Source organism: Curtobacterium sp. NPDC090223 (assembly GCF_044746585.1).
GTDB lineage: Bacteria > Actinomycetota > Actinomycetes > Actinomycetales > Microbacteriaceae > Curtobacterium.
Map to the genome: position 1 here is coordinate 285148 of NZ_JBIVCN010000006.1, position 42253 is coordinate 327400.

The window sequence follows — 42253 nt, forward strand, 5'->3', positions numbered from 1 at the left end:
CAGGGCGGCAAGGACGTCAAGATCGCGTCCTTCTACGCCGAGAACCGCACGAACGTGGCCTCGAGCGCGATCGCCACGACGCTGAAGCAGGCGGCGATCGACACCGAGGACCCGCGCTACTACGACGAGGGCGGCATCGACGTCATCGGCACGCTCCGCGGCGCGGCCGCCACGGTCGTCGGCGGGGACGTCCAGGGCGGGTCGAGCATCACCCAGCAGTACGTCAAGAACGTGCTCGTGCAGCAGTGCGAGCAGTTGACGGGGAAGGACGCCGCCGCGACGAAGGCGAAGATCGCGGCCTGCTACGAGGACGCCGCCGGTGTCACCCCGCAGCGCAAGCTGCAGGAGATGCGGTACGCGATCGCCGTGAACAAGAAGTACTCAAAGGCGGAGATCCTCACCGGGTACCTCAACATCGTCGGGCTCGGCGGGCGCGTGTACGGCGCCGAGGCGGGTGCGGAGTACTACTTCGGCGTGCACGCGAAGGACCTCTCGCTCGTGCAGTCGGCGACCCTCGTGGCGATCCTGAACAACCCGTCGAACCTGCGCATCGACGAGCCGAGCGACGCCGACAACGGCAGCGCGAACGGGTACGCGGCGACGAAGGCCCGCCGCGACTACGTCCTCCAGCGGATGTACGCGCACCACTCGATCACGAAGGCCGAGGAGACCGCCGCGATCGCGACCCCGGTGCAGCCGAAGATCACCGAGACGGCGAACGGCTGCTCGTCCGCGGCGACGAACTTCGACGCCGGGTACTTCTGCGACTACGTGCGGGACCAGGTGCTGCAGGACCCGGCCTTCGGGAAGACCTCGGCCGAGCGGATCGCCACCCTCGACACCAAGGGCCTCCAGATCCACACCTCGCTCGACCTCGACCTGCAGGCGCAGGCGCAGAACGCCCTGTCGTCGTACGTGCCGACCTCGATGGCCGGCGTCGACGCGGGCGGCTCGAACGTGACGGTCGAACCCGGAACCGGTCGGATCGTGTCGATGGTGCAGAACACCACCTACACGCAGGGCGACAACACCTCGGCCGGCACCACGGCGGTGAACTACAGCGCCGACACCGCGTACGGCAACTCCGGCGGGTTCCAGACCGGGTCGACGTTCAAGGTGTTCACGCTCGCCGAGTGGCTCGCGACCGGCCACACCCTCTCCGAGTCCGTCCCGACGAGCCAGCACGACTACCCGACCTCCGAGTTCACCAACTCGTGCGCGAACATCGCCGGCCCGGACTGGTCCGTGGCGAACGCCGAGTCGGTGCCGGCGTCGATGACGGTCCAGGCGGCCACCGCCGAGTCGATCAACACCGCGTTCGCGGCGATGGGCAAGCAGCTCGACCTCTGTGAGATCGCGAACCTGGCCGAGTCGATGGGCATCCACACGGCCGCGGGCAAGGCGATCAGCTCGGTGCCGTCGATGATCCTCGGCACGAACAACCTCTCGCCGATCGACCTCGCCGAGGCGTACGCGGGCTTCGCGAACGGTGGCGTGGTCTGCACACCGACCGCGATCGACTCCGTCACCGAGGCCGACGGCACGACGATCACGCCGACGCCGACGTCCTGCACACGCGGCGTGGACACCGACGTCGCGGGGACCGTCGACTACGCGCTGCAGTCGGTGCTCACCGGCTCGGGAACGGCCGCGAGCGCGAACCCCGGTGACGCGACGCCGAAGTTCGCCAAGACGGGCACCACCGACGGGGACGTGCAGAACTGGCTCGTCGCGTCGTCGACGAAGTACACGAACGCCACCTGGATCGGGAACGTGCAGGGCAACGTCAAGCTCGCGAACTGGCCGTTCCTGCAGGGCACGACCGGGTACAGCGCGAAGTTCGGGGTCGGGAAGTCGATGATGACCTACCTCGACGCGCACTACGGCGGCGATGCGCTGCCGACGCCGAGCCAGTCCATGATCGTCGGTTCGTCGAAGAGCAGCGGCACGAGCAGCAGCTCGAGCAGCACCGGCACGAGCAGCACCGGCGGCACGAGCAGCGCGGGCGGCACGAGCGACTCGGGCGGCGCGAGCGGCGACGGCGGCGACAGCGGCGACAGCGGCGACAGCGGGAAGTGACGCGCTCGGTAGACTGGTGCGCATTCCTTGAACCGATCGACGGAGCACCATGCCTGACATCACGAGCGAGCAGGTCGCCCACCTGGCGAACCTCGCACGTATCGCACTCACGCCCGACGAGATCGAGAAGCTGACCGGGGAGCTGTCGCACATCGTCGACAGCGTCGCGAAGGTGACCGAGGTCGCCACGCCGGACGTCCCCGCCACGAGCCACCCGGTCGCCCTCGCGAACGTCCTCCGACCCGACGTGGTCGGCGAGACGCTGACGCAGGAGCAGGCGCTCTCCGGTGCGCCCGACTCGGACGGCGAACGGTTCCGGGTGACGGCGATCTTGGGAGAAGAGCAGTGACCGACGACATCACCCGCCTCAGCGCGGCCGCGCTCGCCGACGCCCTGGTGGCGCGCGACGTCTCCAGCGTCGAGGCCACCCAGGCGCACCTCGACCGCATCGCGGCCGTCGACCCCGACGTGCACGCGTTCCTGCACGTCAACGAGAACGCCATCGGCGTCGCGAAGTCGATCGACTCGCGCCGTGCCGCCGGTGACGACCTCGGCGCGCTCGCGGGTGTCCCGGTCGCCATCAAGGACGTCCTCTGCACGATCGACATGCCGTCGACCTCCGGCTCGAAGATCCTCGAGGGCTGGGTGCCGCCGTACGACGCCACCACGGTGCTGAAGCTCCGTCGTGCCGGCATGGTGCCGCTCGGCAAGACGAACATGGACGAGTTCGCGATGGGCTCGACGACCGAGTTCTCCGCGTACGGCCCGACGCACAACCCGTGGGACCTCGGCCGGATCCCCGGCGGTTCCGGTGGTGGCTCGGCCGCAGCGGTCGCCGCGTTCGAGGCGCCGCTCGCCCTCGGTTCCGACACCGGTGGCTCGATCCGTCAGCCCGGCGCCGTGACCGGCACCGTCGGTGTGAAGCCGACCTACGGCGGGGTCAGCCGCTACGGCGCGATCGCGCTGGCGTCGAGCCTCGACCAGGTCGGCCCGGTCGCCCGCACCGTCCTCGACGCCGCGCTCCTGCACGACGTCATCGGGGGGCACGACCCGAAGGACTCCACCTCGATCCCCCAGGAGTGGCCGTCCTTCGCCGCTGCCGCCCGTGACGGCCTCCAGGCGGACACGCTGCGCGGGCTGCGGGTCGGCGTCGTGAAGGAACTGGCCGGGGGCGAGGGCTTCCAGGCCGGTGTCACCCAGCGCTTCCAGGAGACCGTCGCGATCCTCGAGGCCGCGGGTGCGGTCGTCGTCGAGATCGACGCGCCGAGCTTCGCCTACGCGATCAGCGCCTACTACCTGATCCTCCCGGCAGAGGCCTCCTCGAACCTCGCGAAGTTCGACTCGGTCCGCTTCGGCCTGCGTGTCACGCCCGAGGGCGGCGCGACCGTCGAGGACGTGATGGCCGCCACGCGCGAAGCCGGCTTCGGCCCCGAGGTCAAGCGCCGCATCATCCTCGGCACCTACGCGCTGAGCGCCGGGTACTACGACGCCTACTACGGCAGCGCGCAGAAGGTCCGGACGCTCGTGCAGCGGGACTTCGACCGGGCGTTCGAGCAGGTCGACCTGCTCATCAGCCCGTCGGCGCCGACGACCGCGTTCCCCCTCGGCGAGCGGCTCGACGACCCGCTGGCGATGTACCTCAACGACCTCACCACGATCCCGGCGAACCTCGCGGGCGTGCCCGGGATGAGCATCCCGAACGGCCTCGCCCCGGAGGACGGCCTGCCGACCGGTGTGCAGCTCATGGCGCCCCAGCGCGAGGACGCCCGTCTGTACCGCTACGGTGCGGCGCTCGAGCGCCTGCTCGAGCAGCAGTGGGGTGCCCCGCTCATCGACCGGATCCCCGACCTGGACGCGAGTCAGCAGTCGGCAGCAGAGGAAGGCGTGGTCTGATGGCCGCCAAGGACGCACTCATGGACTTCGACGAGGCGCTCGAGCGCTTCGAGCCGGTCCTCGGCTTCGAGGTGCACGTCGAGCTCGCGACGAAGACGAAGATGTTCTCGGACGCCCCGAACTTCTTCGGCGGCGAGCCCAACACGAACGTCACCCCGGTGGACCTCGGACTGCCCGGGTCGCTCCCGGTCGTGAACGAGCAGGCCGTGCGCTTCTCGATCAACCTCGGGCTGGCGCTCGGCTGCTCGATCGCCGAGTCCTCGCGGTTCGCCCGGAAGAACTACTACTACCCGGACAACCCGAAGAACTACCAGATCTCGCAGTACGACGAGCCCATCGCCTTCGAGGGCGAGGTCGAGGTCGAACTCGCCGACGGCACGCTGTTCCAGGTGCCGATCGAGCGCGCCCACATGGAAGAGGACGCCGGCAAGCTGACGCACGTCGGCGGTGCGACCGGTCGGATCCAGGGCGCCGAGTACTCCCTCGTCGACTACAACCGTGCCGGTGTCCCGCTCGTCGAGATCGTCACGAAGCCGATCTTCGGTGCCGCCCACCGCGCCCCCGAGCTCGGTGCCGCGTACGTCCAGGTCATCCGTGACCTGGTCCGCGCGCTCGGCGTCTCCGAGGCCCGCATGGAGCGTGGCAACCTGCGCTGCGACGCGAACATCTCGCTCCGTCCGTGGGGTCAGGAGAAGCTCGGCACCCGCACCGAGACGAAGAACGTCAACTCGTTCCGCGCGGTCGAGCGCGCCATCCGCTACGAGATCCAGCGCCAGGCCGCGATCCTCGCCGACGGGGGCACGATCACGCAGGAGACCCGGCACTGGCACGAGGACACCGGCCGCACCTCGGCCGGCCGTCCGAAGTCGGACGCCGACGACTACCGGTACTTCCCGGAGCCGGACCTGCTCCCCGTGGTGCCGGACAAGGCGATGATCGAGGAACTCCGTGCGTCCATGCCGGAGGCCCCGGTCGCCCGTCGCCGGCGCCTCAAGGGCGAGTTCGGGTTCGCGGACCTGGAGTTCCAGGACGTCGTGAACGGTGGACTCCTGGACGAGGTCGAGGCCACGGTCGCCGCCGGCGCCCCGGCGCAGGCCGCCCGCAAGTGGTGGACCGGTGAGATCAGCCGTGTCGCGAACACGCAGGACGCCGCCCCCGGCGACCTGGTGTCGCCCGCGCACGTCGCCGAGCTCATCACGCTGGTCGAGTCCGGTGACCTGACCGACCGACTGGCGCGCCAGGTGCTCGAGGGCGTCATCGCCGGAGAGGGCTCGCCCGCAGCCGTCGTCGAGTCGCGTGGGCTCAAGGTCGTCTCGGACGACTCGGCCCTGACCGCAGCCGTCGACGAGGCACTGGCGGCGCAGCCCGACGTGCTCGCCAAGATCAAGGACGGCAAGGTCCAGGCCGCCGGCGCGATCATCGGTGCGGTCATGAAGTCCATGCAGGGCCAGGCCGACGCGGCCCGGGTCCGCGAGCTGGTCCTGGAGCGCGCGCAGGCGTAGCAGCAGACCACGGACAGGAGGCACGGTGCGGGTCCGCACCGTGCCTCCCGTCGTTCCTGGGGACGGGTCCACGGCCCGGTGACAGGATGAGGCGTGTCCGCAACGATCCGCGCCATCGGTACCGCCGTCCCTCCGACGACGCTCGACCAGTCCGCCGTGCGCGACCTCTTCACGGCGCAACCCGACCTCGGACGGCTGGGCCGGCGCATCGTCCCGGCGGCGTTCGACGCCTCGGCGGTCGCGTACCGGCACACCGTCCTGACTGACCTCGATCCCGCCGGTGCGCCCGGTGCGTTCCGGGACGCCGACGGCCGCCTGCACTCGCCGTCGACGGGGACCCGGAACGACCGGTACCGCGAGCTCGCGCCGCCGCTGTTCGTCGCCTCCGCGCGGGACGCCCTGGAACGATCCGGCGTGGACCCGGCCGAGGTCACGCACGTGGTGACCGTGTCGTGCACGGGGTTCACCCAGCCCGGCCCGGACCTGGCGATCGTCGAGCAGCTCGGGCTGCGCCGAACGGTGTTCCGCCAGCACGTCGGCTTCATGGGCTGCTTCGCCGCCTTCCCGGCCCTCCGCATCGCCGCCGCCTTCGCCGAGGCCGACCCGACGGCGGTCGTGCTCGTCGTCTGCGCCGAGCTCTGCACGCTGCACGTCCGCGCCTCGGACGACCCGGACCAGATCGTCGCGAACAGCGTCTTCGGGGACGGCGCCGCCGCTGCGGTGGTCACCGCCGACGGCCCCGGGCTCCGGCTCGACCGGTTCGCGACCACCGTGGTCCCCGAGGGGGCCTCCGAGATGGCCTGGAACATCGGCGACGAGGGCTTCGAGATGGTGCTCAGCACCGCCGTCCCGAAGCTCGTCGGCGCCACTGTGGCCGAGGCCGTCGCGCCGCTGCTGTCCGGACCCGCCGCGGACGTCCCGATCTGGGCCGTGCACCCGGGCGGACGAGCGATCCTGGACCGCACCGAGGACGCCCTCGGGCTGCCGGAGCACGCGATGACGAGCAGCCGCGCCGTCCTGCGGGACCACGGCAACATGTCGAGCGCCACGGTGCTGTTCGTGCTGCGCGACGCCCTGGACGCCGGCATCGAGGACGGGACGCCCGTGGTCGCACTGGCCTTCGGACCGGGCCTCACCGTCGAGAGCGCCCGGCTCACCGCGGTCGGGACGACCGTCGCCGAGTCGAGCACCGTGCCGGAGCTGGCCGTGGAGTACCGGTGAGCCGACGTGACGGGGCCGAGCCCGGCCTCCCGGCGGTCGACCTGCGCACCCGCGACCTGGAGCTGCGCGAACTCATGGACGACCCCGACTGCGACCCGCGCGCGCTCGCGCGCACGTTCCGGCGGTTCGCCGTCGTGAACTCGCTCGTGAGCGGGTGGCGGGCCGCGTGGCGGACCCACGTCGTGCCGGCGCTGCCGGTGCACGGCCGAGGACGCGTGCTCGACCTCGGTTGCGGCGGTGGTGACCTCGCTCGCGCGCTGGTGCGCTGGGCGGCGAGTGACGGCTTCGACATCGAGGTCGTCGGCGTCGACCCCGACCCGCGCGCGATCGCGGCGGCGACCCGGTCGACACCGCGTGGTGTGACCTTCCGCGAGCAGTCGAGCGGTGACCTGGTGGCCGCCGGCGAGCGCTTCGACGTCGTGGTCTCGAACCACGTGCTGCATCACCTCGGGGACGAGGAGCGCGCGGGGTTCCTGGCCGACTCCGAGCGGCTCGCCACGACGCGGAGCCTGCACTCGGACATCCGGCGATCGCCCGCTGCCTACCGGGCGTACGCGCTCGGCTCGGCACTGGTGGCGGCAGGGACCTTCGTCCGGGTGGACGGCCTGCGCTCGATCCGGCGGAGCTTCACGCTGCCGGAGCTGCACCAGGCGCTGCCCGGCGGATGGCGGGCCGAAGCGGCCGCGCCGCACCGGGTGCTCGCGATCCGCGACGCCTGAGGACGGCACGCGGCGCCGGGTCGGCTAGCGTCGGGGCATGGTGTCCCCTCGCCTCCACCGGGTCGCGGTGCTCGTGCTCGACGGTGCGAAGCCGCTCGACGTCGGGATCCCGGCGCAGGTGTTCTCGAACCGGCCGAGCATGCCCTACGAGGTCCGGGTCTGCGGACCGCGTGCCGGTCGGGTCACCGGTGGCGACGGTCTGGCGTACGCCGTCGACCACGGCCTCGAGGCGTTCGACTGGGCGGACACGGTGTTCGTCCCCGGCTACCGGTACCCCGCCGACACCCCGCCGCCGGACCCCGTCGTCGCGGCCCTGGTGCGGGCGCACGAGCGCGGGACGCGGATCGCGGCGATCTCCACCGGGGCGTTCGCACTCGCCGCGGCGGGGCTGCTCGACGGTCGCCGGGCGACGACGCACTGGCACTACACGCGGGTCCTGCGCGAGCGGTACCCGGCGGTCGAGGTCGACGAGAACGTGCTCTTCGTGGACGCCGGATCGGTCCTGACGAGCGCCGGCGCCGCGAGCGGGATCGACCTGTGCCTGCACCTGGTGCGGCGGGACCACGGGGTGGCGCTGTCGAACCACGTGGCCCGACGGCTGGTCAGCGCGCCGTACCGGAGCGGCGGGCAGGCGCAGTACGTCCCGCGCAGCGTGCCGGAGCCCCTCGGCGACGTGTTCGCGGAGACCCGGGAGTGGGCGCTCCGGCACCTCGCCGAGCCGCTGACGCTCGAGGTGCTCGCCCGGAACGCCACGGTGTCGTCGCGGACGTTCTCGCGGCGCTTCCTCGCCGACACCGGGTACACGCCGATGCAGTGGGTGCTGCGGGCACGGGTCGACCTGGCGCGCGAGCTGCTGGAGCGCACGGACCTCGGGGTGGACCAGGTCGCGGCGCGTGCCGGGCTCGGGACGGACGCCAACCTCCGGACCCACTTCCGGCGGGTCCTCGGGACCTCGCCCACGGAGTACCGGCGCACGTTCCAGGACTGACCGGGCGGACCGGGGCGGCCATGGTGGCGAGATCCTTCCGGACGCTGGCTTCCCTGCCACTGGAGCCGGGCCTCCAGGCCGATGAGCATGGACTCCGGAACGAAAGGAACCCCCATGACCCGCATCGGGATCAACGGATTCGGCCGCATCGGCCGCAACACCCTCCGCGCACTGCTCGCCCGCGGTGGTGACGACCTCGAGGTCGTCGCCGTCAACGACCTGACCGCGCCGGAGACCCTCGCCCACCTGTTCCAGTACGACTCGGCACTCGGGCCGTTCGACGGCACCGTCGAGGTGGACGGCGACACCCTGGTGGTCGGCGGGCGCCGGATCCGCGTGCTCGCCTCCCGCGAGCCCGCGGACCTGCCGTGGGGTGACCTCGGCGTCGAGGTCGTCCTGGAGTCCACCGGCCGGTTCACGGCCAGGGACGCGGCGGCGGCGCACCTGACCGCCGGTGCGGAGCGGGTGCTGATCAGCGCCCCCGCGACCGGGGCGGACGCGACGATCGCCTACGGCGTGAACTCGGACACCTTCGACCCGGCGGCGCACACCGTGATCAGCAACGCGAGCTGCACGACGAACGCCCTCGCGCCGCTGGCGTCGGTGCTCGACGACCTGGCGGAGATCGAGCACGGGTTCATGACGACCGTGCACGCGTACACGCAGGAGCAGAACCTGCAGGACGGACCGCACCGCGACCTGCGTCGTGCCCGCGCGGCCGGCGTGAACATCGTGCCGACCACGACCGGTGCCGCGAAGGCGATCGGGCTGGTGCTCCCGCGGCTCGACGGCAAGTTGTCCGGGGACGCGATCCGGGTGCCGGTGCCCGTCGGGTCGATCGTCGAGCTCAACACCGTCGTCGCGCGGGACGTCACCGTGGACCAGGTGAACGAGGCGTACCGGGCCGCTGCTGCCGGGCCGCTCGCCGGGGTGCTGGCGTACACGGCGGACCCGATCGTGTCGACGGACATCACCGGGCGGAGCGAGTCGAGCGTGTTCGACTCGCTGCTCACCCGGGTCGACGGTGGGCGGCACGTGAAGGTCGTCGCCTGGTACGACAACGAGTGGGGCTTCTCGAACCGGGTGGTCGACACGCTGGGGATGTTGGCGCGGGCGGGGGCGCGGGTGTAGCTGGGGCGGGGCGGGGCGCGGGCGTAGGCGGGCTGGGCGCGGGCTGGCTGGGCGCGGGCGCGGGCGGGGCGCGGGCGGCGGGGCTGCTGGCGCCTCGTTCTGCGCGCGGCGCCCCCGAGTTGCCGAGACGCCGCCGGATTCGGCGGCGTCTCGGCCGGCCGGAGGCGTCTCGGTCGGCGAGGGGCGCCTTCGGGCCGGCCCGGCGCCGCCCGGCGGGCCAGCAGGCCGCCCGGGCCGGGGCGGGGCGCCTGGTGGGTGGCCGAGGCGCGGGGGCGCGGGCGGCTGGGCTGCTGGCGCCCCGTTCTGCGCGCGGCGCCCCCGAGTTGCCGAGACGCCGCCGGATTCGGAGGCGTCTCGGCCGGCCGGAGGCGCCTCGGCCGGCGAGGGGCGCCTCCGGGCGGGCCCGCCTCCGGCAGGCCACCCGCCGCCAGCCCGCCGCCGCCCGCCCGCCTCCGGCGGGCCGCCCCGCCGGCGCCGCTACGCGATCAGCGCCGTCGTCGACGCGAAGGACCTCGAGCGGACCGCGGCCCGGTAGCGCTCGAGCGCTGCGGGCTCCGCGCCGACGGACTCCAGCGCCGCGAGCCCCGCCCCGAGCACCGGGGGAGCGGTCACCCACGTGGGCACCGCCCCCGGCACGCGAGCGGCCAACCCGCCGACGACCGCGTCGACGAGCAGCGGGTGCCGGGCAGCGAGCACGCCACCGCCGAGGACGACGGGAACCGCCGACCCAGCACCCCCGAGGCCGAGCCGCCCGAGCGCGACCGACGCGAGCAGCACGATCTCCTCCGCCTGGCGCGCGACGACCCCGGCGGCGACCGGGTCACCCGTGGCCGCGACCTCGAACAGCACCGGGCAGAGCCGGTTGAACACGCTCTGGTCCAGGCGGCCGAAGTGGACGGCCTCGGTGACCTCGCGGACGGTGCCGAGCCCGAGGGCCGCCGGGACCGCGGACACCAGCGCCGTCGCCGGCCCGCGTCCGTCGTCCGCCCGCGCCGCGTGCCACAGCGCCCGGTTGCCGAGGTACGCCCCACCGCCCCAGTCGCCCGAGACGTCCCCGATCGCGGGGAACCGCGAGGTCGCACCGTCGGCCCGCACCGCGAGCGCGTTGATGCCGGTCCCGCAGACCACCGCGGCGGCGTCCGGCGACAGCGTCCCCGCCCGCAGCAGCGCGAACAGGTCGTTGTCGAGGACGTCCGGCGCCCCGCCGTCCCGCTCCCAGTGCTGCAGTGCCGCGGTGGCCGCGGTGATCTCGTCCGGCAGGTCGAGCCCCGCGAGGTACACGTGCGTGGTCATGACGCGCGCGCCGTCGAGGGCGCGGACCACCCGCCCGCGGACGTCGTCGAGGATCGGGCCGGCGAGCTCCCACCCGCGGGTCTGCGGGTTCGAGCCCGGTCCGCGTGCGTGCCCGACGAGGGTGCCGTCGAGGGCGATCGCGACGACGTCGGTCTTGCTGCCGCCGCCGTCCACGGCGAGCACCACGTCCGGGACGCGGCGCGCGTCCGCAGTGCCGGTCGCGTCCGCCGTGCCGCTCGCGTCCGTCGTGTCGCCCGTCGGCCTGGAGGCCGGGGTCACCCCCGCCCCGCCGCTCCGGCTCAGCCCGCCCACGGCACCTGCTCCGATCGCGTCCACGGCAGGTGTTCCGCGTTCGCGGCCAGCAGCAGGTCGGTGAGCTTCTCGGCCTTGTCCACCTGTCCGACGAGGGGGTGCGCCCACATCGCACGGAGCACACGGTCACGGCCGCCGTGCACGGCCGCGTCGAGCGCGAGCCGCTCGTAGCCGGCGACGTGCGCGACGAGCCCGACCATGTCCGCGTCGAGCGGGGCGACCGGCAGCGGGGTGATCGCCTGACGGGTGACCCGGGCCGGGACCTCGATGACGTGGTCGTCGGGGAGGAACGGGAAGGTGCCGTCGTTCCGGACGTTGAGCACCTGCACGTCCCCGCGGTCCCCGAGGATCGAGGACAGCACGTCGATCGCGGCCTCGGAGTAGTACGCACCGCCGCGCTGCTCGAGCTCGGCGGGCTTCGTGACCACGGACTCGTCGGCGTACTTCGCGAGCAGTGCCCGCTCGGTCGCCATCACGGCCTCGGCTCGGGTGGGCTCGTGGAGTTGCTCCTCGAGCACGATGTCGTGGCTGTAGAAGTAGCGCAGGTAGTACGACGGGATCGCGTGCTGCAGGCGCAGCAGGTCCGGGTGCATGTGCACGCTCTCGGCGGTGCGGTCCAGTGCGTCCCCGCCGAGCAGGTCGTCGAGCACGTCCCGGGTCGAGCCGTCCGCTCCGGTGACGTGGACGCCGCGCTCCCACGTCAGGTGGTTCAGCCCGACGTGGTCCAGCCGGACCGACGACGGGGCGACCTGGAACTCCTTCGCGAACCGGCGCTGGAAACCAATTGCCACGTTGCAGAGCCCGACGGCGCGGTGCCCGGCCTCGAGCAGTGCCCGGGTGACGATGCCGACCGGGTTCGTGAAGTCGACGATCCAGGCGTCCGGCTTCGCGTGCCGCCGGACCAGTTCGGCGTACTCCAGGACCACGGGCACGGTGCGGAGCGCCTTGGCGAACCCGCCCGGACCGGTGGTCTCCTGTCCGATGCAGCAGGCCTCGTGCGGCCAGGTCTCGTCCTGCTGCCGCGCGGCCTGCCCGCCGATCCGGAGCTGGAACATCACGGCGTCGGCGTCGCTGACCCCGGCGACGACGTCGTCGGTGACGTGCACGGTGCCCGGGTGGCCGGCGTGCGGGAACATCCGCTTCGCGACGCCGCCGACGAGTTCGCGGCGGACGGGGTCGGGGTCGACGAGCCAGAGTTCGTCGATGGGGAGCTGGTCGCGGAGCCGGGCGAAGCCGTCCACGAGTTCGGGGGTGTAGGTGGAACCGCCACCGATGACTGCGAGTTTCACTGTGGTGCTTATCCCTTCACGCCGGTGAGCGCGATGCCCTCGACGAATGCCTTCTGTGCGAAGAAGAAGATGACGACGACGGGGACCATGACGACGACGGTCATCGCCATCGTCATCGACCAGTCGGTGCCGTGTTGGCCGCGGAACGTCGCGAGTCCGTACGCGACCGGCCAGGCGGCCTGGTTCTCGGACGCGTAGAGGAGCGGGCCGTAGTAGTCGTTCCACGAGTTGAAGAACATGAAGATCGCCGCGGACGCGATGCCGGGCCTGGCCATCGGGACGACGACCCGCATGAGGACGCCCCACTCGCTGCAGCCGTCCATCCGGGCGGCGTCGCCGTACTCCTTCGGGATCGTCATGAAGAACTGCCGGAGCAGGAAGATGCTGAACGCGTCCCCGAGCAGGTTCGGCAGGATCAGCGGCCAGAGCGTGCCGGTCAGGTGCAGGTGCGACCACATCACGTAGACCGGCACCGCGGTGACCTGCGGGGGCAGGAGCATCGCGACGATGATCACCGTGAAGACCAGGTTCGCGCCCTTGAACTTGATCTGCGCCAGCGCGTACGCGGCGGGTACCGAGCTCAGGAGCATGAACGCGGTCGCGAGCACGGCGTAGAGCGCGGAGTTGCCGAACCACTGCGCGAGCGGCAGTTCGCTGAACACCCTGGCGTAGTTCGAGAAGTCGAACGGCTTCGGGATGATCGACGCCGTCAGTGCCTGGTTGCTCGACATGAGCGACGTCAGGACGACGAAGACGATCGGCGCGAGCGTCAGGACCCCGAGCGCGACGAGCGCGGCGTGTTCGGCGATCCAGAGCAGCAGGCTGCGACGGGGCTTCCCCGTCCGGGGTGCCGCTCCGCGGGGAGCCCGGGCGAGGGGGGACTGGGAGACGGCGGTCATCAGGACTCCTCGGGTCGGAAGACGGAGATCCGGCGCATGGTGAACACGAGCACGATCGCGGTGACCACGAACAGCACGACGGCCATCGCGGACGCGTACCCGAACTGGAAGTTCGCGAACCCGTGCTGGTAGAGCAGCTCGGTGTAGGTGAGGAGCGACGTGCCCGGGTAGCCGAGCTGCGCGGCCGTCCCACCGCCGATGGTCGCCTTGCCCGACGCCACCCCGGACGCGACCGCGGCCTCGGTGAAGTACTGCAGGGCCGCGATCACCCCCGTGACGGCAGCGAACCCGATCACCGGTGCGATCGTCGGCAGGGTGATGTGCCGCACCTGCTGCACGCCGTTCGCCCCGTCGAGCGAGGCGGCCTCGTACAGGTCGCGTGGCACGTCGAGGAGCGACGCCAGGAAGATGATCATGATGTCGCCCATCACCCAGACGCCCATGATCACGAGCGACGGCTTCGACCACGCCGGGTCGTTGAACCACAGCGGCCCGTCGATCCCGAACAGCCTGAGGATCTGGTTCACCGGGCCGGTGCCGGGGTTGAACAGGAACACGAAGGCGACGACACTCGCGACCGGCGGGACCAGGGCGGGCAGGTAGAACAGCGTCCGCCAGAACCCCGTCGCGGTCTTCGCCCGGCTGAGCAGCCCGGCGACGAGGAGCCCGCAGACGATCCGGACGGGCACCAGGATGACGACGAACCACGCGGTGTTGACGACGGCGGGCCAGATCTGCGGGTCCTGCGTGAACAGGAACCGGTAGTTCAGCAGGCCGACGAACTGCGGCTCCTGCAACTGGTTGTACCGCGTGAACGAGTAGAAGATGCTCGCCACCAGTGGGTAGGCGAAGAACACCACCAGACCCAGCAGTGCCGGGGCCAGCATCGTCAACGCGACGAGCCGGCGGCGGGACTCGGCGGAGCGGCGCCGGCGGGGCGGAGCCGTGGCGGCCTCCGGACCCGACCCCGTCGGGCCCGCCGGCCGGGAGGAACGGCCGAGCCGAGCCTCCCGGCCGGAGGCGGTCTTGGTCGGGACGCTCATCACGGACCCGCCAGCTGGTTCGCGTTGTCGATGTCGGAGTCCAGCTTCTTCAGCTTGGCGTCGAGGTCGCCGCCGTTCTCCTGGTACGCCTGCCAGAACTTCGTGAAGGTGCCGATGTAGGCGGCACCGTCCGCCGTGGCGGGCGAGGTCATCGTGTCCTTGTTCCCGGCGACGTCGACGAAGGTCTTGTAGTTCGCGTCGACCTCGAGGTCGGGGGACCGCAGCGCCGACGTGAGCGTCGGGATGTTCTTCAGCCCGTTGCCCATCGTGACCTGCGCGTCGGTGTTCGTCGACAGGTACTTCAGCAGCGCCCACGCGAGCTCCGGGTTCTTCGAGCCCTTCGCGATGCCCGCGACGTTGCCGGCGATGTACGTCGAGCCGTAGTTGCCGAGCCCGTCCATCACCGGGGTCGGCGCGGTGCCGTAGTCGAGGTCCGGCTTCTGGTCCTTGATGAACGCCGTGCGGTACTCACCGTCGATCTGCATCGCGACCTGACCGGTCTGGAACGCGTTGTCCGCGGCGAACTCCTGCCCGAGCCCGGACGTGAACGCCTTGAGCTTGTCGTAACCGATCTCGTCGACGAAGCCCTTCTGCCACTGGATGAGCTTCTTCCAGGCGGCCGAGGTGCCGATCTCGCTGTTGCCCTTGCTGTCCAGCCAGGTGCCGTCGATCATCGGCGCCCAGTGCTCGGGCGAGTTCTCGTAGAAGTCGATGAGCGGGTTGAACCCGAGCTGCTTGATCGAGCCGTCCGCGTTGTACGTCGTCATCTTCAGCGCGTCGGCCTCGAGCTCGTCGAGCGTCTTCGGCGGCGAGGTGATGCCGGCGGCCTGCATGGCCGGCTTGTTGTACATCAGCGCACTGACGTCGGCGAGGGCGGGGAGCGTGCAGCGCGTGCCCTTGTACTCGGTGTAGCCCTGCACGGCCTTGGGGATGTCGGACAGGTCGACCTTGTCGCGCTTGATGTACGGCGACAGGTCGCGGAAGGCACCGGAAGAGCAGAAGCTGCCCACGATGGCGGTGGAGTACGACAGGCCCACGTCGATGTTCTGCCCGGACGAGATCGCCTTCTGGAGCTTCTCGTCGTCCTGTCCGGCGTGGATGTCGACCGTGACGTCGGGGTTGGCCTTCTCGAAGCCGGCGACGGCCTTCTTGACGACGCTCGCCTCGCGGCCGGTGAAGAAGTGCCACAGGGACACCGTGCCCTTGAGGTCCTTCGGGGCGCTCGCGTCGATCGACGAGGCGCTGCTGCCGGAGCTGCAGCCGGCGACGACGAGGGCGCCGGTCGCGGCGACGGCGGTGGCGGCGATGATCCGCCTGAGGTGGGTGCGGGGGAGTGACACGGGATGACTCGCTCTCTGGTCTCGCTCCGGCGCGACCGGTGGACGCCGCACAGCAGTGCGGCGCCGGTTCCGGGCGCGCCGAAGAGCCCTCTGGCAGGGCTGGGTGGTGCCTCGAGTGGTGCGGGAGTGGTGGAGCTGGCGGTTGGTGCTGGCTCAGGCGCGCTGGACCGGATCCGGTTCGGTCGCATCGTCACTGATGCGGTCGAGCCGGTCCGCGAGCGCGGTGCGCACGACGTCGATGAGGACGTGGCGTGCGCCGTGCAGGACGGGTGTGTCGGGGACACCGGGTGCCACCACGGCGGTGGACCAGCGGGAGCGGGTCCGGAGCCAGGCGGTCACGGCGGCGGCCAGGGCGGGACCGCCCGCGATCCCGGTCGGGCCGTGCAGGACGACCGTCTCGGGATCGGCGACGGCGAGGGCGGGGAGCACGTTGTGCCCGACGCGCTCGCCGAGGGCGGTCGTGAAGGGGTGCTGCTCGGGGAGTCCGGGCAGCTGCGGGAGCACCTGGCGCCAGTCGGCAGCGGTGCCGTCCGGTGCGGTGACCCCGTGTTCGGCAGCGAGCGCGGTGATCGCGGTCTCGGAGATGAGGTCCGCGACGATCGTCGCCGTCGGGTCGAGGGGGAGCGCGTCGGCGGGCACGCTCAGGTAGCCGATCTCACCGGCGGCGCCGGAAGCCCCGGCGTGCAGGCGGCCGTCGAGGTCGAGGGCCATGCCGAGGCCCTCCGCCATCCACAGCACGGCGAAGGAGCCGAGCGCGCGTCCGGCGCCCATGTTCCGCTCGGCGATCGCGGCGAGGTTCGCGTCGTTCTCGACGACGACCTGCACGCCGAGTGCCTTCGACAGCGTCGCCGACACCTGGTCGCGCGGCCAGCCGGGGAGCCCGTCGGTGAAGATCAGGGTGTCGGTGGCGTGGTCGACGGACGCCTGCACGCCCACGGCGACGGCGGTGACCAGGTCCGGGTCGACGCCGGCTGCCGCTGCGGCGCGGCCGACCGCGGCGGCGACGATGTCCTCACCGGGGGCGCGGACCTCGGCGTCGCTCATCCGGTGCTCGGCAACGGGGTAGGTGCGGCCGGTGGCGTCCACCACGGTGGAGCGGACGTCGACGAGCTGCACGTCCACCGCGACGGCGAGGTCCCGGTCGGTCGTCGCCTCGTACACGACGGCGCTCGGGCCGCGGCGGCCGGTCTGCGTCTCGGTGCCGGCCTCGTGGATGAGCCCTGCTGCCTCGAGGCGGCGGATGATCTCGGCGGCGGTCGGCTTGCTCAGGCCGGTGCGCTGGGCGATCTCGTTGCGGGTCATCGGGCCGTCGTCGAGGAGCATGCCGAGGGCGGCGCGGTCGTTGAGCACGCGCAGCAGGGCGGGCTGCCCGGGGGTGCGTCCTCGTGTGGTCATGTCGAGGACTGTAACGGACAACCTTCTTTACTGAAAGGTTTGTTCACAGTTCCGAAACACGCGTTCCGCTCCGCGAAACACGGGGGCGTTCCGCGCGTGGGGGGTCGGATCGCGCGTAGGTGGTCGAATCGCGCGTGAGGGGTCGGAAGTTTCGACCCCCCACGCGCGAACCCACTTCCCACAGCGGGCGTGATGGGTCCTTACGGGCGCAGCAGCACCTTGATGGCGCGGCGCTCGTCCATCGCGGCGTAGGCCTCGGCGGCCTCGTCGAGCGGCAGCTCCAGGTCGAACACCTTCCCCGGGTCGATCGCACCCGACAGCACGTCGGGGAGCAGCTCCGGGATGTACGCGCGGGCCGGGGCCATGCCGCCGCCGACCGTGATGTTCGTGTCGAAGAGGTACCGCATCCCGATGGTCGGCACCCCGTGCGGGACCCCGACGAAGCCGAGCGCGCCACCGGGCCGCACAACGTGCAGCGCCTGGTCCATGCTCTGCTCGGTGCCGACGGCCTCGACCGCGCAGTCCGCCAGGTCCCCGTCGAGCAGGTCGCGCACGGCCTGGACGCCCTCGGACCCGCGGGTCTCGACGATGTCGGTCGCACCGAACTCGCGTGCCAGCGCCTGTCGGTCCGCGTGCCGGCTCATGGCGATGATGCGCTCCGCACCGAGGCGCTTCGCGGCGAGCACCGCGCAGAGCCCGACGGCGCCGTCACCGACGACGACCACGGTCTTGCCCGGCCCGACACCCGCCGACACCGCGGCGTGGTGCCCGGTGGAGAACACGTCGGACAGCGTCAGCAGGGACGGCACGAGCGCGGGGTCGACCGGCCCGGGGACGACGACCAGGGTCGCCGAGGCGTCCGGGACGCGGACGTACTCCGCCTGCGCGCCGCCGACCGGGTCCCCGTAGGCGTCCTTCCCGCCGAACCCGGAGAGGTGCTCGCACCCGGAGGTCATGCCGTTGCGGCACGCCTGGCACGTGCCCTCGTTCATCGTGAACGGGGAGATCACGAAGTCGCCGACCGCGATGCCGGTGACCTCGGAGCCGACGGCCGTGACCTCGCCCACCATCTCGTGGCCGATCGGGCGCGCGTGCTTCGTCTCGGTGACGCCGCGGTACGGCCAGAGGTCCGACCCGCACACGCAGGCGGCGGCGACCTTGACGACGGCGTCCCGCTGGCTGATGAGCGACGGCTGGTCGAGGTCCTCGACGCGGATGTCGCGAGGGGCGTGGATGACTGCTGCGCGCACGGGGGTGCCTTCCGATCGGGGTGTTGGGTGTCGGCCCGTCGCCGTCGATCCGGGCCCCGACGACAGTACCCTCGTGCGGGTGGACGACGACCGGTACGGCAGTGACGTGCTCTCGGGTGACTGGCGCTCGAAGGGCGTGAAGAAGGTGCGGCAGGTGCCGCTCGAACGCGACATGGTGCTCGAGGACCCCGCCTCCGGCTGGGCCGGCGCCGTCGTCGGGCTCGAAGCCGGCAACGTCTCCCTGGAGGACTGGAAGGGCCGCACCCGCGCGTTCCCGTTCGACGGGCAGTTCCTGCTCGAGGGCGAGCTGGTCACCCTGGGCCGACCGCAGGCCCCGGTCGGGCGGTCTGCCGCGGCCGGTCGGGCCGGTGCTGCTGCCGTCCACGCGGACTGGAGGCCCGGGTCGGCCCCGGCGGTCCGCCAGGCCTCCGACGGTGGCCGGCTCCGGACCGCCTCGGGTTCCTTCGCCGTCGAGTCGCAGCGCGCGCGGGTCGCTCTGCCCAGCCGGATCATGGTCGAGGGCAAGCACGACGCCGAGCTCGTCGAGAAGGTGTGGGGTGCCGACCTCCGGGTCGAGGGCGTCGTCGTCGAGGAACTCTCCGGCGTGGACAACCTGGCGGACGTGCTCGACGAGTTCCGTCCGTCCCGGGACCGTCGCGTGGGGGTGCTCGTCGACCACCTGGTGCCCGGGTCGAAGGAGTCCCGGTTCGCCGACGCCGTGATGCGCGGGAAGTGGGGCGCCCACGTGCTCGTCGTCGGGCACCCGTTCGTCGACGTGTGGCAGTCGGTGAAGCCCGCGCGGGTGGGACTCGAGCAGTGGCCGACGATCCCGCGGTCGATCGAGTGGAAGAAGGGCATCTGCCAGGCGCTCGGCTGGCCGCACGCCGAGCAGGCCGACATCGCCAGGGCCTGGCAGCGCATCCTCGGGCAGGTCCGGACGTTCGCCGACCTCGAGCCCGCGCTGCTCGGGCGCGTCGAGGAGCTCATCGACTTCGTCACCGAGCCGCCCGCGTAGCGCTGCCGCTGCCGCTGCCGACGCCGCTGGCGCAGCCGACGCCGCTGCCGCAGTGTGCGAGGTTCCGTACACCGTGCGACCCCGGGCGCCTCGCACGCAGTACGGAACCTCGCACGCTGGGACGCGACCTCGCACGGTGCGAGGTGACCCGATCGGGAACTGGCCGGTCGAGGCGGGGGTGATCCGGGCCTCCTGTCCGTATCGTTGGAGCATGGACGGCATCGACGGGCGCGTGCGGAACGCCGTCGACGTGTGGCTGCGCTGGCTGCCGCGCTGGCAGATCGGGACCGCCCGACCGCGCACGCGCATCTGCCGGAAGTGCACCGGGTCGCCGATCGCCAGCGCTGCGGGGTTCGGGCCGGACGTGCCGCACCCCGTCCAGCACGCGCTGATCGGGCGGATCACGACGATCATCGACGACGCCGTGGACGACTACACGGCGAAGAACCTGCCGTTGCTGCACCGTGAGCTCGAGCGCGCCGACGCCCGGAAGCGGCACGCCGGGTACCAGCCTGCCGAGGGGCTGTCGCCCGAGTTCCAGGGGCTCGACGTCGACCCGCAGCCGCAGGACGGGGCGCCGTTCCTCTTCACGCTCGAGGGGCTCGCGGGCACGGGGGCGTCGTCGGACACCGCGCCGCGCGAGCCGCTGTCCGAGCAGGCCAAGGCGGCACTCCGGCACGAGATCGAGCTGTCCGACGAGTGCGCGCGGTCGACGGGCACGGCGGTGTGTCTGGCGCTGATCGACCACCGTGCGCAGATCGCCGAGGCCGTCGAGCGGCTCGTCGAGCCGCAGATCGAGGCACTGGTGTCGGACATGTTCCGCGGGCTCGACGGGGACGGGTCGCGCGGCGGATTGTTCTGACGCGGGACTGCGGGCGCGGAGCCGTGCGGACCGTGCGGACCGTGCGGTCTTGCGGGTCTCGCGGGTCGGACGGCGCTAGCGGGGCTCGCGGCGGAGGAGGGTCCGGCCGGGGACGACGGTTCCCCGGAGGGAGCGGTGCTCCACCGGCCGCGTCGGGTCGTCGATGCGGCCGATGACCAGGTCGATCGCCTCGCGGCCGATGCGGTCGACCGGCTGCTGCAGCGTCGTGAACCCGATCCAGTCGTTCGCGAGCGGGTAGACGCCGTCGAACCCGGTCACCGAGACGTCGCCGGGGACGTCGACGCCGCGCTTCGCGAGGGCGTCACACACGTCGAGCATCATCCGGTCCGTCGGGCACATCACCACGGTCGTGCCGGAGAGCTCCATCGTCTCGATCACGTCCGCCGCGATGTCGTCGGCCAGACGGACGAAGCTCGCGTCGATGTCCACCGTGGCGATGCCGCGTTCGCGCAGCCGGCCCACCATGGCGCGGGACCTGGCGTACTGCGTCAGTGCGTTGTCGACGGGGACGGTGAGCACGACGACGCTCCGGTGGCCGGCGTCGGCGACGGCGTCGGCGATCCGTGCGCCACCGTCGGCTTCGTCGCAGTACACGCTCGACAGTGCCGGGTGGAGTTCCGGTCGACCGGCCACCACCGTCGCGATCCTCGGTGCGAACTCGGCGATCTCGGCCGATGGCAGCAGACCGCTGCACACGACGAGCCCGTCGACCCGCATCGACACCAGTGCTGCGAGCGCCGACTTCTCGTCCTCGACGCGTCCGACCCCGGTGGTGGTGACGACGCGGTAGCCGAGCTCGGAGGCCCGGCGTTCCATGACGGCGTGCAGCGCGGTGTAGAGCATCGACGAGGCATCGCGGACGAGCATGCCGATGGTGTGGGTCCGGCCGCTGACGAGCCCCCGGGCCATAGCGTTCGCGACGTAGCCGAGTTCGACGGCCGCACGTTCGACGCGCTCGCGGGTCTCGTCGGAGAACCGGCCGGTGCCCGACAGCACACGGCTCACCGCCGACTTCGACACCCCGGCTCGTGCTGCGACGTCGAGGATCGTCGGCTGCGCCCCCCGTGTGCCGTTCACGTGCCCGTGGTGACGCCCGCGCTGTTCGACGGATCGGCTGCCGGGTCGTCCTTCGTCGGGTCGTCGAGGGCGGTGGCGGAGGTGCCGCTCCGTGCGGCCACGGCGCGCAGGACACCGCGGGCGATGAGCCGCCAACCGAGCAGGAAGACGCCGAGGACGATCGTGGCGACGATCAAGAACGAGATCGGGAGCGGGTTGCCGTCCACGACGCCCTGTCCCGTCGCGACCCGGATCGCCATGCCGACGAAGACGGTCAGGATCCACGCGACGATGCCGGTCGGCCAGGTCTTCAGCGGTCGAGCCCAAGCGCCGCTCGTGACGTAGGCGATCGCCCAGCCGGCCAGGAACGGGTACGCCGTGGTCCACAGCGCGCCGACGGAGTTCGTCTCGCCGTGCGAGGAACGCCCGATGAGGGCGAACACCACGATGAGCACGACGTCGATGACGGCTGCGAGCCAGCCCCAGGTGCGATCGGTCACGATGTTATTCTCGCAGCCCTGCCCGACGCGGCGCGCACGGGCCCAGGCTGTGGATGGTCGTGCGCTGTCCACAGCCTGCGCGGGGGAGGCCTCGGGGCGGGTGCCCGACGACAGGCTGCTCGCATGTCGTTCCCTCCGGTTCCCCCGTGCCCGTGGTTCGCTGCGCACGACTCCCGCCCCGACGAAGCCGCTGCCCTGCGTCGGCGTGCCCGCGCCGGAGAACTCGTCCGGATCGCGCACGGGCGGTACGCCGACGCCGCGGCGTGGGCGGTCCTCCGCGCCGAGGAGCGGCACCGCCTCCTCGCCAGGGCCGTGATCGATCGCATCCCGACCGGTCACCACGTCTCGCACCTGTCGGCAGCGGCCCTGACGGGTGTGCCGTTCCTGGGGCGGTGGCCGGAGCGCGTCCACCTCACCTCGACCGGGCAGGACCGGCGCACCACCAACGCGACGTTCGTGGTGCACGCGGACTTCGACCCGGTCAGCGACGGGCGGCTCCGGTTCCACGTGGACGGACTCGTGATGACCGATCCCACCCGGACGGCGATCGACCTCGCGATGACGCTGCCGTTCCGGGACGCGGTCGTCGCCCTCGACCACCTGCTCCGGATCGGCGCGGATCGTGACGCGGTGTCCGCGGGACTCGACCGCCGGAGCACGAGGGGTCGGCGTCGAGCCCGCCGGTCGCTCGCGTTCGCCGACCCGATGTCGGACTCCGCCGGGGAGTCGGTCGCGCGGGTCCGGCTGGACGAGTACGGAACACCGACGCCCGTGCTGCAACACCGCTTCACGGAGTCGGGCATGCCGGACATCGTGGTCGACTTCTGGTTCCCGGAGCACGGCGTCGTGATCGAGTTCGACGGCGAGGCGAAGTACCGGGACCCGGCGATGCGCGGCGGCCGGAGCGCCGAGCAGGTCGCGCTCGACGAGAAGTACCGCGAGGACCGCCTCCGAGCGATGCCCGGCGTCCGTACGGTGGTCCGGTTGCGCTGGGCGGACCTGTGGGACGAGCTCGCGTTCCGCGCCAAGCTCCGCCGAGCCGCGCTTCCGATGGCTCGATGACCTCGCACGGTGCGAGGGGGGGGCGTTCGAGCGTGCGAGCTTCCGGACAGTGTGCGAGGGGCGGAGGGTCGCACCGAGTACGGAACCTCGCACACTGCGGAAGCGCGCGCAGCGCGCAGCGCGCAGCGCGCAGCGCAGCGTTCACCGGGGCGGCACGGGCGGGGCACCCGCCGTTCACCGGGCAGCGCCACACTCGACCTCGGTGCGGGAACGTTCCCGCACCGGCCCCCACCGCACCACCCCACCCACGAACCAGGGAGAACATCGACGTGAAGACCCGAGTCCTCGCCGGCCTCGCGATCGCGGCCGCCGCGACCGTCGCGCTGTCGGGCTGCGTGCAGAGCGCGAACGCCTCGAACGCCGCCGACTCCAGCAGCGGCACAGTCAACCTCACCGTCTTCATCAGCGGCGACACGAACGTCCAGGACCTCTGGGAGAAGTCGCTCATCCCCGCCTTCGAGAAGGCGGACCCGAAGATCCATGTCAGCACCAGCATCGACCTGCACGGCGAGCACGACGCCCAGACCCAGGCGAACCTCGCGACCGCGGTCAAGGCCGGCAAGTCCGTCGCGTACGACCTGGTCGACGCCGGCTTCGTGACAACCGCGGGCAAGGCCGGCCTGATGGCGAAGGTCAGCGACAGCAGCATCCCGAACCTCAAGAGCGTCCCCGAGGCGACGAAGCAGCAGGGCGGCAGCAGCGCGATCCCGTACCGGGCGTCGAGCGTGCTGCTGGCCTACGACTCGAAGAAGGTCACGGACGCCCCGGAGACCCTCGACGACCTCCTCGCCTGGATCGCGGCGCACCCGGGCCAGTTCGCGTACAACTCCCCGTCCTCGGGCGGCTCCGGCGGGTCCTTCGTCGCCACGGTCCTGGCGAAGTACCTGTCCGCGTCCGACCAGGCGACGATGCAGACGACCTACGACAAGTCGCTCGAGTCGAAGTGGGACGAGGGGTTCGCGAAGCTCAAGGAGCTCGGCTCGTCGATGTACCAGAAGGGCGTCTACCCGAACGGGAACGACCAGGTCGTGCAGCTCCTCGGCAGCGGTCAGATCTCGATGGCGCCGGTGTGGAGCGACCAGTTCATCACCTCGCAGAAGACCGGGGTGATCCCGAAGACGGTGAAGGCGATCCAGATCGCCGACCCGTCGTTCACCGGCAGCGCGAGCTTCCTCGGCATCCCGAAGACGGAGCCGGCGGCGAAGAAGGCCGCCGCCGAGGAACTCGCCGACTTCGTCCTCAGCGCGAAGGGCCAGCAGCTCGTCGCGAGCGCCGTGTCCGGCTACCCGGTCATCCCGCTCGACGCGTTGCCGAAGTCGGTCGCGGACCAGTTCGCCGACGCGAACCCGTCGAAGCTGCGCCTCGGGTTCCAGAGCGACTTCGCCGCCGACATGAACGCGGCGTGGGACGCGAAGGTCCCGCAGTGACCCAGGTCACCGACCGGGAGGCCCGTGGCGACTCCGCCACGGGCCTCCCGCCCGTCCCCGCTCGCGTCCAGGGCACGCCGACGGAACCGGGTCGGCGCGCACCCCGGGAGCGGACCGGCCGCCGTCGGCGGATCCAGGGCATCGCCCTCGTCGCCGCGCCGGTCCTGGTGGTCGTCCTGTTCGTCGGCGTCCCGGTGGTGAACGCGGCGCTCTTCAGCGTCGGGTTCACCGGCGGGCTGAACCAGGCGCTCGCGGACATCGGCCAGGACACGGTGCACGGCTTCTCGCTCGCGGTCTACGGCACGCTGCTCGGCAACCCCGTGTTCCTCCGCGACCTCGTCGCGACGCTCGGCGTCACCGCGCTGTCCACCGGCCTGACGATCGCGCTGGCGGTCGTCGTCGCGGTGATCCTGCGACTCCGGGGCGGTGTCGTCGGCAAGACGCTCAGCGTCCTGGCCGTCGTGCCGATCTTCGTCCCGGTCGTCATCGCGAGCTGGTCGATCCTGACGTTCACCGACGCGCAGGGCTTCCTGCGGAGCGTCGCAGCGCAGTTCGGGATGGACTTCCCGGTGTGGGGCTACACGCTGGTCGCCGTCGTCTTCGGCAGCGTCTGGACGAGCCTGCCGTTCGCGGTGCTGATGATCGCCGGTGCGCTGCAGGGCACGCCGGACGCCCTCATCGAAGCCGCGAAGGACGCCGGTGCGAGCACGTGGCGGGTGGTCTGGCAGGTGCTCCTGCCGATGGCGACGACGCCGATCGTGATCGCCGTGACGTTCACCGTCATCGGGGTCCTCGGGTCGTTCACGGTGCCGTACTTCACCGGCCCGAACGCCCCGACGATGCTCGGCGTCGACATCTCCAAGTACTTCCAGGCGTACAACCGTCCGCAGCAGTCGACCGCGATGGCGTTCATCGTCTTCGCGTTCGCGGCGGCCGCCAGCGTCTTCTACCTGCGCTCGACGGTCCGGTCGAACGCGGGCGAACTCACGAAGGAGCGTCCGTGATCAAGCGACTCACCGGCACCACCCTGGTCTGGGCGACCGCGGTCGTGCTCGCGGTGTTCATCGCCGGCCCCCTGCTCTGGCTCGCCGCGCGGGCGTTCGCGACGTCGTGGACGTACCCGAACCTGCTGCCGGACGGCTGGACCATGCAGTGGTGGGGGACCGTCTTCGAGGACCCGTCCCTCGGCGTCGCGGTGCAGAACTCGCTCGTGCTGGCACCGCTGACGGTCCTCATCGCCGCGGTGATCTGCCTGCCGGCGGCCTGGGCGATCAGCCGCATCGAGTTCCCGGGCCGGCGGATCGTGCTCGTCGGCTTGTTCGCGACGAACGCGTTCCCGAAGATGGGGCTCTTCGTGACGATGTCCGCGATGTTCACCGCCCTCGGCCTGATGAACACCGTGACGGGCATCCTGGTCGTGCACGTCCTCGGGTGCGTCGTCTTCATGACGTGGCTGCCCGCCGCGGCGTTCTCCGCCGTGCCGCGGTCGCTGGAGGAAGCGGCGCGCGATGCCGGGGCCTCCCGCTGGCGCACCTTCTGGAGCGTCACGTTCCCGATCGCGTGGCCGGGGATCCTCGTCGCCGCGGTGATGTCCTTCCTGGCGTCCTTCGACGAGGCCCAGGGCACGTACCTCGTCGGCGCCCCGACCTACATGACGATGCCGACGGCGATGTACTCCCTCGTGCTCAACTCGCCACGGCAGGTCTCCGCGGTCTTCGCGATCGCGCTGAGCATCCCGTCGGTGGTGCTGATGACGCTCGCCCGGAAGCACATCATGGGCGGCCGCCTCGCGGACGGCTTCCAGCTCCGATGACACGACAGCTCCGATGGCCCGACAGCTCCGATGACACGACAGCTCCGATGACCCTCACCAGCACGAAAGGCGACCCCATGACGGACGCAACGCTCGTCGCGGAACCCGCACCGGGCCTCCAGGCCGACATCCCGACCACCGACGGACTGGCCCTGCGCGGCCTGCGGAAGACACTCGGCGGCCGCGACGTGGTCGCGGGCATCGACCTCGACGTGGCGAAGGGCGAGCTGGTCTCGCTCCTCGGCCCGTCCGGGTGCGGCAAGACGACCACCCTGCGCATGGTGGCCGGCTTCCTCGCGGTCGACGGCGGCACGGTCGCCATGGGCGGCCGCGACGTCACCCCGCTCGGGCCGGAGCGCCGTCCGAGCGCGATGGTGTTCCAGAACTACGCGCTGTGGCCGCACATGACGGTGACGCAGAACGTGGCCTTCCCGCTCCGCACCCGGCGCCTGCCGAAGCCGCAGATCGCCGACCGGGTGCGAGCGGCGCTCGACCTCGTCGGGCTGACGCACCACGCGACCTCGAAGCCGACGGCGATCTCCGGCGGCGAGCAGCAGCGCGTCGCGCTCGCCCGGGCGATCGTCCAGGAGCCCGACGTGCTGCTCCTCGACGAGCCGCTGTCGAACCTCGACGCGAAGCTCCGCGTGAGCGTGCGCGACGAGATCCGACGCATCCAGCAGCGCCTCGGCATCACGACCGTGATCGTCACGCACGACCAGGACGAGGCGCTCAGCGTCTCGGACCGGATCGCGGTGATGCACGACGGCCGGATCGAGCAGGTCGCGGCACCCGCCGACCTCTACGCGGCTCCGGCGACACGCTTCGTCGCGTCGTTCATCGGGTCGACGAGCACCGTGTCCGGCCCGTTCCTCGCCGCCGTCACCGCGTCGTCCGCGGCGGGCGACGAGGTCCTGGTCCGCCCCGAGGAGGTGACGCTGGTCCCCGACGGCCCGGTCACCGCGACGGTGTCGCGGGTGCTCATGCGCGGCCACTTCGCAGAGGTCGTCCTCACCGCCGGCACGGCGGAGCTCCGCTCCTTCGTGACCGGGCCGCCGCCGGTGGTCGGCAGCACCACCGGCGTCCGGCTCGGTGCCGTGCTCGTCTACCGCTCCGGCGTCCTGGTCGGCGGCACCCGATGAGCGCGGAGGTCGCGCAGGCGGTCACCGTCGCACCGGACGGGAGGCCCGGCGTGCGCCCGCCTCGCCTGGTCGCCCACCGCGGTGCGCCGCGGGTCCGCCGGGAGAACACGCTGCCCGCCGTCGCGGTCGCCGAGGCGCTCGGCGCCGACGTGGTCGAGGTCGACGTCCGGCGCACCGCGGACGGGGTCGCGGTGCTCCTGCACGACGAGACCCTCGGGCGGATGTGGGGCGACGCACGGCGCATCGCGGACGTGTCCTGGTGCGACGTGGCGCGGCTCGGCAACGGCCTCGACCGGATCCCGCGGCTCGACGCCGTGCTGGAGCGCCTGGACGGGTGCCGGTCGACGCTGCTCGTCGACCTGACCTCGGCGGCGGACGCGCTCGTGGCGGCGGAGACCGTCGCCGCGTTCCCCGGCGCGGTGTCCGTGGCCTGGTGCGGCGCTCCCGAGGCGATGGTCGCGGTCCGTTCGGTCCTGCCGGACGCCGACGTGTGGCTGGCGTGGGAGTCGCTCGAGCCGCCGACGCCGGCGGACCTGGTCGAACTCACGCCCGCGACCCTCAACCTCGACGTGGCGTTCCTCACCCCGGCCACCGTGCGGGCGGCGCACGACCTGGGCCTGCAGGTGTCCGTGTGGACGGTCGACGACGTCGAGCCCGCGGTCTGGGCCGCGCGCCTCGGGGTGGACTCGATCACGACGAACGACCTCGCCGCGGTGCGTGCCGGGCTCGCAGCCGCCGAGCGTGACGGCTGGCCGGACGCGCGCCGGGAGCCCACCGAGGCCGAGGTGGCCTCGCGCGCACAGGCCCTGGCACACCGGATCGCGCACGAGGTGATCGCGTTCACGCGGGAGCACCCCGTCGGCTCCGTGACGACGAAGGCGCACGCAGCGGACCTCGTCACCGACGTCGACCGGCTCGTCGAGCAGCACGTCCGCGGTCGGGTGCGCGCGGTGTTCCCGACGCACGGCTTCACCGGAGAGGAGTACGGCGAGGCGCCGGGCGACCGGCACCGGTGGTACCTCGACCCCGTCGACGGCACGACGAACCTGGCGAACGGGATCCCGTGGACGAGCATGTCGCTGTGCCTCACCCGTGGCGGGCAGCCCGTCGTCGGTGTCGTCGCGGACCCGTGGCGCGGCGAGGTGCTGGAAGCGCGGCGCGGACGCGGTGCGACCGTCCGGGACCGGCAGCTCCGGCTCGACGACACCCCGAGGCCGCTCGCCGGCGCGGTCGTCGGCACCGAGCTGGACGGACACCTGCCGTGGCCGGGCTTCGGGACGTTCCTGGACGCGCTCGCGGCGCGCTCCTGCACGCTCCGGGTGCTCGGCTCCGGCACGCTCACGATCGCGCAGGTCGCCGCCGGCCGGGGGATCGGCGGCTGCGTGTCCGCGTTCAACCCGGTCGACCACGGTGCCGCGGTGTTGCTCGTGCACGAGGCGGGCGGTGTCGTGATGACCGCCGACGGACCGGTCGACGGGTTCCCGCCGGTCGGGGCACCGTTCCTCGTCGCGCACCCCGGTGCCGCCGATGATCTGCACGCCGTGTGGGTGGCGGCGCTCGGCGCGTGACGGGGCCGAGCGGCCGCGTCAGGCCTGGGCGATCCGGACCATGTTGCCGGCCGGGTCGCGCACGGCGGCGTCGCGGACGCCCCAGAACTGGTCGGTGGGCTCCTGCATCACCTCGGCGTCGGCGCTCGCCGTGATCCGGTCGAAGACCGCGTCGAGGTCGGTGACCCGGAGCTGCAGCATCGACAGCGCCCCCTTCGCCAGGAGCGCCGCGATCGCGTCGCCGTCCGCCTGGGACCGGCCGGCGTGCGGTTCGGAGAGCACCAGCTCGAGGTCCGGGTGGGTCTCGCTCACGAGGGTCACCCAGCGGAACCCGCCGTTCTCGACCTCGTTGCGGACGGAGAAGCCGATCGCGTCGCGGTAGAACGCGACGGCGGTGTCGATGTCGTCGGCGAGCACGTGCACGCCACTGATCTGGATCGTCATGGGGGCGACACTAGGTCCGCACCGGGGCGGTGCGCTTCTCCAGAACTGCTCTGATCGGCCTGGTGACGACCATCGTGTGGCAGCTCCACACCCCGGCGAGCTCCGAGTGGTCGGCGGCGCGGTACTCCGTCGGGGTCATCCCGACGAGCTCGGTGAACCGGGACGAGAACGATCCGAGACTCGTACAGCCGACGGCCACGCAGACGTCCGTCACGCTGAGCCCACCGGCGCGCAGGAGCGCCTGCGCGCGTTCGATCCGCCGCGTCATCAGGTACGCGTACGGGGTCTCGCCGTAGGCCTCGCGGAAGCGGCGGCTGAAGTGGGCGGTCGACATGAACGCGCCGGCGGCGAGCGCGGGGACGTCGAGGGGCTCGGCGTACTCGCGGTCCATCCGGCTGCGGGCGCGGCGCAGTCGTCGGAGCTCCTCGAGGTCGGCGGTCATGGTGGCATTCTGCCCCTCGTGGCGTGCGGGGAACTCTGTGCGGGCACTCAGTCACCGGTCGATCGGCGACCCTACTGTGGCAGCCACGGGCACCGTGCCCGCACCCGAAGGAGCATCACCATGGGATTCCTCGACCGCCTGCTCGGCCGTGAAGACCGATCGCAGCAGCCGCAGCAGAACTGGAACACGCAGCAGCCGCAGGGCTACCGGTACGGGCAGCAGTCGTACGACGCCGCTACCGCCGCCGGCGGTGCCGGGTGGGGTGCCGCACCGGGGGCAGGCGCCGGTGCCCGGCCGGAGGACCAGCAGGCCGTCGACCGGTACCGCTACCTGCTCCGGACCGCGCCGCCCGAGCGCATCGAGGAAGTGCACGCCGAGGCGTTCGAACGACTCACGCCCGAGCAGCGCCGGATGGTCTACGACGAGTTCACCCGCACGGCTCCGGCCGGCGACGCGCCCCGCGGGGACGACGCACGGTCGCTCGCCCAGTCGGCGACCCGCTCGGAGATCCGGCAGCCCGGGTTCATGGAGCGCTCGCTCGGCGGCATGAACGGCGGCATGGGAGGTGGCTTCGGTCAGCGGCAGGGGCCGTCGTTCGGCAGCATGATCGGCGCCTCGATCCTCGGCACGGTCGCCGGGTACGTCATCGGGTCGACCCTGATGAGCGCGTTCCTGCCCGATCCCTCGTCCTTCGACGGCGGCACGGACGCATCGGGGGATGCGGGTGACGGTGGTTCGGGGGACACTGGTGCCGAGAACGCGTCGTGGGACGACAGCGGCTCCGACTTCGGTGGCGGTGGCGGTTTCGACGACTTCGGTGGGGACTTCGGCGGCGGATTCGACGTCTAGGCCCGGCGACCAACTCCCCATCGGACCCCTGACACATCCCGTGTTCGACGAGGGAGCGGCATGGCCATCATCGAAGCCTCCGGGCTGACCAAGACGTACCGATCGAAGTCGGGTCCCGTCCACGCGCTCGCGGGGCTCGACCTCTCGGTGCCGCAGGGCACCGTGAAGGCGCTGCTCGGACCGAACGGCGCCGGCAAGACCACCACCGTCAAGGTGCTCACGACGCTCATCAAGCCGGACAGCGGTTCGGCGACCATCGCGGGGATCGACGTCGTCGCCGACCCGCAGGCCACCCGACGCTCGATCGGGGTGTCCGGGCAGTACGCCGCCGTCGACGAGAACCTCACCGGGTTCGAGAACCTCGAGATGATCGGGCGGCTCTACCACCTCGGTGGCAAGGCGTCCCGGCAGCGGGCCCGCGAGCTCATCGACGTGTTCGACCTGTCCGAGGCAGGGGACCGCCCCGTGAAGGGGTTCTCCGGCGGCATGCGGCGCCGGATCGACCTCGCCGGCGCCCTCGTCATGAACCCGAGCGTGCTGTTCCTGGACGAACCGACGACCGGGCTCGACCCACGCAGCCGACTGGCGCTCTGGGGCATCATCGAGGACCTCGTGGCCGACGGTGCGACGGTGCTGCTGACCACGCAGTACCTCGAGGAAGCCGACCGGCTGGCGGACGACATCGCGGTGATCGACGGCGGGACCGTCATCGCCGAGGGCACCTCCGACCACCTCAAGGCGCAGGTGGGCGGGCACCGGGTCGTCGTGACGCTCGTCGACGACGCCGACGGGGACGCCACCACGACGGTCCTCCGCCGCTACGGCGTCGGGGACGTCGAGGTCTCGGGCGACGGCCGCACCCGGGCGATCGCCGTCGACGCCGGTCCGTCGGCGCTGCAGCGCGTGCTCGCCGACCTGGGCGAGGCCGGCATCGACCTCCACGACGCCGGGATGCGCCGGCCCACCCTCGACGACGTGTTCCTCCGGCTCACCGGGCACGCCGCGACCGAGGACGACGCCGACGACGCCGCCCCCGCGAAGCAGAAGGAGGCGGCACGATGACCGCCACGATCACCGCACCGGGCCGACAGCTGCCCGTCGTCGTCACGTCACCGGTCGCCGTCTGGTTCGAGGACGGGTGGACCGTCACCAAGCGGAACCTCATCAAGCTCAAACGGTCGCCGGACATGCTCGTCTTCGCCGTCCTGCAGCCGATCATGTTCGTGCTGCTCTTCAGCCAGGTCTACGGCGGCGCGATCGCGGTCGAGGGCACCGACTACACGCAGTTCCTGATGGCGGGGATCTTCGCGCAGACGGTCGTGTTCGGCGCGACGTTCTCCGGCTCCGCGATGGCGCAAGACCTCAAGGAAGGGCTCATCGACCGGTTCCGCACGCTGCCGATGTCGTCGTCGGCGGTGCTCGTCGGCCGGACGAACAGCGACCTCGTGCTCAACACGATCTCGATGGTGATCATGATGCTCACCGGGGTGGCGGTCGGCTGGCGCGTGAACTCGTCGCCGCTCGAGTTCCTGGCCGGCGTCGCCCTGCTGCTGCTCTTCAGCTACGCGTTCAGCTGGGTGATGGCCCTGCTCGGCATGAGCGTGAAGACCCCGGAGGTGATCAACAACGCCTCGTTCATGATCCTGTTCCCGCTGACGTTCATCTCGAACGCCTTCGTGCCGAGCGACACCCTGCCGCTCGTGCTCCGGGTGTTCGCCGAGTGGAACCCGGTGTCGTCCCTGGTGCAGGCCGCACGCGAGCTGTTCGGGAACGTCGGGTCCGCTCCGGTCCCGGACATCTGGACGATGCAGCACCCGATCACCACGGTGCTCATCGGCATCGCGGTGATGCTCGTCGTCTTCGTGCCGTGGTCGGTGAACAAGTACACGCGGATCAGTTCGAAGTAGCATCGGGTCCACGGCGTCGGGTGTCCCTGGCGGCGTGGACGCGAGAGGGCCCATGACCGCGACAGACGACCGCCGCACCCGGGTCGGGCGCTGGATGCTGCACGGCTCCGACCAGGGCGCCTCCCACCAGGGGCCGCACCAGGTCGAGGTCGAGAAGACCCACTCGTGGTGGCGGGTCATGTGCCTCACCGGCGTCGACTACTTCTCGACGCTCGGGTACCAGCCCGCGATCGCAGCGCTCGCCGCGGGACTCCTGTCGCCGATCGCCACCATCGTCCTCGTGCTCGTCACGCTGCTCGGTGCGCTGCCGGTCTACCGTCGCGTCGCCCAGGACAGCTTCCGTGGCGCCGGGTCGATCATGATGCTCGAGAAGCTGCTGCCCTGGTGGGCCGGCAAGCTGTTCGTGCTGGTCCTGCTCGGGTTCGCCGTGACGGACTTCATGATCACGATGACGCTGTCCGCCGCGGACGCCACCGCGCACATCGCCGAGAACCCGTTCACGCCGCACTGGTTCACCGAGATCCCGGTACCGCTGACCCTGGCGCTGCTGCTCCTGCTCGGCGTCGTGTTCCTGCGCGGCTTCAAGGAGGCGATCGGCATCGCCGTCGGCCTGGTCGCCGTCTACCTGGTGCTCAACGCGGTCGTCGTGGTCGTCGCGCTCTGGCACGTGTTCGAGCGACCGACCGTGGCGAGCGACTGGTGGAGCGGCCTCACCGCACAGCACAGCAACCCCCTGGTGATGATCGGGATCGCCCTCATCGTGTTCCCGAAGCTCGCGCTCGGCCTGTCCGGGTTCGAGACCGGAGTCGCGGTGATGCCGCAGGTCCGCGGCGACGCGGGCGACGCCTCGAGCGCCCGGCCGGAGGGGCGCATCCGTGGGACGAAGCGGCTGCTCACCGTCGCGGCCGTGATCATGAGCACCTTCCTCATCACCTCGTCGATCGTCACGACGTTCCTCATCCCGCAGCACGAGTTCCAGCCGGGCGGCGGTGCGAACGGTCGCGCGCTCGCGTACCTGGCGCACGAGTACCTCGGGGGCGTGTTCGGGTCGGTGTACGACTTCTCGACGGTCGCGATCCTGTGGTTCGCCGGTGCGAGCGCGATGGCCGGACTGCTGAATCTGGTGCCCCGGTTCCTGCCCCGCTACGGGATGGCGCCGCAGTGGGCCAGGGCGACCCGGCCCCTGGTCATCATCTTCACGCTCATCGCCTTCGTGATCACGATCATCTTCCAGGCGAACGTCGACGCCCAGGGCGGTGCGTACGCCACGGGAGTGCTCGTCCTGATCACGAGTGCCGCCGTCGCGGTGACCCTGTCGGCGCGACGCAAGCAGCAGAAGAAGCGCACCATCGGCTTCGGCATCATCGCCGTGGTGTTCGTCTACACGACGATCGCGAACGTCTTCGAGCGGCCGGACGGCGTCCGGATCGCCGCGGTCTTCATCATCGCGATCGTCGTCGTGTCGCTGATCTCCCGGGTCCGGCGGTCGTTCGAGCTCCGCGCGTCCTCGATCGAGCTGGACGCCACCGCACGGCAGTTCGTCGAGGCGGACGCTGACCAGTTCAGCGCCGTGTGCATCATCGCGAACGAGCCGGGTGCCGGCACCGCCGAGGCGTACCGCTCGAAGGGGCGCGAGGAACGCCGGGACTCCGGCATCCCCGCGCGCGTCCCGACGATGTTCCTCGAGGTGCTGCCCGCCGACTCGTCGGACTTCGAGGAGGACCTCGTCGTCGAGGGGCACGTCATCCACGGCTTCCGGGTGCTCAAGGTCCGCTCCGGCAACGTCCCGAACACGATCGCCTCGACGCTCCTGGCCATCCGCGACATCGCCGGGGTCGTCCCGAGCATCTACTTCGAGTGGAACGAGGGCTCGCCGATCCGGAACGCGATCCGCTTCGTCTTCACGGGCGTCGGGGACGTCGCGCCGGTGACCCGCGAGGTCCTGCGCGAAGCGGAGCCCGAGGTGACGCGCCGGCCGAGCGTCCACGTGTCGTGACCCGCGCGGTCGACGCGACCCGGGCCTCCCGTCCGGTGCCCGGTCTCACCGCGATCGCACTCGCCGCTGCCGTCTGGGGGACCACCGGGACCGCGACGCACTTCGCGCCGGGCGTGCCGGCGTCCGTCTTCGGTGCCGTGACGTTCGGACTCGGCGGGCTCGTGCTCGCCGCCGCTGCCGGGCGTGGGTCCGTCCGTGCCGTCACGGCGCAGGGGACGCGCCGGTGGGCGTGGCTCGGGGCGGTCTCGCTCGCGGTGTACGCGGTGGCGTTCTACGCGGCGCTCGCCGATGCCGGGGTGGCGCTCGGCACGACCGTCGCGATCGGGACGTCGCCCGTGTTCGCCGGGCTGGTCGAGTGGGCCGCGGAGCGCCGGCGGCCGACGCTGCGCTGGGGCCTGGCGACGCTCGTGAGCGTGGTCGGCATGGTCGTCGTGACGCTCGCGCGGTCCGAAGGGGGCGTTGGGTCGGGATCGCTGCCGGTCGGGCTGGCGTGCGCGCTGCTCGCCGGGCTGACGTACGCGCTGTACTCGTGGGCGATCGCGCGCGGGATGGGCGCGCCGGCGCGCGCGCTCCCGGGCGGGCCCGGGGCGGAGATCGTCGAACGGGCGGGGCCTGGGAAGCGTGGGCTCGTCGGCGCGGTGTTCGGGCTCGCCGCGGTCCCGCTCGTGGTGCTCGCGGCCGTGGTCGGGCACGACGCGCTCGGCGTGCCGGGGAACTGGCCGGTGTTCCTGTACCTCGCGCTCGTGCCGACCGTCCTCGGCCACTCGCTGTACGCGCTGGGGCTCCGGACCGTCAGTGCGTCGGGCGCGACGCTGCTGTCGTTGCTCGAGCCCGTCGTGGCCGCGGTGCTCGCCGTCCTGGTGGTCGGGGAGCACCTCGGCGCCGCGGGGTGGGCCGGGATCGTGCTCGTGGTGCTCGGCCTCGCGCTGCTGGCGCTGCCCGCGCGGCGCTGACGCTGCCCGCGCGGCGCTGACGCGCGCTGACGCTGCCCGCAGTGTGCGAGGCTCCGTACACGGTGGCAGCACGGGCGCCCCGCACACTGGCCGGAACCTCGCACACTGCGGACGCCCGCGTGCCCGCGCTACCCCTCGAGGATCGCGTCGCGCACCTTGCGGCGCAGCACCTTGCCGATCATCGAGCGGGGGAGGTCCTCCACGACCACGATCCGGCGCGGCACCTTGTACGCCGCCAGGTGCTCCCGGGCGTAGGCCCGCAGCGCGTCCGCGTCGAACGAGGCCGGGTCCCGCGGCACGACGGCGGCGACGACCTGCTCGTTGCCGGCCTGGGTGATGCCGACGACCGCGACCTCACGCACGCTCGGGTGCTTGACCAGGGCGTCCTCGACCTCGGACGGCGAGACGTTGAAGCCGCCCGTGATGATGAGCTCTTTGAGCCGGTCGACGATCCGCACGTACCCGTCGGCGTCGATCGCGACGATGTCACCGGTGCGGAACCAGCCGTCGGCGGTGACGACCTCGTCGGTGGCCTCGGCCTTGCCCCAGTAGCCGCTGAACACCTGCGGCCCGCGGACCTGCAGCTCGCCGGGCTCGTCGACGCCGAGGATCCGCGACCCGTCGTCCGGGTCGGCGACGCGGGCCTCCGTCGAGGGGAACGGCAGCCCGATGGTCCCGAGCCGTCGGGCGTCGGACACCGGGTTCGCCATGATGACCGGGGAGCACTCGGACAGGCCGTAGCCCTCGACGAGGTACCCGCCGGTGCGCTCCTCCCACGGCTCGACGATCTCCTGCGACAGGGGCATCGCGCCGGAGATCCCGATCTCGATCCCCTCGAGGGAGACCTTCTTCGAGTCCGCGGCGTGCTGCAGCCGGGCGTAGATCGGCGGCACGGCGGGCAGGAACGTCGGCGGGTGCCGCTTGAGCGCGGTGAGGACGAGTTCGGGGTCGAACGCCGGGAACAGCACCAACCGCGAGGCCATGCTCATCGCGAACGTCAGGCAGAGCGTCAGCCCGTACGCGTGGAACATCGGCAGGATCGCGTAGACGACGCTGCCGTCGCCCGGCTGGATCTGCGGCACCCACGCTCGGGACTGCGCGGCGTTGGCGATGAGGTTCCGGTGCGTGAGCACGGCGCCCTTCGGCGTGCCCGTCGTGCCGGAGGTGTACTGGATGAGCGCCGTGTCGGTCGTCGCCGGCCGGGGGTGCTTCCGGGGGAGTCGCCGCGACGCGACGAGGTCGTCCCACGTCGTCGTGCCGCGCACCTTCGTGGTGAGCTTCGCGCGGGACTCCCGGGCCTTCGCCACGGGCAGGGTCAGGGCGAGCCGGGTGCTCCGCGGCATCGCCTTCGTCAGGTCGACCGACACGATGGCGTCGAGCCGGACGTCCGAGGGGAAGTCCTGCAGTGTCGCGACCGACTTGTCCCACGCGATGACGACCCGGGCGCCGTGGTCCTCGAACTGGTGCCGGAGTTCCCGCGGCGTGTACAGCGGGTTGTGCTCGACGACGATCGCGCCGAGCCGCAGGACCGCGTAGAACGCCACGACGTGCTGCGGGCAGTTCGGCAGCACCAGGGCCACGCGGTCACCGGCCGTGACGCCGAGCTTCCGGAGCCCGTTCGCCGCGCGGACGATCTCGTCCTGGAGCTCGGCGTACGTCGTGGTGCGCTTGAAGAACTCGAGGGCGACCTTCTTCGGGAACCGCTTCGCCGACTGCTCCACCAGGTCGACGAGCGAACCGGTCGGCTCCTCGATGTCGTGGGGGACGCCGGGGGCGTAGGCGGCAAGCCAGGGACGGGGCGTGTCGATGCTCACCCGACCAACCTAGCTGGCGCGCCCGGGGCAATGTCAGGAGCACGGCGGACGATGGGCGCATGTCCTTCGTCACCGGAGCCTTCCGCTCCCGGCTCAACGCCACGTTCACCGGCAGCGCGACCGAGCGTCCGGCCTGGGTGGACGACCTCGAGCAGGGCACCGACGCCGGCTTCTTCGGCCCGGGGTCCGCGACCTGGGCGGTGCACGGCGGCAAGCAGACGATCGTGGCGGGCGTCCGCGCGCTGCTCGTCCAGGCCCTGCACCCGGGGGCGCTCGCCGGCGTTGCCGACCACTCCCGCTACCGCGAGGACCCCTTCGGACGCCTCGCCGGCACGATCCGGTGGATCTACACGGTCTCGCACGGCGACACCGCCACCGCCAGGGGCGCGAGCGAGTGGGTGCTGCGCCTGCACGAGAAGGTCCGCGGGCAGTACGTCGACGGCCACGGCGTGACCCGGGACTACGCCGCGAACGACCCCGACCTGGCCCGATGGGTGCACCTGGCGTTCACCGACGCGTTCCTCCGTGCGGCCCAGCAGTGGGGCGACCCGATCCCCGGCGGGGCTGACGCGTACGTCCGCGAGTGGGCGATCGCCGGACGACTCATGCGCGTCGAGGACGCCCCCGAGTCCGAGGCAGAACTGCGCGCGCAGATGGACGGCTACTTCGACCGTGGCGAGCTCGTCGTCACGCCGCGCACCCGCGACGTCGTCCGCTTCATCCGCAACCCGCCGCTGGCGCGCATGCTCCGGCCCGGCTACCAGGCGCTGTTCCAGGGCGCCGCGTCGACCCTCGACCCGCGGCACCGGTCGATGCTCGGGTTGCGTGCGCCCGCCCTCGGTCCGGTCGAACTGCCCGTCGGACGTGCGACGGGCCTGGTGCTCGACGGCATCGGCGCGGTCCTCGGCAACCAGACGGGGACGGAGCGCGCAGCGCTCGCGCGCATCGCGCGGCTGCAGCGTGAGTCGGCCGCCTGAGACCGACACCGAGACGGACAGGAGGCCCGGCGCAGTCCCGCACCGGGCCTCCTGTCCGTCTGCTGGTGGCGTCAGAAACCGGACGGCACCCTGGGCGTGTACGCGGACTCGAGTCGCGTCACCTCGTCCTCGGTGAGCTCGATCGACGCGGCTGCGACGGCGTCGTCTATGTGGTGCTCCTTCGTCGCGCCGACGATCGGTGCGGACACGGCGCTCTTGCCGGCCACCCACGCGAGCGCGATCTGCGCCATGCTCACGCCGCGGTCGGCCGCGATCTGCTCCACCGTGCCGACGATCGCGCGGTTGGCGTCCTCGTCCTGGCGGTACAGGGTCTTGCCGAACTCGTCGGTGTCGGCGCGGGTGCCGGAGCCCTGCGCGTCCCACGGGCGCGTGACCTTGCCGCGGGCGAGGGGGCTCCACGGGATCACGCCGACGCCGGTCTGCTCGCAGAAGGGGTGCATCTCGCGCTCCTCCTCGCGTTCGAGCAGGTTGTACTGGTCCTGCATGGACACGAACGTCGTCCACCCGTGCAGTTCGGCGGTGTGCTGCATCTGGGCGAACTGCCACGCCCACATGCTGCTGGCGCCGATGTAGCGCGCCTTGCCGGACTTGACGACGTCGTGGAGGGCTTCCATCGTCTCCTCGATCGGCGTGTGCGGGTCGAAGCGGTGGATCTGGTAGACGTCGACGTAGTCCGTGCCGAGGCGGGTCAGGGACGCGTCGATCTCGTGCATGATCGCGACGCGGGAGAGCCCGGCACCGTTCCGGCCGGGGCGCATCCGGTTGAAGACCTTCGTGAGGACCTGGACGTCCTCGCGCGGGCCGAGCTCGCGGAGGAGCGTGCCGGTGATCTCCTCGCTGGAGCCGGCGGAGTACACGTTCGCGGTGTCGAAGGTCGTGATGCCGGCGTCGAAGGCACGACGGACGAAGGGGCGGGCCTCGTCGATGCCGACGCTCCACTCGTGCGAGCCCTTGGCCGGGTCGCCGTAGGACATCATCCCGAGGACGACGTTGCTGATCTCGAGGCCGGTGTTCCCCAGCCGGGTGGTGCTGATGCTCATGCCTTCACCCTGGCATCGCGGCCTGTGACGGCGAGCAGGCGGACCTGCAGCGGGGCGTCGTCGCCGACCTCGACCGGGGCGGCGTAGAGGCCGGTCGCGGCGAGGGACTCGATCTGTGGTTCGAAGTGCTTCCAGACGGCCTCGACCAGGACATCGGGCAGCTGGTCGTCGCTGCCGGTGGCGCGGGCGAGGTCCCACGTGTGGATCGTGATGTCGCTGGTCTGCTCCGCGACGTACTCGCCCGCGGTGACCACGTCGGTGGCGAGGTGCACGGGGGTGTCCTGCGGGGCGCGGTGCCATGCTTCGGTGGCGGCGCCGGCGAAGCGCTGCCACTCCGCCACCAGGTCGTCGCCGATCGGTTCGAGGTCCGCCTCGGCCTGGGCGTAGTCGCACCCGGTGAGGAGGAGCGGGATCCAGCGCTGCTCGTCGACCACGTGGGCGACGAGGTCCCTGGTGGTCCACTCGGAGTCGGGCGTCGGGGCGTCCCATTCGGTGACGGCGGCGACGCGGCGGCCGAACTCGGCTGCGGCGAGGGCCTGCAACGCGATCCAGTCGGTGGCCATGGTGGTGCTCCTTGTTCGTGGGGCGTGCGTGTGCGTGCTGGTGCTGGTGCTTGTTGCTTGGTCGCTTGTGCTCGCGTGCGTGGGTGGTGCGCTTGCTGCTCACGTGGCGTGTGCGTGTTGTGGGTGAACCGACACCCGCGACCCGGGATTCCCGGCGCGCGGCCACGCCGCCCACGGTACGCGCTGCGCGCGCCCGTCGGGGCGCGGCCGCGCGCCGCGCTTGCGCGCCGCGCTCGCGGGAGACTCCGAGGTCGACGGGCCGCGAGAGGGTCGAGCGGGCGAAATCCCGTGGTGTGACGGCCGGGGACCCGGGTGTTTCGCCCGCTCGACCGCGCGCGGAAACCAGGCGCCGCACCGTCTGCGCCGCTCCGGCACGATCCACCGTGCTCCGAGGACGCGGCGCGCGAGGTGGTCGAGCGGGCGAAATGCCTTGGTGCGGCGGACGGGGGACCCGGGTGTTTCGCCCGCTCGACCGGGCGCGGAAGTGGGCGCGAGAGGGGAGGCGGGTCCGGGTCGGACTGCGGGTACGACGAAGCCCCGGCGCCGTGGTGGCGTCGGGGCTTCGACTCGGGTGCTGCGGTTGCTCAGTCAGACAGCGAGTCCGTGCTGGACTCAGGCCGCCTGGAGGACGAACTGGACGTCGAGGTTGATGGTGACCTCGTTGCCCAGGGTGAAGCCGCCGGCCTCGAGCGCAGCGTTCCAGTTCACGCCGAACTCGGTGCGGTCGATCTTGGTCGTCGCCTCGGCGCCGAACTTGACCTGGCCGTAGCCGTCGGTCGTGAAGCCACCGAGCTCGGCCTTCAGGACGACAGCCTTCGTGACGCCACGCAGGGTCAGGTCGCCGGCGATGTGCAGGTCGTCGCCCTTGGCCTCGATGCCGGTGGAACGGAAGGTGAGCTGCGGGTGCTCCTCGGTGAGGAAGAAGTCGCTCGTCTTGAGGTGCTGGTCGCGCTGCTCCTGGCCGGTGTTGATCGACGCGACGTCGATGTTCGCCTCGACGGTCGACTCGAGGGGGTTCTCAGCGGTGACCACGGTCGCGTCGAAGTTCTCGAACTTGCCCTTGACCTTGCTGATCGCCAGGTGACGAACGGAGAAGGTGACCTCGGAGTGCGTCGGGTCGATCTTCCAGGTGCCGGTCTGGTAGCCGGGAACGGTGTCAGCGGTGAGCGTCATGGTGGTGTCCTTCCGGGACGACGGAGTTCGTGGTGCGACGCGAGCGAACCGGGGCCCCGATCCATGCGCCCGCATCGAAGTTGATGCTACGCCATTGTGCACCCATTTGGTTGAAGCGTCAACCAATGTTCACCGAAGCGTCGAAACCCGCGTGTCGTGTCGCCCGGTGGACCCGACGTCGAGGAGTTTTCGGATCCGCGATGCGAAGCGATCACCGTCTCGTCCGACGTCATCGGCGGTCGTCCGGACGAGCCACCAGTCGACGTCCTTCCGGTGCTCGCCCCGGGTGAGGTCTTTCTTGAAGGTGCCCGGGTCCGTGCGGTGGAGATCGCTTTCGTACTCGATCGCCACGCGCGCCTCGGGGTAGGCGAGGTCCACGCACGCGATCCACACGCCGTCGACCACGACGTCGTGGTTCAGCACCGGCTCCGGGAGTCCACGGCGGACGAGTGCGAGCCGGGTCCTGGTCTCGCCCGGGGACCGAGAACCCACGCGGATCTCCGACAGCGCTGCCCGGAGCTTCACGATGCCTCGGATCCGCCGACGCCGACGGACTGCTGCCGTCAGTTCGTCGATGGTCAGCCAGCCGAGCCAGCCGACGAGTGCGTCACCGGCGATGATGAGCTCGTCGAGCGTCAGCATCGTGGCGAGGGCGACGAACGTGTCCGCCGGGTGGCTGATCGGAACCCCGCGGGAGTGTGACCAACGAACGGTGCCGTACCGAGCCCGGTGTCCGACTGCACCGCGGACGCGGAGCGCCTGGTCGACGCCGATCGTCGTGACGTGCAGGCGGACGTCACGCTCGATCCGTCGAGGGAGCGGGATGCCGATGATCGCGGCAGCCGTCACATGGCTGAAGACCTGATCGGGTCGCAGCCGCGGAGCGAGCGCTCGGGCTCGTTCCTCGGTGGTCCCCGGCAGTGCCGCAGAACGAACTCCGTGGAACGGCCGGACCAGGTCGAGCGCGTCGAGCCGACCACGTGAGACTCCTCTGTGGAGTGCGTTGCGCACGCGGAACGACGTGTTGCGGAGCACTGACGGAAGTCGTCGTCTGGCGGTCATCACCACATGCTCGTGGTGCGCCGACGTCGGGAGGGTGGGTCGAGCCTCCGGTGTGGATCGTCCCGGACCCGACCGCACTTGTGGAGGAGGCGCTCGCGGGTCGAGCGGGGGGGGGGGGGGGCGGGGGAGGGGGGGTGGGGGCCCGCCGCGGGGCGCCCCCCGGGGGGGGGGGGCGGGGGGCCCCCCGCGCCCCCCCCCCCCCCGCGCCGCCGCCCC

Annotated in this window: 38 protein-coding genes (1 of these 38 cut by a window edge); 22 read left to right on the plus strand and 16 right to left on the minus strand. The window is 71.8% G+C overall.

Annotation, left to right across the window (positions count from 1 at the left end):
• From ACIPJY_RS16320 to gap, 8 genes are all read left to right on the plus strand, one after another.
• Positions 1-2079, plus strand: the 3' portion of a protein-coding gene (locus ACIPJY_RS16320) for a transglycosylase domain-containing protein (RefSeq protein ID WP_400465852.1). 201 nt of this gene lie to the left of the window's left edge; only the last 2079 of its 2280 coding nucleotides appear in the window; its start codon lies beyond the left edge, outside the window; the stop codon is at positions 2077-2079.
• Positions 2080-2128: 49 nt separating this feature from the next.
• The gene (gene gatC, locus ACIPJY_RS16325) at positions 2129-2428 is read left to right on the plus strand and encodes an Asp-tRNA(Asn)/Glu-tRNA(Gln) amidotransferase subunit GatC (RefSeq protein WP_400465854.1); all 300 of its coding nucleotides are present in this window, start codon (positions 2129-2131) and stop codon (positions 2426-2428) included.
• Positions 2425-3972, plus strand: a complete 1548-nt coding sequence (gatA, locus tag ACIPJY_RS16330) for an Asp-tRNA(Asn)/Glu-tRNA(Gln) amidotransferase subunit GatA (RefSeq protein WP_400465857.1) — start codon at positions 2425-2427, stop codon at positions 3970-3972. Before gatC ends, gatA begins: the two co-directional genes overlap by 4 nt.
• Positions 3972-5474 (plus strand): Asp-tRNA(Asn)/Glu-tRNA(Gln) amidotransferase subunit GatB, encoded by a 1503-nt coding sequence (gatB, locus tag ACIPJY_RS16335; protein ID WP_400465860.1) that lies wholly within the window; start codon positions 3972-3974, stop codon positions 5472-5474. Before gatA ends, gatB begins: the two co-directional genes overlap by 1 nt.
• A gap of 93 nt (positions 5475-5567) precedes the next feature.
• Positions 5568-6695, plus strand: coding sequence for a type III polyketide synthase (locus ACIPJY_RS16340; RefSeq protein WP_400465863.1), 1128 nt, complete (start codon positions 5568-5570; stop codon positions 6693-6695).
• Positions 6692-7414, plus strand: coding sequence for a methyltransferase domain-containing protein (locus ACIPJY_RS16345; protein WP_400465866.1), 723 nt, complete (start codon positions 6692-6694; stop codon positions 7412-7414). Before ACIPJY_RS16340 ends, ACIPJY_RS16345 begins: the two co-directional genes overlap by 4 nt.
• 37 nt (positions 7415-7451) lie before the next feature.
• Entirely contained in the window at positions 7452-8402 is a 951-nt protein-coding gene (locus ACIPJY_RS16350; protein WP_400465869.1) for a GlxA family transcriptional regulator, read from the plus strand.
• A 114-nt stretch (positions 8403-8516) separates the two neighbouring features.
• Entirely contained in the window at positions 8517-9533 is a 1017-nt protein-coding gene (gene gap, locus ACIPJY_RS16355; protein ID WP_400465872.1) for a type I glyceraldehyde-3-phosphate dehydrogenase, read from the plus strand.
• Between the two features lie 477 nt (positions 9534-10010).
• On the opposite strand, the gene ACIPJY_RS16360 is transcribed toward gap, so the two are convergent.
• The 7 genes from ACIPJY_RS16360 to ACIPJY_RS16390 all read right to left on the minus strand — a co-directional run bounded on the left by ACIPJY_RS16360 (position 10011) and on the right by ACIPJY_RS16390 (position 18354).
• Positions 10011-11138, minus strand: a complete 1128-nt coding sequence (locus ACIPJY_RS16360; RefSeq protein ID WP_400463059.1) for an N-acetylglucosamine kinase — start codon at positions 11136-11138, stop codon at positions 10011-10013.
• A complete protein-coding gene (locus ACIPJY_RS16365) occupies positions 11126-12427 on the minus strand; it encodes a 6-phospho-beta-glucosidase (protein WP_400463056.1) in 1302 nt (433 codons plus the stop codon). Before ACIPJY_RS16365 ends, ACIPJY_RS16360 begins: the two co-directional genes overlap by 13 nt.
• 8 nt (positions 12428-12435) lie before the next feature.
• On the minus strand, positions 12436-13326 hold the full coding sequence (locus ACIPJY_RS16370; RefSeq protein ID WP_400463053.1) for a carbohydrate ABC transporter permease: 891 nt from the start codon (positions 13324-13326) through the stop codon (positions 12436-12438).
• Positions 13326-14369 carry a carbohydrate ABC transporter permease gene (locus ACIPJY_RS16375; protein WP_400463050.1) on the minus strand — a complete coding sequence of 348 codons (1044 nt, stop codon included), beginning with the start codon at positions 14367-14369 and terminating at the stop codon, positions 13326-13328. The genes ACIPJY_RS16370 and ACIPJY_RS16375 overlap by 1 nt, the downstream gene beginning before the upstream one ends.
• Positions 14369-15709, minus strand: coding sequence for an extracellular solute-binding protein (locus tag ACIPJY_RS16380; protein WP_400463047.1), 1341 nt, complete (start codon positions 15707-15709; stop codon positions 14369-14371). Before ACIPJY_RS16380 ends, ACIPJY_RS16375 begins: the two co-directional genes overlap by 1 nt.
• 153 nt (positions 15710-15862) lie before the next feature.
• The gene (locus tag ACIPJY_RS16385; protein WP_400463044.1) at positions 15863-17104 is read right to left on the minus strand and encodes an ROK family protein; all 1242 of its coding nucleotides are present in this window, start codon (positions 17102-17104) and stop codon (positions 15863-15865) included.
• A 200-nt stretch (positions 17105-17304) separates the two neighbouring features.
• The gene (locus ACIPJY_RS16390) at positions 17305-18354 is read right to left on the minus strand and encodes a zinc-binding dehydrogenase (RefSeq protein ID WP_400463041.1); all 1050 of its coding nucleotides are present in this window, start codon (positions 18352-18354) and stop codon (positions 17305-17307) included.
• 79 nt (positions 18355-18433) lie between these two features.
• On the opposite strand from ACIPJY_RS16390, the gene ACIPJY_RS16395 reads away from it, so the two are divergent.
• Complete coding sequence (locus ACIPJY_RS16395) at positions 18434-19369, plus strand: DUF3097 domain-containing protein (RefSeq protein WP_400463038.1); 936 nt, start codon at positions 18434-18436, stop codon at positions 19367-19369.
• 211 nt (positions 19370-19580) lie between these two features.
• Positions 19581-20231 (plus strand): spermidine/putrescine ABC transporter substrate-binding protein, encoded by a 651-nt coding sequence (locus tag ACIPJY_RS16400; RefSeq protein ID WP_400463035.1) that lies wholly within the window; start codon positions 19581-19583, stop codon positions 20229-20231.
• A 75-nt stretch (positions 20232-20306) separates the two neighbouring features.
• Here ACIPJY_RS16400 and ACIPJY_RS16405 read toward each other — a convergent pair whose 3' ends face one another.
• Both ACIPJY_RS16405 and ACIPJY_RS16410 read right to left on the minus strand, forming a co-directional pair.
• Positions 20307-21329, minus strand: coding sequence for a LacI family DNA-binding transcriptional regulator (locus ACIPJY_RS16405; protein ID WP_400463032.1), 1023 nt, complete (start codon positions 21327-21329; stop codon positions 20307-20309).
• Positions 21326-21808: a DUF3054 domain-containing protein gene (locus tag ACIPJY_RS16410; RefSeq protein WP_400463029.1), complete on the minus strand. Its 483-nt coding sequence runs from the start codon at positions 21806-21808 to the stop codon at positions 21326-21328. Before ACIPJY_RS16410 ends, ACIPJY_RS16405 begins: the two co-directional genes overlap by 4 nt.
• Positions 21809-21931: 123 nt before the next feature.
• On the opposite strand from ACIPJY_RS16410, the gene ACIPJY_RS16415 reads away from it, so the two are divergent.
• The 6 genes from ACIPJY_RS16415 (at position 21932) to ACIPJY_RS16440 (ending at position 28817) form a co-directional block, all read left to right on the plus strand.
• Positions 21932-22870 (plus strand): hypothetical protein, encoded by a 939-nt coding sequence (locus ACIPJY_RS16415; protein WP_400463027.1) that lies wholly within the window; start codon positions 21932-21934, stop codon positions 22868-22870.
• Between the two features lie 269 nt (positions 22871-23139).
• Positions 23140-24297, plus strand: coding sequence for an extracellular solute-binding protein (locus ACIPJY_RS16420; protein WP_400463025.1), 1158 nt, complete (start codon positions 23140-23142; stop codon positions 24295-24297).
• Positions 24294-25301: an ABC transporter permease gene (locus ACIPJY_RS16425; protein WP_400463023.1), complete on the plus strand. Its 1008-nt coding sequence runs from the start codon at positions 24294-24296 to the stop codon at positions 25299-25301. Before ACIPJY_RS16420 ends, ACIPJY_RS16425 begins: the two co-directional genes overlap by 4 nt.
• Positions 25298-26110 carry an ABC transporter permease gene (locus tag ACIPJY_RS16430; protein ID WP_400463020.1) on the plus strand — a complete coding sequence of 271 codons (813 nt, stop codon included), beginning with the start codon at positions 25298-25300 and terminating at the stop codon, positions 26108-26110. The genes ACIPJY_RS16425 and ACIPJY_RS16430 overlap by 4 nt, the downstream gene beginning before the upstream one ends.
• Positions 26111-26187: 77 nt before the next feature.
• On the plus strand, positions 26188-27249 hold the full coding sequence (locus ACIPJY_RS16435; RefSeq protein ID WP_400463018.1) for an ABC transporter ATP-binding protein: 1062 nt from the start codon (positions 26188-26190) through the stop codon (positions 27247-27249).
• Positions 27246-28817: an inositol monophosphatase family protein gene (locus ACIPJY_RS16440; RefSeq protein ID WP_400463016.1), complete on the plus strand. Its 1572-nt coding sequence runs from the start codon at positions 27246-27248 to the stop codon at positions 28815-28817. Before ACIPJY_RS16435 ends, ACIPJY_RS16440 begins: the two co-directional genes overlap by 4 nt.
• Before the next feature lie 18 nt (positions 28818-28835).
• On the opposite strand, the gene ACIPJY_RS16445 is transcribed toward ACIPJY_RS16440, so the two are convergent.
• Positions 28836-29240 (minus strand): VOC family protein, encoded by a 405-nt coding sequence (locus ACIPJY_RS16445; RefSeq protein WP_400463013.1) that lies wholly within the window; start codon positions 29238-29240, stop codon positions 28836-28838.
• 10 nt (positions 29241-29250) lie between these two features.
• Positions 29251-29682: a helix-turn-helix transcriptional regulator gene (locus ACIPJY_RS16450; protein WP_400463010.1), complete on the minus strand. Its 432-nt coding sequence runs from the start codon at positions 29680-29682 to the stop codon at positions 29251-29253.
• A 120-nt stretch (positions 29683-29802) separates the two neighbouring features.
• Here ACIPJY_RS16450 and ACIPJY_RS16455 point away from each other — a divergent pair, with 120 nt between their 5' ends.
• From ACIPJY_RS16455 to ACIPJY_RS16475, 5 genes are read left to right on the plus strand one after another with little or no spacing between them, the layout of a single operon-like run.
• Positions 29803-30531: a hypothetical protein gene (locus ACIPJY_RS16455; protein WP_400463007.1), complete on the plus strand. Its 729-nt coding sequence runs from the start codon at positions 29803-29805 to the stop codon at positions 30529-30531.
• 60 nt (positions 30532-30591) lie between these two features.
• Positions 30592-31593: an ATP-binding cassette domain-containing protein gene (locus ACIPJY_RS16460; protein ID WP_400463005.1), complete on the plus strand. Its 1002-nt coding sequence runs from the start codon at positions 30592-30594 to the stop codon at positions 31591-31593.
• The gene (locus ACIPJY_RS16465; RefSeq protein WP_400463002.1) at positions 31590-32438 is read left to right on the plus strand and encodes an ABC transporter permease; all 849 of its coding nucleotides are present in this window, start codon (positions 31590-31592) and stop codon (positions 32436-32438) included. The genes ACIPJY_RS16460 and ACIPJY_RS16465 overlap by 4 nt, the downstream gene beginning before the upstream one ends.
• A 52-nt stretch (positions 32439-32490) precedes the next feature.
• Complete coding sequence (locus ACIPJY_RS16470) at positions 32491-34434, plus strand: amino acid transporter (protein ID WP_400462999.1); 1944 nt, start codon at positions 32491-32493, stop codon at positions 34432-34434.
• Positions 34431-35387 carry an EamA family transporter gene (locus ACIPJY_RS16475; RefSeq protein ID WP_400462996.1) on the plus strand — a complete coding sequence of 319 codons (957 nt, stop codon included), beginning with the start codon at positions 34431-34433 and terminating at the stop codon, positions 35385-35387. Before ACIPJY_RS16470 ends, ACIPJY_RS16475 begins: the two co-directional genes overlap by 4 nt.
• 128 nt (positions 35388-35515) lie before the next feature.
• On the opposite strand, the gene ACIPJY_RS16480 is transcribed toward ACIPJY_RS16475, so the two are convergent.
• Positions 35516-37201 (minus strand): long-chain-fatty-acid--CoA ligase, encoded by a 1686-nt coding sequence (locus tag ACIPJY_RS16480; protein ID WP_400462993.1) that lies wholly within the window; start codon positions 37199-37201, stop codon positions 35516-35518.
• A gap of 59 nt (positions 37202-37260) precedes the next feature.
• Here ACIPJY_RS16480 and ACIPJY_RS16485 point away from each other — a divergent pair, with 59 nt between their 5' ends.
• On the plus strand, positions 37261-38178 hold the full coding sequence (locus ACIPJY_RS16485) for an oxygenase MpaB family protein (RefSeq protein ID WP_400462990.1): 918 nt from the start codon (positions 37261-37263) through the stop codon (positions 38176-38178).
• 71 nt (positions 38179-38249) lie between these two features.
• On the opposite strand, the gene ACIPJY_RS16490 is transcribed toward ACIPJY_RS16485, so the two are convergent.
• From ACIPJY_RS16490 to ACIPJY_RS16505, 4 genes are all read right to left on the minus strand, one after another.
• Positions 38250-39233: an aldo/keto reductase gene (locus tag ACIPJY_RS16490; protein WP_400463840.1), complete on the minus strand. Its 984-nt coding sequence runs from the start codon at positions 39231-39233 to the stop codon at positions 38250-38252.
• 2 nt (positions 39234-39235) lie between these two features.
• Complete coding sequence (locus ACIPJY_RS16495; RefSeq protein WP_400462987.1) at positions 39236-39802, minus strand: TIGR03086 family metal-binding protein; 567 nt, start codon at positions 39800-39802, stop codon at positions 39236-39238.
• Between the two features lie 612 nt (positions 39803-40414).
• Positions 40415-40975 carry a YceI family protein gene (locus ACIPJY_RS16500; RefSeq protein WP_400462984.1) on the minus strand — a complete coding sequence of 187 codons (561 nt, stop codon included), beginning with the start codon at positions 40973-40975 and terminating at the stop codon, positions 40415-40417.
• Between the two features lie 129 nt (positions 40976-41104).
• Positions 41105-42037 (minus strand): hypothetical protein, encoded by a 933-nt coding sequence (locus ACIPJY_RS16505; RefSeq protein ID WP_400462981.1) that lies wholly within the window; start codon positions 42035-42037, stop codon positions 41105-41107.
• Between the last annotated feature and the right edge of the window lie 216 nt (positions 42038-42253).

Excerpts from the sequence above, each read along its gene's own strand:
- ACIPJY_RS16435 (WP_400463018.1), top strand. The coding sequence starts at position 26,188 with ATGACGGACGCAACGCTCGTCGCGGAACCCGCACCGGGCCTCCAGGCC.
- ACIPJY_RS16495 (WP_400462987.1), bottom strand. The coding sequence starts at position 39,802 with ATGGCCACCGACTGGATCGCGTTGCAGGCCCTCGCCGCAGCCGAGTTC.
- ACIPJY_RS16400 (WP_400463035.1), top strand. The coding sequence starts at position 19,581 with ATGGACGGCATCGACGGGCGCGTGCGGAACGCCGTCGACGTGTGGCTG.
- gatC (WP_400465854.1), top strand. The coding sequence starts at position 2,129 with ATGCCTGACATCACGAGCGAGCAGGTCGCCCACCTGGCGAACCTCGCA.
- gatB (WP_400465860.1), top strand. The coding sequence starts at position 3,972 with ATGGCCGCCAAGGACGCACTCATGGACTTCGACGAGGCGCTCGAGCGC.
- ACIPJY_RS16460 (WP_400463005.1), top strand. The coding sequence starts at position 30,592 with ATGGCCATCATCGAAGCCTCCGGGCTGACCAAGACGTACCGATCGAAG.
- ACIPJY_RS16470 (WP_400462999.1), top strand. The coding sequence starts at position 32,491 with ATGACCGCGACAGACGACCGCCGCACCCGGGTCGGGCGCTGGATGCTG.
- ACIPJY_RS16375 (WP_400463050.1), bottom strand. The coding sequence starts at position 14,369 with ATGAGCGTCCCGACCAAGACCGCCTCCGGCCGGGAGGCTCGGCTCGGC.
- ACIPJY_RS16350 (WP_400465869.1), top strand. The coding sequence starts at position 7,452 with ATGGTGTCCCCTCGCCTCCACCGGGTCGCGGTGCTCGTGCTCGACGGT.
- ACIPJY_RS16445 (WP_400463013.1), bottom strand. The coding sequence starts at position 29,240 with ATGACGATCCAGATCAGTGGCGTGCACGTGCTCGCCGACGACATCGAC.
- ACIPJY_RS16450 (WP_400463010.1), bottom strand. The coding sequence starts at position 29,682 with ATGACCGCCGACCTCGAGGAGCTCCGACGACTGCGCCGCGCCCGCAGC.
- ACIPJY_RS16505 (WP_400462981.1), bottom strand. The coding sequence starts at position 42,037 with ATGACCGCCAGACGACGACTTCCGTCAGTGCTCCGCAACACGTCGTTC.
- ACIPJY_RS16455 (WP_400463007.1), top strand. The coding sequence starts at position 29,803 with ATGGGATTCCTCGACCGCCTGCTCGGCCGTGAAGACCGATCGCAGCAG.
- ACIPJY_RS16385 (WP_400463044.1), bottom strand. The coding sequence starts at position 17,104 with ATGACCACACGAGGACGCACCCCCGGGCAGCCCGCCCTGCTGCGCGTG.
- ACIPJY_RS16465 (WP_400463002.1), top strand. The coding sequence starts at position 31,590 with ATGACCGCCACGATCACCGCACCGGGCCGACAGCTGCCCGTCGTCGTC.
- ACIPJY_RS16485 (WP_400462990.1), top strand. The coding sequence starts at position 37,261 with ATGTCCTTCGTCACCGGAGCCTTCCGCTCCCGGCTCAACGCCACGTTC.
- ACIPJY_RS16370 (WP_400463053.1), bottom strand. The coding sequence starts at position 13,326 with ATGACCGCCGTCTCCCAGTCCCCCCTCGCCCGGGCTCCCCGCGGAGCG.
- ACIPJY_RS16415 (WP_400463027.1), top strand. The coding sequence starts at position 21,932 with ATGTCGTTCCCTCCGGTTCCCCCGTGCCCGTGGTTCGCTGCGCACGAC.
- gap (WP_400465872.1), top strand. The coding sequence starts at position 8,517 with ATGACCCGCATCGGGATCAACGGATTCGGCCGCATCGGCCGCAACACC.
- ACIPJY_RS16500 (WP_400462984.1), bottom strand. The coding sequence starts at position 40,975 with ATGACGCTCACCGCTGACACCGTTCCCGGCTACCAGACCGGCACCTGG.
- ACIPJY_RS16440 (WP_400463016.1), top strand. The coding sequence starts at position 27,246 with ATGAGCGCGGAGGTCGCGCAGGCGGTCACCGTCGCACCGGACGGGAGG.